Source organism: Alkalicoccus chagannorensis DSM 18086 (genome assembly GCF_000429725.1).
In the GTDB taxonomy this organism is placed as follows: domain Bacteria; phylum Bacillota; class Bacilli; order Bacillales; family Salisediminibacteriaceae; genus Alkalicoccus; species Alkalicoccus chagannorensis.
Map to the genome: position 1 here is coordinate 57,672 of NZ_AUCK01000005.1, position 56,557 is coordinate 114,228.

Genomic DNA, 56,557 nt, shown 5'->3' on the forward strand with positions numbered 1-56,557 from the left:
TGTGGTACGCCAAAATTGGCTGCATTTACAATTTTCCAATTAACGTCATAACCTATTTCTTCAAAACATTTTTCTATGGTTTTAATTGTTTCTGAATTTTTGTGAGTCGCAAGTCCAACTACATTTTCTAATACGAATGCATATGGTTTAAAGTAATTCACAAAGAGTGCATACTGTTCAAATAAATTATTTCTAGGGTCATCATCGTTATCATTTCTAAATGGTCTGATTGATGAAAAACCTTGACAAGGCGGCCCACCGACTATAACATCCACGCTTTTATTATTCTCTTTCAAAAGGCTTTCAACATCAGAAGGCTTTAGAGTTCTAATATCTTGATTTATTACTATAGCCTCTGGGTGGTTTAATTGAGCAGTTTTTAAAGAAGATTCTAATATATCAATGGCACAAACTGTTTCAAATTGTTTACTATATTTTGTGAAACCATAAGATAATCCTCCTGTTCCACAAAATAGATCCATAATATTAATTTTTTTATTTAGCATAAATTCACCCCTATGTACTGTAGACTATAGTCTCGTTTATGTGGTATGTCAAGTGTGATAACTTAAAGATATGGAAAAAACAAGTTTATCTTATATTATAGCTACGTTAAGAAAAGAGTTAGATCTTTCATTAGAAGACATTGCTAGAAAAACAGGACTGCACAGAACAACAATTGGTTTAATTGAGAGAGGAGAGAGAGAACCCACTGTTGAAACAGCTTCTAAAATAGCGGAAGCAATGAATAAACCACTAGTCGAGCTATTACTCCTACAGGAGAAACAAGATACTTATAGCATAAAGAAACGTGGAGTCAAAGAAGATTGTATTATAAATGTTAACAAACTTCAATCCATTGATTTGACTTCAGAAACTATTCTAAGTGCTATCCAACATTTGTATAGTACTCTAGATGTAATAGATGAACAATTGTTGAAAAATGGGGGTAAAAGGCTATCAGAATTAGTTGAATTGGCAAATCTTTCTTCGATTGTTGGAAACATACTTGGTGCAGGATTAGCTAAAAGCTCTAATAACACATATATTAGAAATAGACCTCATGCATACCCTGATTTAATAAGAGAAAATGGTGAGGGAAACGGAGTAGAAATAAAGATAGCATTAGAAAGAAATATGCCCAAAGGACATTTATCTAAAGGGAAATTTGGTTATTATCTAACTTTTAGATACGTGCTTACTGATGAAAGTGGCAATTTTGATAAGAAAAACAGAGGGGATACTGTATCAATTTGGGAAGTGAAGTGTGATTATCTTGAAGAGGAAGATTTTTCTGAAAGTAATACCGATGGAGATTCAGGAAAAACTGCCACTATAAGAAATAAGGTTCATAATAAAATGAGTTTAGTATACTTTGATCCTTCTATAGTTCCTTACAGTCATTCAGAAAAAAAACCATACGTAGGGTTTAATTAAAATTTATAAAGCCACCTCTGTTGAGGGAGGCTTTATTAGTTTTATGTTCTTATTTTTAACTTAAATAATTATTAAAAAATGTAAGTAGATAAAGTCGCCTATAATAAATATTTCTGTGAAAAATACTCAACACACGTGGAAGCCGTGACGGTGCTTTATAGATAAGACCAGTTCAATTAATGACCTATTCATGGATCACTGAGTGTTCAGCTTTCTTTTGGTTAAGATGATTTCATCCAATGATGTCCTGCGCTTCAAGCCTCGCTCAAACGAATATACTCTTTCAACAGGTCCCGCATTTTTCTGAATTCGTCGGTGACGTTGTAGGTGGAGGAAGTCCGGCCTTTGTTTTTCATCCATTCGGTTTGGATGGTTCTCTCTTTCATGTCGGCCTCGTCGATCATATTGGATAGCAGATCGTGCCATTGCTGCAGTTCTTGGTAGGCAGGTGTTTCTGAAGGATGCTCGCCGAGAGGTTCTTGATGATAGGTGATGCTGCAGGAGGGAAGGGAAGGTTGATCGGTCATGACATGCAGCTGCAGGGCGGCTGCATGATCCTGCGGACTTAGAGACAGGGTCGTACTCTCACCAATGGGAGGATTATCCGTCGGCATTCCGCCGGGAAGAACGTTGGTGATCTGAACGTTTCTTATTTTCTGGTCGATCGGAACACCATTTTGGAGCATGGCTGACTGCAGGAGGCTGTGAAAAGGAAGGATATGCGTTTCGTAGTCATAATGATTCGCTGTAGGGGAAAGGACTTTCGTGTTCTTTCTCTTAATTGTTGTGAGAAGGAGGAGCTGCTGCTGCTTATCTAGGGCGATCATCGTCTCTCGATCAGGAGAAACGAACGTGCGGGAAGGGGAGAACGTTGCATGCTTCTCCAGAATCAGGTGCAGCTCTCGATCCAGCGCAGCAATCAGGTTTTCTTTCTGTGTCCGCAGATGCCGTACCAGGATGAATACGAGTAGTGCGATACCGGCTGCTGCCAGCAGGATCAGCATCCCACCGGGTATCATTCCAACGCTTGTAAGGACCGTGAGAAGCAGGAGCCAGCCTATACCAACCGCGTAGATCAGAGCATTGCTCATAACAACCTCCTTTTGGAATCGGGACGGACGCAGCGAGTGGAAGTCAGGCCTTCTTATCTGGACGAAAGAGGAAGGCTATTCGCTTTCCTTCTCCTTCTTATATACCACGTTTCTTGCAAAAAAGGAATCTATAACGACATACAGGGAAGCATAAAGAAAGAACATCTGTTATCATAGAATAAGTTCAACGATTAAACAAAGAAGGTTTTTCCTACGATAGCAAGCCATGTTCGTCAAATGGAAAGGAGAGATTAAGCATGGATACGGCAACAATGGTGGATGTAGGCATTCTGCTGGCGATTGCGTTTCTCAATGCGTTCGTGTTTACGCGGATTGCGAAGTTGTTTTTCCGGCGGAGGTATGATGGGTACAAGACTGCGAATTATACGTTCGCCGTCGTCAATGGATTGTATCTGCTCATCTTTTTTGTTACCGGTAATATCATCATGGTCGTCTTTATTGCGTCGGCGTTTCTACTGCTTTTGTACGACCTGCAGAAAGCGAAGAAACACGACCGGGAGGAACGCCGGCAGGAGCAGGCAGTTTCGTAGCTTGCAGTACGTTTCTTTGTTAGGCTGGTCTCAACCAGACGAATGGAGGGACCTTCGATGAAAGCAGCCAAGAACCTGACAGCGGAGGAGATCGACCGGGTTGTGGAAATGGCCTGGGAAGACCGGACACCGTTTGAGGCGATCGAGATCCAGTTCGGCCTGAAAGAAAAAGACGTCATCAAGCTGATGCGAAAAGAAATGAAGGAATCGTCGTTCCGCATGTGGCGGAAGCGGGTCAATCACCGCAGCACGAAACATGCAGCGATGAAGAAAAAAGAAGCGAAGCGGTTTCGTGCGCCGGATCAGAAGCCGATTTCCTATTAAATTTCATTTTTGTTGGTGATGGCGCTGTCCATCACCTTTTTTCATTCGTAAAAGCAAAGGAAGATGCGTATGAAGAGGATGGAACAGCATCAAACGTGGATGATTCTTGCTGCGGTCGGAATCGGACTTCTTCTAGGCCAGCTGCCGATGATCGAGGGATATGCCGGGGCTTTGATCATGCCGTTTTTAGTGCTAATGCTGTACGGCCTCTTTTTAAGCGTTCCACTGAAGGGATTTACTGAGGCCTGGAAGAATATTCGCTTTACAGGCACCAGTCTGATTATCAATTTCCTATGGACGCCTTTCCTCGCCTGGGGACTCGGAGCTGTCTTTTTAGTTGATCATCCAGCGCTCTGGCTTGGCTTCATTCTGCTCCTGGTTACTCCCTGCACAGATTGGTATTTGGTTTTTACTTCCACAGCCAAAGGCAATGTGACGCTGGCTGCGTCCATGCTCCCTTGGAATCTGCTGCTGCAGATCACGTTCCTGCCTTTGTATATCTTTCTCTTTGCTGGCACAACAGGGGCGGTGGAAGCAGGCGCAGTAGTGGAAGTGATCCTGTTTCTTGTGATTCCACTTTTCTTCGCCGTGTTGACCCGCCGTCTTCTGAAAACGCGGAAGGAACTGCTGGAGCAGAGGATGATTCCTTTTTTCCACTCTGCTAAAATCCTCTTTTTATGTGCGGCGATCGCGGCCATGTTTGCCTCTCAAGGGTCGTATCTAGTAAACAACCTCTCCGTCATCCTCCTTCTGGTTCTTCCTCTTTTGTTCTTTTTCGTGCTGAATGTGATGCTTGCTCATCTGACCGGAAAGCTTCTCCGTTTCAACTGGGACGATACGGTCAGCCTGCACATGACGACCATAGCCAGGAATTCCCCTGTAGCTCTCACGGTCGTCCTGACAGTTTTTCCAGAGCAGCCGCTTATCGCTCTCGTCCTGATCATCGGACCGCTGCTGGAGCTGCCGATCTTAGCGGTTCTGTCACAGTTGTTGTTACACATGCGAAAAGGGAAAAACGGACACGAGCAGTAACCAGCTGAGGCGTTAAAAACAGCGGTAGAAGCAGAGGAGCTTCTGCCGCTGTTTTACGTTGATCGACAGGCTTCGAATCGTTTGGAGGAATCAGCACTACCTGCCGTCGTTGTTGGCATTGTTCATATGATAGACATAGGCGGCTGTTGCTCGGACGTGTCGAGATTATCGTAGGGTCTTGTTGCAGCGGAATACGCGAAAACACAAAAACGGGCCCACTGATGGGCCCGTTCTCCTCTGGCTTCGTCTATTTCAGTACATCGTGGTCGACGTAGCGCTCGCCGTTCATGTCGCTGAGAATGTTGATTGCCACTTCTGCGCCGTGTCCGGCCGTCACAATCGTATGCACACTCTTGTCTGCACAGGTTCCGGCTGCCCAGACACGGTTCATGCTGGTACGGCCGTCTTCCTGTATGTCGACGACTTTTTTGATGCGCGGCTCGCTGCCTTCTTTTGTTTGAATGCCGGAGGCTTCTGCTGCATCAGCAATCGTGCCGGTTGCCAGCAGGACGTACGATGCCTGATATTCGCCGTCTTCGGTGATGACCTGGACATGGTCCCCGGCGTCTTCGACTTTGGTTACTTTCCCGCTCTGATGGACAGCATCGAACTTTTTCATCTGCTCGAGTCCGGTCTCCACGAGGTCCGGTCCGGAAATTTCCTTCGCTCCATAGTGGTTCTTGACCCATGCTTTCCGCGTCATGCTCTGGTCACTGTCGAGTACCAGCGTCTTCTTGCCGGCCTTTGCTGTGAAGAGGGCCGCACTGGCTCCGGCAGGTCCGGCTCCTGCAATAATAATGTCGTACATGCTTATCCCTCCTGATTTAGTATTCAACTTTAGAATTTACCCGTTTGCACTCTTATCCAAACTTCGTTACCATTGGAAAAAAGAAGGAGGGGCGACCATGCCGGAACGAGAAGAGAAGCTCGCCGCTTCACTAACAGGAACGACACCGGAGATCATCCCTTATCTGCCGTACCTGCTCCAGGATCTCTGGTACCTTGGCTCCTCACCCGCCGATATGGCTGAACTGATCCGTACATATACCGATCTCGGCACGGACGCGGAGGTACTCGATCTCGCCTGCGGGAAAGGTGCCCCGGCTGTGGAGTTGGCGTCGGCATTCCATTTTTCCGTCAAAGGGATCGATTTGATGGAGGCATTCATCGAAGAAGCTCGTCAGGCGGCAGAGGACGCCGGCGTAAGTCACCTCTGCACGTTTGTTCATGGCGATGCGGAGGAAGAGGTCCGCCGGGAGGTGCCGCATGATCTCGTCCTTTTTGGTGCTGCCGGGGATGTCCTGGGAGATCGAGCCGCGATGCTGAAAAAGCTCTCCAACGTAATGAAGCCCGGGGGATGGCTGATCATCGATGACGTGTATAGTGAACCAGGAGCATCGGAAGGGCTGCCGAAACGAGAGTGGGAGCGGCTCATGCAGGAACACGGCTTGTCGCTTGTGGCCGAAAAACTGGTCGATGAGGCGTCTCTGCAGAGGGAACTGCAGGAGCAGCTGACGCGTATAAGCAGACGGGCAGAGGAATTATCGCAGCAGGAGCCCGAGAAACGGCCCTTGTTCGAGGAATATGTCGCGAGCCAGCGCGCCGAAGGAGAGGCGCTCGAGCACGAGTGGACCGGCGTGACGATGCTTTTGAAAAAAAGATGATGGATCGTCGTGTTAAAGGAGAGGGGGAGAGAGAATGAATGTCATCGTGATGTTAGCCATCGGCGCCATTATTCTGGTGAGAGAAGCTATTCGTCTGGCTGCAAGAGATGGAGTGACAAAGAAGGATGCATCGGTGGAGCGGTTAACCGTGCTTTTCGTTGCTATATTCAGTCTGCCGGCGATTATACCAAACGTGTGGGTGTATTTGTTTCTTGCACTGCTTGTTGTCGTGGTGTTTTTTCAGCGGAAAGGACCGCTCAGCAGCAACACGTGGAAGATTCGGGAAGAGCCGCTCGATCAGGCGATGGAACGGATGGAGACCATTTTGGAAGAGCGGGGCGAGCCTTTTGAACGGGAATCGATCCGCGATCAAAAGGCGGTCCGGTATCATCTTACCGATCATGCAGGGTTCTACGTGGACTTGGAACCGAAAGAAAACTGGTACAAGAAGCACGATACTCCCCACATGTTGATGAGAGTCAAATCAAGAGGCTGGACGAACGTGCTCGAGGAGCCGACGGAGGAATTTCTGGAGCAGTGTCGGGAAGAGCGCCGGGATCGGACGTATCGTGGACCACGGATGTACTATGCGGTCGGCGCGCTGGGGTGTGTGCTGATGGCCGGAGCGTGGCTCGTTGTTCTCTATGATTCTCCATACGAGTACCCGAACCGGACGGTGGAAACCGAAGAATGGTAGGAGGGGGATGACGATGCTGTTTCTGATTCCGATAGTGGTTCTTGCAGTCGGCCTGCTGATGGAAGGCTTTAGAATCTTGAATAGAAATGGAGTGATCCAGCGTGGTGGCGTGGTGGATCGGCTGTTCTCGCTGGCACTCCTGTTTTCTTCGTTGGCTGCGTTTCCGTTGGAGTCGTGGGTATATGCCATCGCTATGGTGCTGGGTCCGCTGGTGTTTCTTTACGAAATAGGACCGGTAAGCAGCCGCCGCTTTACGATTCGAGAAGAGCCGCTGAAAGAAGCGAGAGAGAAGCTGGAGCAGCTTTTTCAGGAGAACGGGCTTACGTTTGAAACAGAAGGATTGAAGGTGCATGAAGGCATCAGATACCGGTTTCCATATTTTCCCGGTTATCATATCGACCTGGTTACAGAAGCAAAATGGTACGACCGGCACGAAACGAAGCATCTGCATCTCAAAGAGAAAGTACGCGGCTGGACCAACGTTTTGAAAGAACCGAGAAAGGACTTTCTCGAACAGTGCCGCCGCGAACGGCAGAACGCCCGCTACTACGGACCTGCGGCCGGATGTGCAGGCGGGGCCCTAGTGCTTCTCCTAATGGCATCTTCCCTTGCCGTACAGCATCTTCAAGAGCCGGAGCAGCAGATCGAAGAGGCTTACAGCGTCGAAGCAGAATAGAAACAGCCGCCTGCAGGACGGGGCGGCTGTTTTTGCTTGATGAGAGAGGAGCTTGAGAGCAGGTGCGGACAATTGGCTGGAATTTCGACCAACTCGCGCTCAAGTGTGGACAATTCAAGAGGATTGTGACAATCCGGAGCAATATATGTGGTCAAAGCCCTTTTTCTCATGAAAAAACCGCCTCCCGATAAAGGAAGGCGGCAGCAGGCGTGAAGAATTAAAATGGAAATTCTGTGTCATCCGTGTACGTTCCGAATGTGATTGACGTTCCGCCGCGGAAGTCGACATCTTCAGCGGCGATAATACCGGTGAAGTCGGTATTTCCCCGGATTGTTACAGTTCCGTTTGGCGCGAATAGAAAGCCGGAGATTTCGCCACCGCCGACTAAGGTGACATCATCCTCTTCTGCAACGATAATGACATCTTCCGCATTTCCGCTGCCGGCAATTCGGATATCATCATCAATCAGTCTCATGCCATCCTCAAGTGTGTCATCATCACTATAACCTCGTTCCTCATACCATTCTTCGTCCCGTAATTCAGGGACGTCGAAAGGGCTGTCTTCCACAGGTGCAAAATACTGATCATCCCCAGATCCCTGCACACGCACCTCAAAGGTATTCCCAGAGGAAGAAGAGGTTTCTTCATACCGTGTTCCATCCCGAATGATTGTACCCTGATTATTAATAAAAGAATCAACTTGGCCGCTCTGATCAATAGTATTACTGAAGATAAAGACGTTCTCGGATCTCATCCATTCGCGGAGATCGTCATTCTCATCAGGTTCCTCATCTTCGTCCTCTTCCTCCGGCCGCTCAATTGCAACAGAATCAGTATCCCCGGAGGCGGCACCCTGCAGCGAGGATTCAAAGCTGAAGTCGCGCTGGGTGTTGTTGTCTGTTAAAGTAAAAGCAACACGATAACTTTCGGAACGATCCAGTGGAGGCGAAGTCTCGTTAATATCGGAGGCCTCTGTGAACTCGATGTCCATCCTCGAGGAGACGACTTCATCAAAAGAAAAAGCTGCTTCTTCTTGATGATACTGCCGCACCTGGGTGATAATGATATTAGCTTCCTGGCGCAGGTTGATGTGGGAGCTGGTCGATTCCTGATGCGAAAAGACCGCCATGACCATTTGAAAAGCAATTGCTGTGAAAATACCGGAAACGATGATTCCAGCGAGCAATTCGATTAACGTGATGCCGCGCTGGCGGCGGAGATGTTGACGGATCATACGCTGGTCACTTCCTTAAAGTGGGTGATTTTTTGAAAATAGATACAAACGAAGCCGGCGTCAGCCTGCTGGAGACGCTGGCAGCAATCACGATTCTCGGTATTATTATGATAACATTTATGAGCGTTTTTTCTCAGGCTGCGCTCTTTTCTTCGAGAGCTGAAACGGAGCTGACAGCGGTTCATGCTGCAGAAATTGTCCTGAGTGACGTCCGAAACGAGGCGCCGCAGGAAAATGATAGCACCCGAGAAGTTACAACGGGAGAGGGACATGATTTCACAGCGGAGGTCCGTTTGGAAGAAACCCCGGAGGAATCTGATTCCAGGGAAGCACAGCTCGGCTTGCAGCGGCTTCATATCCTCATTTATGAAGACGATACGACCGGGGCCCCGCTCTATGATACCTACACGTTTGTGGAAGAGGAGAGTGGTTCCTGATGTGCATCCGATCTGCGAAAAACCAACGCGGCTACGCGCTGCTGCTTGTGCTGCTGATCATCGTGCTGGTTGGTGTTGCTGCTCCTCCCATTATAGCAAATGCGATTAACGTCGTGTCGCAGAATCAACAGACCGAGGAGCAGATTCAGCTCGATCATCTGGAAGAGATGGGCACGGTCTATGCCGATGCGGCTATTGACGAGGCGAGAAGGGTGACAACCGCCGGATTTGAAGTAGATGGAGATCAGTCCGTACAAGACATTATCGACGAATACAAAGACGACTTTGCCTCGAACCTGGATGAATTTCTTTCCGAGGACATTGTCTTGGACGAGGGTCGCAGCGTTTCTGTAAGTGATACTTCTAATGAAACGGAAGCAGAGGGAGAAAACGAGCTTGTCATCGCTTTCGAGATCACTGCTGTGAATGGTGAAGCGGAGCGTACCGTTGAGAAAAGTCGAAGCATCACTATTACGGTGGAGTAGTTTATAGAAGTACTGTTCCGAGCCCACGCCGGCAGTGCCGGCGTGGGCTCAACTTTGTTTTTGAAACTAGACCCCATTGTGATTTTTTTCACAAAATGGTCGCAGTCATTCATGTTTACTACTTCACAATGTATGTTATAGTAAAACTATAGAAAGGTTGCTCAGTAATTCACAAGAAAGATTGCCGGCACGAACGACAGAGCAGCTTTTCCTAAACTTACTTACATTCCTTAAAGGAGGAACTGATCATGTTTATGGATTTTCTGCGAAACAACCGTTGGGCTGCTGGTATTCTCACGTTTTTACGTCTCTACGTCGGGTGGCTCTGGCTGACGGCCGGCTGGGAAAAGGTCGCTGGTGGATTTAGTGCGGATGGCTACCTGCAGGGCGTTGTCGGCAATGAAGAAGTCGCTGCTCAGTATCCGACGTACCACGCGTTTATTGAAAACATCGCCGTTCCGATGGCGGAGCCGTTCAGCTTCATGGTCGCCTGGGGCGAGGTGCTCGTCGGACTCGGCCTCATCCTCGGCGTCTTCACAACCGCCGCTGCGTTCTTTGGCCTCGTCATGAACTTTGCCTTCCTGTTCGCCGGCACGATCTCTAGCAACCCGTGGATGGTGCTTTTAACGATCTTCATCGTCGCAGCCGGTGCCAATGCCGGACGCTTCGGCGGAGACCGCTGGGTCATCCCGTACCTGCGCACGAACGTGCTCGGACGTGACTTCATCCAGAAGCGGATACCGAAGAGACGGGAGCAGCGGGCTGCTTGATCAAAACGTAGGAGAAGAAAAGGACCTGAATGGCTTCGGCCATCCAGGTCCTTTTCCTATTACAATCATTTATACGCTCGTTTCTGCAGCTGCCTGCAGCAGCCGCAGACCGAAAGGGCTTGGGTTATTGAAGGTTGAAAAAATGTTCAAGGGAAGGCAGCTCGGAAGAAGTGACCGCTCGCCCTCTCTGAGTGACCGTTCCGCGGCGCGGAGCGTCTGCAGGGATTTCCTGAGTGACCGTCCAGCACCGGAATGACCGCTCTGATTGTCTGAGCGTCGACTCCCGTGCTCCGAATGACCGCGGGCAGCGGCTGAACGTCCGCTCCGGCACTGCGAACGTCCGAGCCGCACCCGAATCCTGTACACATCAACAAACGCACCTCGCTCGTCCTCTTCTTCCCGCAGACTCAACCAACTTCCAACGACAAAAAACGTCCGCCCCACGAAGGGACGGACGTTTTCATCACGACAAAGTGTTACGCGTTAGCCGTCTGTGCTGTTTTTACTTCCTGGTGCAGGTCGAAACGATCCGCGTTCATGATCTTCACCCATGCGTCCACGAAATCGTGAACGAACTTCTCACGGTTGTCGTCCTGTGCATACACTTCTGCGAGTGCTCGGAGGATCGAGTTGGAACCGAAGACAAGGTCGACACGGGAGGCGGTGCGGACGAGTTCACCCGTCTTGCGGTCACGGCCTTCGTAGGAAAGGTTGTCGACTGCTTCCCACTTGATGTTCATGTCAATCAGATTGCGGAAGAAGTCTGTAGAAAGAACGCCGACACGGTCGGTGAAGACGCCTTTCTCGGATCCGCCGTGGTTGGCTCCGAGAACACGCATACCGCCCATGAGTGCTGTCATTTCTGGTGCGGACAGCTGCAGTAGTTGTGCCTGGTCTACAAGCAGTTCTTCCGGACTGACCGTGTACTCTTTCTTCAGGTAATTGCGGAAACCATCCGCTTCTGGTTCGAGTACTTCAAAGCTTTCTTCATCGGTCATTTCCTGTGTTGCATCGCCACGTCCCGGTGCGAATGGCACGGTAACGAAGACGCCGGCATCGTGTGCTGCTTTTTCAACAGCTGCTGTACCACCGAGAACAATCAGGTCAGCAATCGAGATGTCTTTGTCGAGGTCCTTTTTCAGGTTCTCGTAAACGTTGAGGACCTTCTGCAGGTGCTCCGGCTCGTTAGCATCCCAGTTCTTCTGCGGCTCGAGACGGATGCGGGCACCGTTTGCTCCGCCACGCTTATCAGATCCGCGGAAGGTAGAAGCGGAAGCCCAAGCTGTCTTGACAAGTTCGCTGATGGTCAGATCCGTTGCGAGGATCTTCTTCTTCAGATCCGCAATCTCCGAATCTGTCAGCGTGTAGTCCGGCTTCGGTACTGGATCCTGCCAGATGAAGTCTTCTTCCGGTACTTCCGGTCCGAGATAGCGGTCTTTTGGCCCCATATCACGGTGAAGCAGCTTGTACCATGCGTTTGCGAATGCTTCAGCAAATTCATCCGGATTCGCATGGAAGTGACGATTGATCTTCTCGTAGTCCGGGTCCATGCGCATCGCCATATCTGCTGTCGTCATCATGATTTTACGCTTCTTGGAAGCATCTTCCGCGTCAGGAGCGTGGTCTTCGTCTTTCAAATCTTTCGGCTCCCACTGATAGGCACCTGCCGGGCTCTTTGTGAGCTCCCACTCATAGCCGAAGAGAACATCGAAGTAGCTCATATCCCATGTTGTTGGTGTTGGTGTCCATGCACCTTCAATTCCGCTGGTGATGGCATCGCTTCCCATCCCGGAACCGTGTGTGCTTTCCCAGCCGAGACCCATGGATTCGATCGGTGCTGCTTCCGGCTCATTGCCGACTTCTGCTGCATCACCGGCACCGTGGGATTTACCGAACGTGTGGCCACCGGCCGTCAGTGCTGCTGTTTCGTAATCGTTCATTCCCATGCGGGCGAACGTTTCACGAATGTCGGTTGCACTCTTCAGTGGATCCGGGTTGCCGTTCGGTCCTTCCGGGTTCACGTAGATGAGGCCCATCTGAACGGCTGCGAGTGGATTTTCCAGTTCGCGGTCGCCATAGTAACGCTCATCGCCGAGCCATTCTTTCTCTGCTCCCCAGTAAACGTCCTGTTCTGGATGCCAGATGTCTTCACGACCGGCACCAAAGCCTGCGGTTTTACCGCCCATGGATTCGATCGCCACGTTACCGGCAAGCACAAGCAGGTCAGCCCAGGAAATCTTGTTTCCGTACTTCTGCTTGATCGGCCATAGAAGACGTCGTGCTTTATCCAGGTTTCCGTTATCCGGCCAGCTGTTGATCGGCGCGAAACGCTGGGCACCAGCACCGCCTCCGCCACGGCCGTCGCCTGTACGGTAAGTTCCGGCTGCGTGCCAGGACATCCGGATAAACAGCGGTCCGTAATGACCGTAGTCCGCCGGCCACCAGTCTTTGCTGTCTGTCATCAGGTCCATCAAATCCTGCTTCATTTCATGATAGTCAAGCTTTTGGAATTCCTGCTGATAATCGAAATCTTCTCCGAGAGGATTCGATTTTTTATCGTGCTGATGAAGAATGTCAAGGTTGATCTGGTTCGGCCACCAGTCTTCGTTTCTTGTACCCGTGCTCATGTTGGCTGTCAAACTTCCCTGCATGACCGGGCAGTCTTCTGGATTGTGATTGTCTCCTGAATGCATGTGTTACTCCTCCTTTAATGGATAAGTACTGCTGTCGATTCTTCTCTCGAAAACGGAGAGAGAACAGACAGTAATAATTCTCACTTAATAATCATAATAAATAACGGTTCAAATTGAAAGTGAAATGCATGAAAAATTGATTTTTTCATGTTTCAGCCAAGGGTGCTGAGGGCAATGCTGATACAATGATGCGGGGTAGCTATTTTGTTCACATCATCCATTTTAACATAGCCAGGCGCGATTTTCCTGCAAAAAACGATGGAAGGAGGGAGACCATGCAGGAACTCCTGCTCGTCATCCTCATTATCATGCTTCTCCTCGGCGGGTATGGGCTGCTCAGTGGCTGGATGCGTCACCGGCTCGGATTGGAAAAACGTCCACGGGGGTGGGTCAATGACCGTCACCATAAGGTGGACAATGGTATTCGTGCTTCGCTCCTGCTGCTGATCGTAGGAGCGCTCCTCTTCGACATGATGGTGATGCCGTACGTCTCCACGGGGCTCTGGGCAGCCGCAGGCATGCTGTTCCTGGCCGGCTTTGTTGTCAAAGCCCGGTTTGAGCGGAGCGTCGGTGATGAACCAGACCGTGCGTTCGTCACGACAGCCCAATGTTTGTACTGTGCCGTATGTATGATCGGAGCAGCATTGTTTCTTTTGTTCTAAGCTGCCGGCGCAAAAAAGCTCACTGCCTGGAACACAGGGTGAGCTTTTTCGTGTGCTAAGCTTTCTTTTTCCGCTGCTGCCAGGAACGGTAGGAACCGTCACCGCCGCAGGCTGAGCAGTCTTTCGCAGGCTCATAGTAGAACTCATGAATGACCGCCCGCGTACGGCCTCTGCCCCGGCAGTCCGGGCAGCGTCCTGTTTCCTCCATCCGCTTTGTCCGGCGCTGATACATCAGTTTCCTTGTACCTTTGGTTCTCTCCACAGGCGCCATGGGCGAACACCTCCCAATTGGAATAAGGCAGTGAAACGACGGAAATCAACGAAACATGACAGCGCTTTCTTTGTTTGCCTTCATTATATCATGTCCACATCTCAGGTCAATCACGTCCAGTGTAGACGGTACGGTTTTCTTCTGCAGAGGTGTAGGCAGCCTCAATCATCTCTGATAAGTACAGCGCTTCCTGAAGGGAATAGGCTTCCGGCACAGGCTTTCTGCGTTCCAGGACGTCAGCAAACACTGCACTCGGAAGTGGAGCGTCTGTCCATGACGAAGGATCGATTCGCTCTATTCCTGACGGTGTCGCGAAACGAATCCATGCATCTTCCGTTCTGGAACCGAGAATCTGTACGGAAGCGTGCGTGCCTACAATTTCCAGCGTGTTGTCGAGCTGACTGGCAGCAGAGGAGGTATGGGCCGATGCAATCGCACCCCCGGGGAATGTCATGGTCGTACTGGATATTTCATCGGCACCGGTATCAAACGGCGCCCGCATCGACGCCTGGACACGGTCCGGTCTCTCGCCGATCAGCCACGGCAGCAAGTACAACCCGTGGCAGCCGAGGTCGAGTGTGATCCCCCCGCCGGTCTGGGACGTATCGAACCAGTAGGACGGCAGCATCGGCTCGACAGCAGCCTGGTGCGAGCGCCGGAAAAACGCGGACGTGACCTGCCCCAGTTCTCCGCGGTGGATACGATCGAATACCCACTGATAGAGAGCCGAACTTTTTGCCTCCAGAGAAATCATAAACGGAATGCCCGCTGCACGAACAGCGTCTGCTGTCCGACGGGAAGAAGCGAGGTCGGGCGTGAGGGCTTTGTCTGTGAAGATGGCTTTCCCTGCCTGGGCGGCGGCGGTAATGACTTCTTCATGCGATGTCGTAGACGATTCCACTAAGACGGCCTCGATGTCCGGCTGTGCCAGAATGCGGGGGAGGTCGGGTTCAAACGACGCGTGGTACCGCGCCGCGGCTTCTCTGCCGCGGGTTTCATGTTCATCCCAGACAGCTGTAATGGTGCCGCCCGCTTCTGTGAACGCCTGGACAAAGCCATCGGTATGCACGTGCCAGGCGCCGAGTAGTGCCGTTTTGATCATGGGGATTCCTCCTTGAGTGGGCCGCCCCGGAACATGGGCAGCAGATCATTTTCTTCGGAAGGAGCCTGCTGCTCCAGGGTGGCAAAAGTCTGAAGATCCTCCGGCACATGTTCGTCTGCGGCGGTATGAAGAAGATACCGGAATAAGTCGTTGACGTACTTGTTCCACCAGCCGCGCTGGTGAAAGGTGACACGGTTGTCCCCCTGGTATAAAGGATCGAGCTCGATGGTGACGACTTTGATCGTATCAAATGGATCAAACCGCCCGTGACGGCCGCGGATCAACAGGTAGACGTGAGCCACGCTGGAAAGCGGATAGCGGAACAGCAGCGCCATGTCACGCTCCTGATCATAAAAGATATAACGGCTGAAAGGGGAACCGGCCGTTCCGGGAATCTGCTTCATTTCAACAAAGGCCGGCCGTTCCCGGACAGCCTGAAGCAGCGTATCTGCTTTTTCTATGGGGAACTGGGGGATTTTCCATTTGGCAAACATCCGTACAGCCCATCCAGCCATGGCTCTGCCTCCTTTTCCTATGCTGGCTCTATCATATCACGATTTGTGGAATCCTAGAAAAGAAGCGAAACACGTCTCGCAGCGCAGGGAGACGCTTTGCTGCTGACAGGCCAAAAATCCCTGGAGCATCTTCCACGGTTTGAAGAAGGCTCATGCCGGCAATAGCGGAACTAGTGAAAAAAACGTTCCATGAAGGAGGAGTACCATGCGCTATTCACCATTTAAAACCCCTTTGTCTGCTTTGATGGACAATGCTGTCCTGCACCGCCTCCCGGCTGTTCCGGAAACGGTCCACTGGGGCTTCTGGGACAATGAGCTGGAACCGAACCTTCGAGTGAAGTCCGGCGATTTTGTGTATGTCGAAACCGTCACACATCACGCAGGGGATGCCCCGGACAAAATGATGGATGAGGGTATACGCCGTATTTACGATGCCATTCCCGAAGAAGCGCGGAAGCCGGGGCCGCACCTGTTGACTGGACCGATTTATGTAGAGGAGGCGGAACCTGGAGACATGCTGGAAGTGCAGATTCTGGATCTGGAACCACGACTGCCGTATGGATCCAATTTATCCGCTCCCTGGGGCTACCTTTTCAACGAGGTGGAAATGCATGAGAAAGAACGGGTCACCATCTATAAGCTCGATGACAAAGGCCAGTGGCTCACCCCGGAATTCGGCTATCAGTATCCGGGCTCCTATAACGTGAACGGCCGAGTGCTGCAGCCGGAAGAAGTAGACCGTGAAGAGACGATGAATCATATCCAGGTTCCGGCCCGCATCCACTTAGGAACCATGGGGACAGCGCCGGAGCAGAAAGGACGGTTCAGTACAATTCCACCGGGAAATTTCGGCGGGAACGTAGATAACTGGCGCATCGGTGCAGACACGACGATGTATTATCCTGTATTCAACCAGGGGGCGCTCCTCTCGCTCGGCGATGCCCATCTCGCCCAGGGAGACAGCGAACTAAACGGAACCGGTGTGGAGGCCTCGGTGAACGCCCTGCTGCGGGTGGCGGTGCGGAAGAATTTCTCCTTTCCGATGCCGATTCTGGAAACGGAACAGGAATGGATGGTGCATGCGTTCAATCCGGATCTGGAGGAAGCAGCAAGACAGGCGTCGATGGGTGCGATTGAGTTCCTCGAAAAATATTATGAGAAAACGAAGCGCGAGGCGTACTCCTTCCTCGCCGCGGGCGGAGATCTGCAGATCACGCAGCTCGTCAACGAAAACAAAGGCGTTCATATGGCGATGCCGAAGGACGCTTTCCTTCCGGAAAAATCATAGCGCGGCTTCAGGGGAGTTTCGTTTCCGTCGACTTCTCCACAGAAACGTGACAAAATAGAGGCACTACAGGACGAAAGGGGTTTGACGATGGAAGCCTATTCAAGAAAGGTAACAAAAGGAGATGGACGGCTCCTGCTGGAAGTACCGGAAGAGATTGCGGAATTTCTCACTGTCGAGCAGGGGGACGCGGTTTCTTTTCAAATCGTCGATAATCAGGTTGTCGTCCGTCCGGAACGAAAGCTCGATACGTCCGAGCTGAAAGGCCTGGATGAGGATTTTGCAGAAGGGGTGCGTGTCGTGCTGGATAAATACGACCAGACCTTCCGCACCCTTGCCGATCGGAGGGATGGCTGATGCGCTACCTGCTTCTGCATGAACTGAAGGCGTTGAATACGATGCTGAACCGGATCTATTCGCCGGATCATCCGTTTGGTGTCCGAGACGAGCTGGAGCTGCTTGCGGCTGCAGAGCGTCCGATTCAAAGTTTGTTTGATGAAGAGGCGTTCCCGACCTTTCCGCTCAAGTGCGCCGCGCTGTTCAGTACCCTGTTGAAGAAACGTCCATTTGAGTACGGCAACCGCCGTACGGCCTTTGCAGCACTTGTGCTGATGATGCACCTGAACGGCTGGCGCCTGACGGCCGGTGAAAATGAAGCAGAGCAGTTCACCAGGCACGTCTGGGAGAATGGAGAGTCGATCGGGAGCGTCGCCTCCTGGATTGAAGAGCGCATGGAAAAAAACTAAACGCCACGTTCCCATGGCGGGACACAAAACGTCCGAAAAAGGAAACAAGCTTCCGATGATCCCAATCGATCGTCGGAAGCTTGTTTTTTGGAATATAGGAAAGAGGGAGTATAAGTTTTTATACAAGGAGACGGTCGCATACCGTACTATTCCGAGCGCAAGGGCCGGTGTGATCGTTTTCGTCGCTGATCGTCCGGCAGTCAGCGGATGCCTGCTCGTGGCAGGAGATGGTCATTGGAGCGATCAACCCTTTTGATACAAAAGCCCTCACCCAAAAACAAAAAACGGCTGAGGGCTTCTTTCTATTCTGGTTGTCGTTCCGCTTTTTGACGCGGGATGCTTCTCACGTGCTCCATTTCATTGAAGGGCCAGCCTGAGAGGCTCGTACAGCCCTGCTGCTTTGTTATCCTGCCTTGGAAGGCATCGACACTTTCACGGAGGAATCGTGCAGCCGTCGGAAGTGGAAAAGGACGGAATCATCGGCGTGGAGCGGGAGTTCGACATCAAATTCCTTTTCCTGCTCGAGCCGTTCCATCAAAATTTCCTGGTTTTCCTGGAGTGTCTGCTGGTATTTCAGGAAATCGCCATGGCTGAGGCGGCGGCGGACCTCACTGCTGTCGAAAAAGAACCGTTTCATTCGGGAACCCTCCTTTCCTGTCTTGTTGTTTTTCCTTTACCCGGCTGTTTTCGTCCGTAATCGGGGTTTTTTTCCAGGGCAGGGGAACGGAGAGCAGCCTGTCTGCCGGCCGCTTCTCACAGGAAGGGGAGAGGTATGTCGGTTTAACCTAGGCACGCTATGGGAAAAGCTGCAATAAGGAATCTTATACAAGGAGGAATCGAGGATGAAAAAACGAGTGATCGGCGTATTTTCTTCAGAAGAAGAAGTGAAAGAGCGGGTGGATGCACTGCAGCTGGAAGGACACCGTCCAGAAGAAATCGTCGTCGTTGCAGGGGAAACGGAACAGACGAAGTGGCTCCGTGATCAGACGGCGGCGAAGACGGAGCTGCTGAAGGATCAGCCGGAGGAAGCCGGTACGAGTGAAGAGAATCTGTCCTTCTTCGATAAAGTCAAACGTGCCTTCGTCGGTCAGACCGAATTCAAAGGGGATACGGAAGCGAATGATCTTAACGAACCTTTTGACTTTACGAAGGCTGGACTGGAAGAAGAGGAGGCTTCTCACTATGAGAAGGAAGTAAAAGATGGCAGCATTGTCGTCCTCGCTCCGATGCTTGCTGATGGAGATGAACACCAGGCACAGAAGGAAGAGGCCATTGATCCGGGCGGCCCGAGCCAGATCGGGGATCCGATGAGTTCCGAGGATCCGGCACAGTACGCCCAGGATGCACCCAAATTCCCTCAGGATCGGGATGTGGACAAAGACCGCCGCGACCGCTAGGGCTGTCTCGTTCAACGTCGACCTGCCGATTCAGCCACATTGGAAAAAGGATCCGGACAGCCTACGGTCCGGATCCTTTTTCCTGTTCATCCTCTTTCATCACCCGGGGGAGCTCCTGCTGGATCAAATGGCGCCACCCTTCTCTCAACGCTTCCAGGGAAGGGCCTTCTGTAGTAGAAGCGGGGACTTGGTGCGCAAGCTGCAGCTCGGTGCCGCCCTGAATCCCGTTCAGCTGAAAGGTCACAATATCTCCTTGGATGCCCCACTCAAAGCGGAATCGAGCCGGACGCTCTCGTTCAAGCACCCAGCAGGCGGTATCGCCGTAGGGCGCGTGGAAGAGGAAGAAAGGCTGTTCATCCTGCTGCAGCGTCCCGGGCATGAACCAGCGTCCGAGACCGGGTGCTTCAGCGAGATAAGACCAGACGTGGTCGCGGGAGAAGGGGAGCTGGATGGTCTCTTGAATGATAACAGGTGCTGGGCTCATGGGTATCCTCTCCTGAGACAAGCGTAAAGGTTCCGGCACGGAAAAACAACTTTGCTTTTTTGATGATTTTTTCGTATGCTGATACAGAAAAGACATTCAGGAACCATGAGGGGGAGAAAGATGAACAGAGTACTTCTGTTTGATCTCGACGATACACTTCTGGATTTCCGCGCAGCACAGATGCAGGCGCTCCGTGAGGTTTTTCGTACATATAACATGACGTGGTCGAAGGAAAAAGTCGAGCGGTATCAGGTCGTCAACCGAAGCTTCTGGAGCCGGTATGAACAGGGACTCATTGGAAAAAAGCGCGTGCTGGAAGATCGATTCACCGTCTTTCTCCAGCAGGAAGGTATTGCTGTAGATGGGGGAGAGGCAGATGCTGTTTTTCGAAGTCAATTGGAGCAGAGCCGGGAGTTCATCGATGGGGCGCAGACCGTACTGGATGTTCTGGCGGAAACGCACCGCCTGTTCATTGTGACGAACGGAGCTGCTGCTACGCAGCGGCGCAGGCTCGTGAACTCCGGCATCGAGCAGCTGGTAGAAGGAGTGTTCATATCCGAAGAAATTGGTGCTCCGAAACCATCTTCTGTTTTTTTCGATCACGTCTTTAACCAGCTTCCTGATGTAGCCCGGGAGGAAGCGGTCATCATTGGTGATTCACTGGAAGCCGACATTCTCGGAGGCAGCCGAGCTGGCCTGGAAACCATTTGGTTTAACCAGGAGGGCCGGCCGCTTACGGGGGAAGCAGTGCCGGACCACATTGTAACGAAACTGCCGGAACTGCTCGTAAAGCTGGATGAACAGGCCCGTACGCTGCAGAGCTGAAGCGCCGGCCGCTGAGCCCAGGTCCAAGATCATCGTCATAACGAAAGGAAAGCCCGCTGGATGTTTCCGGCGGGCTTTTGCTGCGTTGACATGACTGTAGGCGTTCTCATTGAGGCAGACGGCGTCGCGCGCTGCAGCAGACGTCATTTCGGCCAAAAGGTGCTCCGCGGTTTGGTGCGGGGCAGCGTCCCGTGCGTCCGGATTGTCCTGTGCCTGCCGGACCGCGAGATGGTTAAGGCAGGCGGGGATGCCGGTCGGCCGGAAAATGGATACCGGCCGCAGCGCGGGCGCTGTCCGCACTAGACATCACTTCGACCGAATGGGAGAGGGACCGGTCCGCTGCTTCCAGGTTCCCTTCCTCGATCCACCGGCAGAACGTATCGAGTTCGCCGTCCATCAAACGTTCCTGCAGCGGCCCCTGTACGATGCTCCGGGTCTGACCTCGTTTGTCCATGAAGGCCTCGAGCCCGGCGTTAACGCCATGCGGAACGCGGAGGGAGACGCCTTCGCCCTGAAACTGAATGAAGTCCTCCGTATCCACATCCTTTGCAGCTGCGGCACTGATGGTTTTATCCGGATAGCGCATCGTCAAAAGTCCGGACGTATCAATCCCTTCCTGCGTGAGAGAGGCGTGATACGAGATCTCGGCCGGTGGACCAAAAAGAGCATGAAACAAATGCAGATGATAAATCTGGAGATCCATGAGCACCCCTCCGGAAAAATCGGGAGAGAAGACATTCGGCGTCGACCCTGCTTTGAGCTGATCATACCTGCTCGAATACTGCGAGAAGTTCGCCTGGACCAGATTCCAACTTTCCCGGCTCACTGCTTCTTTCAAGGCATTGAATCCGGGCGTGTAGAGCGTGGTGACGGCTTCAGCAGCAATCTTCTTGTACCTTCGAGCGGCCTGCTGTACAGCGGCTGCTTCCTTCGCATTCGATGCGATCGGTTTTTCAATAAGGACGTGTTTCCCGTGGGCGAGCAGATCGACGGCCTGACCTGCATGAAGGCTGTTTGGTGAAGCGATATAGACCACGTCAATGTCTGCATGATGCTTCAATGCTTCCCAGGAGGTAAGGATCTCCGGGATTTGAAAATCATCAGCCAGTCCGGCAGCGTGTTCACTGTTTCTCGTCCATACAGCTTGGGCCTGCACCCGGGGATGCTGATGAATAGATTCTAGAAAAAAACGTACGATGGATCCAGTTCCGATGACTGCAGCTCGCAGCATAGAGACGCCTCCTTAGTAAGCCTGTTCCAACCAGTATAGCTGGAACATCCGTCCGTGAAAAGGAGGGATCATCCGAACAGCCTTTCTTCCTTCCACCCGCCGCCCGTGTCCTGTTTCCATGCGCTTGCAGCCGCTTCGACAGCACGCCGGTAAAAAGGATTCATCTTTCTCCACTGGCGGGGAAGGTAATCGACAAATACCGGCGGCCGGCTCTCGAGCTGTTCTTGTTGAAGCAGGTGCTGAAGATCGGCCATCGCTGCTGCATCCGGAAATGTCACCCGGCCCTCCAGCATCCGTTTCATGTCTCTGTGTGTACTGAGCAGCGTGATGCCGGCAGGTCTGGATGGATGAACGGCTGTTTGACGAAGACCGAAGAGGACCGCAGCAGTTTCGGGATACAGCGGATGTAGGTGCTGGTCCGGGAGCTGGATCGTCTGCTGCCGGAGCAGGATGCGGCTCCGGCAGATCAGGCAGGCACCGACGGAAAGAGATGCTTGATCGTCAGAAAGAGAAGCGGCGCTGTATACACTCATTTCCGGGCTGTAATACTGAGCCTGGACGAGCCGCTGCACCTCCCGGCTTGCCAAGTGCTGCCGGCCTCCCCACAGCTGATGTTCGATCGAAGGACGCATGGTACATCACACCTTTCTTCAAGAGTAGGAAGAGGGCACCGCCTTCCTGTTTTTTAGATCGGCGCCTTCTCCTTCTATATGGGAAGATGGCGATGCGTCTTCCCTTTTCTATTCACGTGGAATGATCTGCACGGCACTGCCCCAAAAACGATCTGCGTTCTTGGTTTATCATAGCTCCATCATAGAACGCGCGTTCCCTTTTTGCAACAAAAAAGAACTGATGTTCGGATTTTTCGCAAAGGCTTTTCTTCATCGATCAGGATATATATACGTTGTTATCGAAGGAGACGGCGGCTATGGGCTGAGTAGAAGTTCTTTCCTGTACAAACCTGCGGCATGCGCCCTTTCGATGAAAAGCCGCTCTGTGCTTTTAGTCAGAAGCGGTAGTGGGAGAAGTGGAAGCAGTGCGGTGACAGACAAAATGGAATAGACGGCGTGCTCTTCCTGTGACGGGATTCCCGATGAAGAACTGGGAGCAGCAGGAGCGCATCTTGGTAGGAGTTTGCTGTACGGCTGTGAATCGGCAGCCACGTAGATCCAATGACGCATAGAAGATGAAGAGATTCGTCTTTTTCCTGCGCAGCGGTCCGTCCTATGAGTTCTTTTCATAACAAACGGATAAGCCGTTGCTCCCGATAAATGTCAAAAAATGCGGTTGGTGCGTGCGAGTTTTCAGATAATCAAGAACGGGAGAGGAGTAAAAACGCATTGAGTAGAAAATATTGGCTATTTCCTGCGCGCATTGAAAGGGAGAGTTGTCCCGTTATGATGGTTGTGATGAAAACATGTAGAGAAACTGTCCAGATTCGTTTCCTATACTGAAAACAGCAGTTATCCCTGCCAAACCTATACAAAGAGAGGGATGTACCATGGCACCTCAGGAGGATTTTTTTCACCAGCCGCAGGAAGTGGAAGAGCGACTGTATGACGAAGCATTGTTTCCGCTGTTTTTCAAAATGCAGCAGTCAACCCTGGCCCGCCAATATCGTCCGTTTACGATCCTATTTGTCCGCATCGAAGGAGGTCTGGAAGCCAACATCGGTATTATCCAGTACATTACCCGCCATTTGCGGGACACGGATTCCATTTTCAGGCTGGAGAGCCGAAAGCTGCTCACCATTCTCATGCCATTTGCTGGAGAGAAAGAAGCTTTTGCCTACGTGCAGCGACTGCGGAGATCGCTGACGGACTCTGGAAGCAGCACTCAGGAACTTCCGCATATGAAGACCGTCATGATGGAAATCAGACAGCCTGCCGCAGGATGGCAGGAAACGATGGAGAAAGCGGAACAGACATTGGAAAAAATCCCTTCGCTGCAGGAAGTACGTCCGTATACCGTGCCGGATTATACAAAAACGGCCCCGATGATGCTGAAAGTGTCCCTTCTGGAGCCCGATTTGATTGCATCCAGTGTCCTCCAGCAGTTTCTGGGGGACTTGGAACTCGAAGGCATTCGGCTCGACTGTGCTTTTTACCGGGACGGCGTGGAATTTTTAGCATCCGACAGACACAGGTCGGATCAGCAGCATGTCATTCTGATCAGTGATGTGCTCCCGAGAAAAGATGGTCTGGAGATGATCAAAGAACTCCGGGACATGCCGAATACAGGGAAATATTACCTTATTCTATTGTCGAATAGAAAGACAGAAGAGGACATGGCCTATGCCTTCCGGCTCGGGGTGGATGATTACATTGTGAAGCCCTTGTCCCTCTCTGTACTGGAAGCCAAAATACGCCATTTTGCAAATCGGAAGGGGTACTGACCTATGTTCACTTCTTTGACGGCGGCCATCTGGATCGTCGCAGGGCTTGCTGCTGTGTTGACGCTGATCTTCACCTATCTGCTGATAAACCGCGGTGTTGAATCCTATCGCCGCAGAAGAAGTGACGCTTTTATGGTCTCTGCGGCTGCCGATGTGTACCAGTTTATGCGGCATGGAGGCAAACCTGCCCGGTCGTTAATTCCGAACGAACGGTGGAAGATGGAAACCATGGAAAAGATTTTTCACAGCTACCGCTATCACATCCAGCATGAACAGCTAATGCAGCGGATGTCGATGTTTGCGGAATGGTATATGCTCGATTTCTACAGCAAAGAAATGCGGAGCCGGAAATGGAGCCGGAGGATGAATGCCCTATCCCGTATCATTGAATTCCGGGTGAGCGGACTGATGGACCAGGTGGAGGAACGGCTCCAGTCAGACGGGGTGCGGTCGGAAGAGGAGAGGCTTCTGATGGTCCGCGCGCTGCTGATGATGAAAGAGGAGCGCGGGCTGATGTACCTGAAAGATCAAAAGGCAGAATGGAGCGAGTTCGATTACCGCCGCCTTCTGCTGGATGTTGAAGCCTCTTCTATCGATCAGATGCTTCTTGTCTTCGATACGTACACCCTGCCACTGCAGTATGCGCTTGTAGATGCGATCGGTGTCCGGCAGCTGACGGAACACCAGGCATTTTTAGAGTCCCTGCTCGAGAGCGGCAGCCAAGAGATCCGTGTGAGAAGTTTAAAATCCCTGCACCTGCTCCCGGTTGTTTATGATCCTTCCGTTTATATCGGCTTTGCGGAATCTCCTTTATGGGAGGAGCGGTTGATGACGGCCAAACTAGCTGGGCGTCTGCCGATGGAGCTGAGCCTCCCGCTGCTCCGGACCATGATGCATGATTCCTCCTGGTGGGTGCGGATCGAGGCGGCACGGGCATTGAGCAGCGTACATGAGGGACGGAACATTCTCGACGAGCTGCGGACATCCGAAGAAGACCGTTACTGTGCCGATGCTGCTGTAGAAGCACTGGAGAGGAGGAGTGACCATGTCCTGGCCGGCGTTCGGTGAAGCTGTATACTGGTTTTTCGCTGTCCTTATTTTCGTCTACATGCTCATCGTTATTTTCTTTTACACCGGACTGCTCGGCCTCTCTGCGTTTCAGCTGAAAAAAGAATCGCGCTGGAACCGCACCATGGAGCACGATGAGGATATGAACGCTCACTATACGAAGCCTGTTACGGTTCTGGTTCCAGCATACAACGAAGAAAAAGGCGTTGTAGATACCGTCCGTTCCCTGCTGAGCCTCCGCTACCCTCAAGTGGAGATACTCGTGATCAACGATGGGTCGTCAGATGGTACGCTGGAGACGATGATCGAGCATTTCTCCATGAAGCCGGTCAATCGTACGGTCCGGAGACAGCTGGATACTGCGCCGGTGCACGGTATTTACCAGTCGAACATCCTGCCGCACCTGTATCTGGTCGATAAAGAAAATGGAGGGAAAGCCGACGCCTTGAACGCCGGCATCAACATTTCGAGATATCCTTATTTCTGCTCTATTGACGGCGATTCGATTCTGGAGTCGGATGCCCTGCTGAAAGTGATGAAGCCGGTCATCAAGTCTGGAGATAATATTGTTGCCTCCGGAGGAAGTGTCCGGATAGCCAACGGCTGCGATATTCAGCAGGGGGCGGTACTGAGCACAAGCGTTTCGAAGCGCCCGATTGTGATTATGCAGATCATCGAATACGTTCGTGCGTTTCTCATCAGCCGTGTCGGACTCAGCCGGTTCAATCTTCTGATGATCATCTCCGGCGCATTCAGCGTGTTTCAGAAAAAGGCTGTGATCGAAGCCGGCGGGTATCATACGGATACGGTCGGAGAGGACATGGAACTGGTCGTCCGCCTTCATCGGATAAACAAAGAAGAGAAGAAGAACCAGCAGATCAGCTACGTCACGGAACCTGTCTGCTGGACAGAAGCACCGGAGACGATGAAAGGCCTGCAGCGGCAGCGGAGCCGCTGGCATAGAGGAATGCTGGAGAGCTTATGGGCACATAAGCGGATGACCATGAATCCGAAGTACGGCAAAGTCGGGACGGTCGCGTTCCCTTATTTCTGGATTGTAGAAATGTTCGGTCCGGTGATTGAATTTACCGGCTACCTGTTTCTAATCGTCTCGTTCTTCATGGGAGAAGTCTATTGGCAGTTCGGACTTGCACTGCTGCTCATGATGGTGCTTTACGGATCGCTGCTTTCATTAGGTGCCGTTCTGCTGGAAGTGTGGAGTTTAAACAAATACCCAAGGCCGCGGGATATGGTCGCGTTATTTTTCTATTCGCTCACGGAAACGTTCTGGTACCGCCCATTGACCGTTCTGTTCCGGCTTTTCGGTATTGGTCAGTGGATATTCAAGTACCGGAGATGGGATCCGCAGGAGAGGAAAGGACTATCCAGACCTAAAGTTGCGGATTGATTCATTTTGATAGGTATAAAGGATGGTTTATAGGGTTGGGTTTATAGTAAACCTATTGTATACCGAGTATACTGAGGAAAAGATACAGGGGGGATTCAGTATGCGTGTACTGGTGATCGAGGAGGGCACTCCGGAAGCGGAGCAGTGGTCAGAAGTGATGCACGGAGAGAAGAAGCAGGCAGGCAGAGCCATCAAAACGTCGCTGACATTCGAAAGCCGGGACGAGAGTGGTAGAACATCCCCCCTGGAAAAAGGAATCGGTGGCGTCATTGATGAACTGTCGGATGAAAAACCTTCTCTTGTCGTGATGTATATCCAAAAGTCCGGAGACGTCGACATACGGACATTTGAACTTCACGAAGCGGATCATCTACTGGATCCGGTCGTTAAAAAGCGGTTGAAATCAGAAGCAGCCAAGTGGCAGAAGCCGGCTCCTCCAGCTGGAGCAGTGAAGCTGCAGCTCTTCCGGGACGTCGTTCTCAGAGAAGCCGGCAAAGAGCTGCCGCTCCGCTGGAGAACCTCCAAAGTACAGCAGCTGTTCCTCTACTTAATGCAGCACCGGAACCAGTGGGTGGAGAAGGCACAGCTCATTGAACTGCTCTGGCCGGAGTATGAGACAGAACGCGCCTATTCCCAGCTTTATACCGCCGTCTATCATGTCCGTAAAACGATAAAGCCGTTTCATCATGCCTTTTCGCTCCACAGCAGTGGCGGCGGCTATGTCATTCAGATACATGACGCAGACATTGACGCGGACCGGTTTGCGTCCGTTCTGCAGGAGCATCCCGTGCCGCATGCAGATAATGTGAACGAGCTGGAAGAGGCGATGGCTTTATACAAAGGGCCTTACCTGGAACATAAAGACTATGTCTGGGCCGAGCCGGAACGAGTGCGGCTGCAGACACGCTGGCTGGAAATGGGCAAAAAACTGCTCGCCTTTTATTGGAATTCCGGCGAAGTGCAGCGCGCCTACAAACTGGCACAGAAAATGAACGACCTGGAACCGCTGCACGACGAGAGTTATTTATACCTCATGCGGATTTTCCATAAACTGGACCGTGATTATGCGGTGGAGGCAGTCTATGAAAAGCTGGTGCGGACATGGAAACAGGAACTGCAGGAACCGCCGCCGGAAGCGCTCCACCGATGGTATCAGCAGTGGCGTGTCCTGAAAACACACGGGGATCGGGAAGAAACGTGGAGCCGCGCATCGAAGCAGCCGAACCTGCCCTGGGAGGAGAAACAACTTCGTCATTTCTATTAATCGCATGCTTGCGGATAGGAAGACGGAACGCGAAGATTGTGGATAAATAGAACAAAGCCGGAAGCGGTCCAGCTTCCGGCTTTTTCATACTATTAGGAATGGATAAGTTCTCATAAAGGGAGGCGACGGCTGCGGCCGCGGGGAACTTCTTATTCGAGGCGGCCGGCAGCCGTCAGCCGCTCTTCATAAAAGTCACTGTTTTCCAGATGGCGGACAGCTGTACCGGAAGAGACCGTAACCGTGATGATTTGATCGTTGCCGGTGTAAATACCAGCAAGCAGGCCGGTATCCCCTTCAAAAAAGAGCAGGTCGTCCGGCTGCCGGTCAGCAGGATCGATCGGCGTGGAAACTTCTTTCAGTGCCTCTGCTGTCGCCGGCGTTTCCGTGTCATAGGCATCATACCAGGCGGACTTCACGAGTTCAGCTGTGTCCATCCCATCGTCGCTCTCCGCCTCGTGCGGCTCGTGCAGGTAATCCAGCGCCGCTGAAGCAGCTGGAGCATCCTGCACGCGGGTCATGTCATCAAAGCGTCGCGTGTCGGTATAGGCGTCTTCCCAGTAGTCATGCAGATAAGAAATCTGGACTTGGTTTTCAGAACGGGAAGCGTGAATCATGAATCCTCCGCCGACATAAATGCCGGCATGCGTAACATCGCCTTCTTCCCGCTCGTCGTCGTCGACTTCCACATCGGAGAAATACATGACGTCACCAGGGCGGGTTTCCTCCCGATCGATGGAGCTCCCTTCTTTTACCTGGTCCAGCGTCACACGTGGCAGGGCTGTATCGTGATGCTGTGCGAATACTTCCTGAACGAAAAAGGAACAATCGAAAGCCTCCAGGGAATTACCGCCGAATTCATACGGAGTGCCGAGGTAATTCATGGCTTCCCTGACGGCAGGATGATCATGATCCTCGTACGTTCCGGGATGCAGCCGCTCCTGCTCTTCTTGGGTGAGCCGGATGCCGCCTTCAAAATGGCGTGCCCAGAAGGAGTCATCATCCAGCCGGAGTTCTTCTGTCCCGCTGCTCTGAGAAGCGGTCACAAAAGAGCCGTCTCCGGTATAAACACCGGACATCAGGGTGTCTCCTTCAAAAAAGACGACATCACCGGGCCGCAGATCTTCCTCCGGTACGGGTTCGCCAAGGTCAGACTGATGATGAGCAGCCAGCGGCATGCGGATACCGGTCGCTTCTTCATAAATATATTGAACCAGGCCGGAAGGGGAAAACCCTTCTTCGGGCGAACTGCCGTCACGATCATACGAATAGCCGGTCATCTCGAGCGCTTTGGAGCGGAGTTCTTCCTCCTCATAATCGAGTTCCGTTGCGAGGATTCCGTCGCTGTGTGGATTCTGGCCGGACGTTTCTGTCGATGGCTGGTCCGGGTCTTCGGGATCATTCTGTGAATCGATCTCGGTTATCGCCCACCAGACGATGGCGCCGAGAATACCAACCGTTATAAGAAACCACCATCTCACTAAAAATCTCCCTTTAATCATTCACCTTAACAAGTATGAGAAAAAAATCCAAGAAAGAAAGCGGTGTTTGTGAAACATTGTACTTGCAAAAAAACAGCAAAGTGACTATAATAACTTTTTGTAAGATGCAAACAAAACTTTAGAGGTGATTTTTCGTGGCAGATGTACTATTTATTAAAGCAAATTCTCGACCGGATGACCAGGCAGTGAGCCTGCAGATGTATAATACGTTCAAGAAAGAATATTTGAAAGAGCATCCGAATGATCGTATAGAAGAACTGGACCTGTTTGAAGAAAACCTCCCATACTACGATGCGGACAAAATCCATGGCATGTTCAAAACAGCGAAAGGCATCGAGCTCAGCCCGGACGAAGAGAAGGCTGCAGACCTGGTAAAAGGGTACCTGGAACAGTTTCTAAAAGCAGATAAGGTCGTTCTCGCTTTCCCACTCTGGAACTTCAGCGTCCCGGCTGTCCTTCACACGTACTTCGATTATCTCTGCCAAGGGGGCACGACGTTCCGCTATACTGAGCAGGGGCCCGTCGGTCTGTTGAACGACAAAAAGGTTATGCTGCTGAATGCGCGCGGCGGTGTCTATTCCGAAGGAGCTGCGGCTTCTATGGAAATGGCCGTCAACTACGTGGAGACGATCATGCAGTTCTTCGGCATTGAAGAGCGCTCCAGCGTCATCATTGAAGGACACAACCAGTTCCCTGACAAAGCAGAAGAGATCATTCAAGAAGGCCTTGAAAAAACAGAAAAGCAGGCAGCGAGCTTCTAAAGCAGGCACCTGGTTTGAACAGCCTGGCAGACAATTCTCTGCCAGGCTGTTCCTTTTTGACATGTATCATAGAAAAGAAGCTAAACGTTATCTATCGTTCGGTTCACGTTCGAAGAGACAAGTGTGGACAACTCCACAGATATTCGACAAAGGGAGAGGAAAGTGTGGACAATTCATCGATATTCCGACCAAGTACCGCCAATGTGCGGACAATTCAGGTTATACGTTCAAAAAAACAGGAGCAGCCGGCCAGATGATGGTGTAAACTGAAAGCAGTCTATGCCGGAAGGCGGAAGGAGAAAAAGGATGCCTGTAAAAAACGAGAGAACGATCGTCCACCCCTTCACAGGAGAAGAAATCACTTTTGTTGAAACCTACGAGGAAACCGGTGGAGCGTATATCGTCATTGAAGTCTACCTTCCGGGTGGCCAGAGCGGACCGCCGCTTCATCATCATGAAGCTTTCACCGAAGAATTCCGGGTGAAGCAGGGAATGCTGGAAGTGACGGTAGAGGGAGAACCAGAACGTCTCGGCCCGGATGAAACACTTTTCATCCCGACGGAGACGAAGCACGCCTTTCGGGCTTTCGGGGACGATCCGGTCGTCTTTGAGGTACGGCTGACCCCGGGCAGGAGATTTGAAGAGTCGATGAGAATCAGCTATGGGCTGCTGGACGATGGCAGATGCACCGAAGACGGAATGCTGGAAAATCCAGAAGACCTTGCTTTCATCCTTCATCTGCAGGACACGTGGATCGACGACCTGCCCCCGGAGCTGAAGCAGATAACATTTACCGAAGCAGAAACGAAGGAGAAACTGCGCTCGATGAAGGGATACCTGCGCCGCGAACAGCAGGATGCACTGACGGAATGACGGGTTTTTCTCCAGTCAGAGGACGGGGGCTGAACCATACGTTTCAGAAATCGTGATAAATAATACGAATATAGGTTTACAGGACCGCCCCTGGAGGAATAGACCATCAGTAGAACATCAGCCAGGGAGGATGCATCATGAAAATAGAAACGATTAGACAACCCGGTTCCTTTATGCTCGAAGGTAGAATGGAAACGCAGGAGGCACTGGATCTGCGTAAAGAAGTCATTGAAGAACTCGAAGAAGCAGACGGACATATCGGTCTCGATGTAAGCAGATTGGAATGCATTGATTCCGCCGGTCTCGGCGTGTTTGTATCGCTGAAAAACCGTGCGGAAAAAGCAGGAGGCTCCTTCGTGATCGACAAACCGACGGGCGAAGTTCTGCAGCTGCTCGAGATGACGAGGCTGACGCACGTGTTTCAAATCAACTACGCCTAACGCACGCCCGATAAAACAACGAGAGACCGTTTCCCCGGTGAGGGAGACGGTCTCTCGTGTGTCATGCATCCACGGAAAAAGAAGGACGTATCAGCGGTTGGTCAGAAAGTTATATGGTTCCAGGTCATCTGTAATCGGTTCGAAGCGGTACCCGCGGTCATCAATGAGGGCTAGAATGTCCGGGAGTGCTTCCACCGTGACTTCGAGGTCATGCAACAGGACGATCGGTGTCTCGCCACGTCGTTCTGCCTGGATGAGCTGGGAACGGACACGGTCCACGACGTCGTCGGCTGAGTCGGCCGCCCAGTCTCTGGAATCAACCGTCCAGTCCCAGATATCGTAGCCGGCTTCGAGCATGGCCTCGTGATGGGCATCCGTCATATGCGGCGAACTGCCATAAGGCGTGCGGACCGCGTCGTTGGTGCGCCCTGTGATCTGGGACATGACCGTATAGCAGCTGTCCATTTCCCCCACAGCAGCTTCCGGAGAAGCGTAAAAACGATCCCGGTCATGGGTGATGCCATGGCAGGCGCCGGTATGCCCTTCGCGCACGATGCGCCTCATCGTATCAGGGTGCTCATACATATTGCCCCGGAGTGTGAAAAACGTAGCCTCCACGTCGTGGGAAGCAAGAATATCAAGAATCGGCTCGGTGTACTCGTTCGGCCCGTCATCAAACGTGAGGTAGGCCGGAGGCATGGCGGCCTCACGCTGTTCCTCGATCCAGGCTTCGCGTGCATCGGCAAACGCAAGAACTTCCTCTTCATGCATGGCGACAAAAGCACTGGTACCTCCGGAAAAATCGTCGGTATAGACGTGTGCTGTTGGTCCGGTGCTGCTGTACCCTACTTGATAATCAAATGCTTCGGCAATGAGGCGGTACGGAAGCATCGTTCGGTTTTCAACGATGGGAATATCCGCTTCGATGATCGTCCCGTCGCCGTAGCGGACCAGTCCGTATTCAGCATTCAGTACGAGTGTGGTGCCTTCTTTCGTCAACGTGACGCGCTGATCTTCCGGTTCCCATTGAAGCGAGACATCCATGGCGTCCGTAAAAAAACGGACAGGAACATAAGTACTGCCATCTTCCACAAATGGCTGCTGATCCGGAAAGTCGACAATATCGTCTTCGACTCCGACGAGAATCGGAAGGCGGTCGAGATCTGCGGCTGCAGCGGACGTCCAGCTGAACATCAGCAGCACCGTCCCGAGCAGCATGGCTCCAGTTAATTTCATGATAATCCCCCTAAACATGATATAAGTTTTCCCTCTGTAACACTACTTCGATACGAAATAAAAAAGTCCTGCCTGTTTTCGGGAAAAAGGAGAACCTTCCCGGGAAAGTGGAAACGACCGGCCATCAGATCCGTGCTGTGCCTCCAGGGCTCCTGATTCCACCAGCTTTGGCATGGTTCCGATTGTCTTGTTTCTCCATGGTGCAAGTGACGGCTGGTGCCTATGTATCCTGGTCGGTCATCCCGGATAGCGGAGGGAGGCGGCGGCTTCTTTTTTTTCCTGTTTTTTGTACTCAGTGATCCGGTCCAGGTTCAGCTGGATCATCTTGTCGTAATTGCCGTGGCGGACCACGTCCATCTTCTTCCGCTCTTCTTTCATCAACGCCTCGTTGTGCAGCAGCTGCTGATAAAACACCTGCTCCGATTTGGTCAGCTTTTCCCACAGTCCGTGCGTTTTCATCGCTTTCATCCAGGAGCGGATCCGGTCTGATTCGGCACCGAGTTTTTTCATGATTTCATCTTGAATCACGTCCTGCATCGCAGCCGTTTTTTCCGTCCGCCTGACGATATCCGCGGTAATGGACTGGCTGCCCCGGCTCATCTCTTCCAGCAGCTGCTGGAACTCGTCGTAATTTTCCCGGTATTTCAGCTGGAGGGCCAGCACGGTCTCCAGAAATTCGTGGCCGTCTGCGAGATCTTCATGCCAATGCTCTTCCATTTTTTTCATCGGCTTTTTGAATAAATCGAGCTGGATCCCTGCTCGCATGCGGCCGTCTTCCTGAATTTTATCCATCAGCGAATAGAAGTGGTACAAAATATCAAAGGCCCGCCTGGCGTCTGCTTCGTGTTCCGGTTCTTTTGAAAATACCGCCCTCCCGGTGACATTCTTCCACCGCTGATAGTGGACCAAGTAATAGGACTGCTGCTCAAAGGTAACGGGATAAGGCATAATCCGGATGCGTTCGACAAAGATACGGTATTTTTTTGCTTTCCAGCGGAGCTTGAAATGAAACATGGATGACGTCCTTTCTGATGATGAATGACAGCATTTGATTCATTTTACCATATTCACAGGAAATGCAGTTGAAACCGAAAGAAACCTCGTATAAGATGAAAGGAGCATAAATCTTTTATACTATAACGGATGGCGCAGGAATATAGGGGAGGCCATCCCGGAACCGACAAACAGGATCCTGGGAGGGACAGACGATGAAGTGGTTTCAATCAAAAAAACAGGAGGCCGGTACGGCTGTACTGAATAAAGAAGAAGCGCACGTACGCCTCGCGCTGCATCATCATCCGCAGGTGCAGACGCAGCTCGACATGACAATGATTGATGAATCGACACTGAAGGAACTGGCCGCAGTGAAGCCGCTGATCGATAAGCACATCCAGCATCTCATCGACTTTTTCTACAAGAACCTGGAGAAGCAGCCGGGTTTAATGGACATCATCAACGAAAACAGCTCGACGGAACGGCTGAAAAAAACACTGCGCGTCCACATTGCAGAAATGTTTTCGGGCACGATCGACGACGAGTTCATCCAAAAACGGGTCCGTATTGCCGTCGTCCATGCACGAATCGGCCTGGAGCCGAAATGGTATCTCTGTTCTTATCAGGCGCTGCAGCAGGAAATGTTCCGGACGTTTGCGACGGAGATCGAAGACAGGGAGGAACTATATGCTGCGATGGACAGCACGGCAAAAATACTCAGCCTTGAACAGCAGCTTGTTCTTGAGGCTTACGACAATCGGATAGAAGAAATCAGGCAGGAAGAAGCGAGCCGGCGGGAGGAGCTGCACAGCCAACTCTCCGGGAGGTCTCAGGAGCTCGGGGCGATTGCGGAGGAGACGAACGCATCCATTGAAGAAATGTCGCATCAGTCGGCCCAGATTACGGAAAAATCGAAAGAAGGCACGGCGATTGCCCAGCAGGCGGAGTCCTCCGCAAAAGAAGGGCAGGACCGCGTTCATCAACTGTCTGAAGTGATGAAAAAGACCACGTTCAGCGTGGAACAGATCGAACGGCAGATGGAAGAGCTGTCAGCCTTCTCGAAAGAAATCAAAGACATCGTCGGAATCGTTCAGGGGATTGCCGATGAAACGAACCTGCTTGCGCTGAACGCGGCGATCGAAGCGGCTAGAGCGGGGGAGCACGGAAGAGGCTTTGCGATCGTGGCCGATGAGGTCAGGAAGCTCTCTGAACAGACGAAGGACTCCGTTGTGAAAGTAACCAATCTGACGAATCAGACGGAAGAAGGCGTGCAGGGGAATGCGGCGCTGTCAAAAGAGATCGCTGAAAAAATGATCGAAGGAAACAACTATGTAGAGTCGGTGGAGAGCGCCTTCTCAACGATTCTCAGCCGCATGCAGGATGCCGTGGATAAAAATGCCGAGATCGAAGAAGACCTTTCCTCTTTTCAGGGTGTCGTATCCGAAGTTGGGAACGCGTCGAATCAGATCGCCGTGACAGCAGAGAAAATGCTGGAACAGACAGAGTAAGGAGAAAAGCGCCCCGTTCTGCAAGTCCGGACTAGCTGATGTGCCAAGCAGGTCGGAGGTCCTGCGTGTAGGGTCTCACCGGTGTTCCCGCATCATGATGTTCCCGCTTTAGTCATTCTGCCGTATACCGCTCCGAAGCAGAGCCGGTATACGGCTTTTCGACGTGCCGGTGCTCCGCGCTTTTGTTCATGTAGGAGAGAATTTCAATTCGTCGCATAATAAGCTGCTACTTTCTTTTAACAAACGAATCATTTCTTGAGCAAAAGGACGGAAAGCATTGTCGAAAAAGGTCAAATTATGATATGAATAGACAATAATGAAACGGCAGGGAGGGACGGGAGTACGATGCTGACATCGCTGGGTGAGGACAATCGAGAAGCTATTGTGTCATTTCTGAATCAAATGACGGATGCAGTCATGGTATGGAAAGTGGAAGACCACGGGACGTTCCGCTGTGATGCAGTCAATCATGCCGCTCTGCCGGCCGGGGAATCGCTGGATGCCTATCGAGGAAAAATCATGCAGGAGTTGTTTCCCCATCAACGGGCACTCCCTTTGATGGAAGCCTGTCGACAGACCGTACGAAGAGGAGTGGAGAACCGATTCGAGCAGGAAACGGAGCCCGGGCGTTTTGAGGAAACGATTGTTACGCCCGTGGTGCAGGAGGGAGCCGTACGATCGCTGATATCGGTCACTCGTGATATAACCGAAAGAAAAAAAGTAGAAGAAACGCGCCGGGTGATGGAGGACAAGTACCATTCCCTCGTTCAAATGAATCAGGATGCGGTTCTGGAAATCTACGGAGACGGGCGTATTGCAGCAGCCAATGCAGCAGCGGAGGAAGTCATCGGGTATAAGCGGGAAGCGATCGAGGGCACATCCATGTTTCGGTATGTACCTGAAGGTGATCAAATACGCCTGCAGACGGTGATTGCACAGACGGCGGGCGGCTCTGCTGCCGAGCTGGAAATGCCCTGTCTCCGGGAAGACGGCGCCTGGCTCGAAGGAAGATGGAAATTCGTTCCTGCTATGCTCGAGGCAGAGGTGCAGGGAGCTTTTGTGATCGTCAAAGATATTACAAAAGAAAAACAGGCTGCCATGGCAGTGGAAGAAAAAAGACAGCTGTACCGCCACTTGATTGATGAATCTCCGGACGGCATGCTCGTTCATCAGCAAGGGGTCATCCGCTATGCGAACGAGAAAGCGTCGTTGATGCTCGGACAGCAGTCCGGAGCATTAAAAGGGCAGCCTCTGGAAACCTTCCTCGTTCCTCCGGAGGAAACCGATCCTCTGGCTGAGGCGGCGGCGCCGGGACCAGGAATGCTGCGGGAGAAGCGGGTGCTGAAGGCAGATGGTCAGATGATGTATGTCGAGGTATCCGATGCGCCGCTGCTGTTCGAAGGAGCGGAAGCGACGTATTTGACGATCCGGGATGTGACGGCGAGAAAGCAGACCGAGCGTGCGCTGATTGAAAGTGAAGAACGGTACCGGCTGATTACAGAGAATGCCCGGGATCTGATCCAGCTGCTGACGCCGAACGGCCGGATCCTGTATGCCTCTCCTTCGCACCAGCGTATACTCGGGCCTTCTTCTTCCAGCGATCTCGGCAGGCAGGTGCTGCATCAGCATCACTATGAAGAAATGCTGCGTGTCTGTGTGGAGACAATTTCGCTGCAGATCGAAGAATTTCAGCTGCATGATCAAGAACGCTGGCTGTCTCTCCGCTTCATCCCTATTCAGGAGAGTGGAGAGGTCAAAAAAGTGCTGGTCATCGGCGAAGATGTGACGACAAGGAAAGAATACGAACATCGTATTCATTACATGGCCTATCACGATGAACTCACCGGCCTGCTCAACCGGACGAGCTTCATGGATCATATGGAGGCTGTTCATGCCAAGGCGGTGACGACCGGGGCGACCTATGCCGTGCTGTTTCTGGACTGTGATAATTTCAAGGAGATCAATGATGAACTCGGCCATGACGGGGGCGATACCTTCCTTGTGACGATTGCAGGCAGGATTTCCGATATATTTGGGGACACGTCTGTCACGGCCCGGATGGGGGGAGATGAGTTTACGATTCTCATGCCGGATACGTCCCGCGAAGACGTGGAAACGGCAGCAGAGAAACTGCTGGACACGATCCAGGCGCCATGGCACCGCGGAGAGAAAACGTATTCGGTGTCGATCAGCATCGGCATCGCCTTTTTCCAGCACGGAGATGAGCCGAAAGAAGTCGTAAAGAAGGCAGATTGGGCGCTGTACGAAGCAAAGGAAAGAGGTCGAAACCGCTTCGTCCAGTATCCCGGCGACAGCACAGCCCCTGCAGAGCGTCTGTCTTCGGGTAATAATAAAGTATAAGTGCTCATCGAGGGACACGGCGCTCTCCGCTGTTGTTCAAGCCGAAAGGAGGCAGCAGGACCGGTCCTGTACAGGAAGCCTGCTCTGATGAGAACGTATGCATGTATACCACATAAAAAACACCGCGCCGGAAGTCCTTCCAGGCGCGGTGTTTTTCTGCTTGGCAGAAGAGATGTCGAATGAGAGAAGGTTCTAACGCCGTACATCCGTTTGCCGTCGGTAGAAAAAACTGGCTTTTTGCGAACGCCTCTCGTGGCGCGGAGGTCAGTGCCCTCCTCTATTTCCTCGTTCATACGGCTCAGGCGAACAGGCTGAATATCGATGCATACCTGCACGATCGGCTGGAACCCCTGCCGAATCGCCCTTCTCTGAAAGTCGATGTTCTGAAGGAGATCCTGAAAGAAATCCTGAAAGAAAACCAGGTGGATCGACGAACGGAGGTACTTCGGCTCCTTCGTACCACAGCGGTGTCAGTTCGACATGCCGGCGCCGGAAATCATCCCGGCAAGGCCTTCCCGTAGACGCTCCACGCGGTTCCGGTTGGCATTCATGTCGGAGTAGCCGATCCGGGCAGCGGAACGGACATCGATGACCCCTTTCTCCTCATTTCGGTAAAATTCCACATCATCTTTGAATTTCATCGTCGGGGAGCGGAATACTGCGTGCATGTAGTCGCGGTCGGCCGTGATGATGTCGGCATCATCCTGGCGCTCCAGCAGTTGATGCAGCAGGTCCCAGCTGTCCGGATCCTCCTTTAGAGGGAGTCCTTCGATTGCTTTGTCGCCATCCGCCTGGGATGAAACAGCATTCGGCGTTGAAGGTACCTCGGCCAGCCGTCCGTCCGCCGATACGCCGATATGTTCGGGTGTGGTATTATTCCGGATCACCATGAAAGTGATGCCTGCCGCAGCAGCAAAAATGATAATAATTAAAATCCATCGCATAACTATTCCTCCTCTCTCCTCACGCTTTACCCTCTTTCAACCCCCTTTAGTCATGATACAATATCAATGATTCAAAAGAAAAAGTGCGGTTTCTTTTCCCTGGTTCGTAGGAAAGCAGAAGATAACACAGGAAGAAGACGCCGGCTTCTCCGGCTGCACGGAAAGAACGAAGCGAAACCCCCGTTCTTTCCTCTAACAGACGGCAGCAGCAACGCACAGCCATCCGCCAACTAGGCGCTGGGAGCTATTTCATTACGAGAGAAAGAAAAAGAGGAAGAGGGCGGTCATACATGAGACAGTGGTACGAACGAGCATTTGGTGATTTGACGACAGCACAGCTCTACGACATATTGAAGGCGCGAGTGGATGTTTTTGTCGTGGAGCAGGAGTGTGCCTATCCGGAGATTGATGGAAAAGACGAGCGCAGCATTCATCTGTTTGTGCAGGATTCGGACGGCACAGCGGCGTATGCGAGGCTGGTGCCGGCGGGCATTGGTTATGCAGAACCGTCGATAGGAAGAGTGCTTGTGCGGAAATCCCTGCGGGGCACAGGTCTCGGCAGAGAGGTCATGCGTCGCGCGGTAGAACTGATGGATGAACAGGGAGAGCCTGTCATTACCATTCAGGCGCAGAACTATGCCAAAGCCTTTTATGAATCATTCGGGTTTGAAGCCGTATCCGAGGTGTACCTGGAAGATGATATTCCTCACGTGGATATGAAACGATTTCATCCTGAGGGATAGGAATAAAGATGGAAAAAAGGTATAATGAAGAGAGGACGAAGAGCGGGGGGAGACTGCACATGGATCAGGACTTTTATGCAGAAGTTGTTTCCGATATGCCGGTAGGATATGCGTATCAGAGAATGATCTACAGTCACGGCAGAGCCGTGGATTATCAACTGCTGGACATCAATAAGAAGATGGCTGACATCCTGGGGATTCCCAGTCATGACGTGTCAGGAAGCCGTATGCAGCAGCTTTTGGACACGCGGGAAGAAGATCATGAGGCCTGGGTGGAGATGTACGCCTCGGCCCTTTCTGAACAGAAGAAAAAGACGGTCGAGCGTTTTTCTTTTCCGCTGAAGCGATGGTTCCGTGTCCAGATCATCCCGGAGAATGAAACATACTTCTCCGTCATCTTCATTGATATTACCGAAGAAAAAGAGAAGATCACGGCGCTTGATTCTTTCTTTAACGGGAACCTCGGAATGATGTTCCGGCTGAACGAAGAGAACAGGCTGCTCGAGGTCAACCCAGAGTGGACAGAAGTCACCGGCTTTTCACGGCAGGAGCTGCTCGGCACCCCGCTGGAGCAGCTGATCCGTGAGGACGACCGGAAGGACTTTTTCGAACAGCTGTCCCATGTCCGCAGCGGAGCACGTGTACGTCACTACGTGTGCGGCATAATGAATAAAAACAGGTCGTTCAGTGTGCTGGAATGGCACCTGCATGCAGCGGATGGAGCCATCTACGGCACGGCGCATGATATGACTCACCAAACATGGAAAGAGCAGCAGGTTCAGGAGCGGGAAATGCTGCTCGAGCATGTGACAGACCAGATGCCCGGGGGGATCTTTCAGTTACAGAAGGATGCCGCGGGAACCTACTCTTTTCCTTATCACTCCGACGGGTTTCTCGACGTATTCCGGGTCTCGGCGCGTCGTTTTGAACAGGATCAGGCAACCGTTTTCACTGCTGTCCACCATGCTGATTATGACGAGGTGATGATGTCTCTGCAGGAATCGCATACCCGCCGCACAATCTGGAAGAAAGAATTCCGGATTACCATCGCCGGCAATCAGGTCCGCTGGCTGCGCGGACGTGCGAAACCGTCGTTTTATCCGGATGGACGTGTGATCTGGCACGGTCATATATCGGATATTACGGAAGAAAAAAAGCAGGAACTCGCTTTGAAGGAAAGTGAAGAACGTATGCGCCGGCTGTTCTCCCAGGTTCCGGGGATGCTGTACCAGTTTGACGTGCATCAAGACGGGACGTACCGGTTCAGCCTGGCATCGAAAGGGATCTGGGAGCTGATCGAGGTAACACCATGGGAAGCGTATTATCAGGTCGAGAAAGTGTTTGACCGGATCCACCCGGAGGACCTGGCTCTCGTGAAAGAATCGATAGATCAATCGGCTGCAGAAGAAACACGCTGGAGCATCGATTACCGCATCATTCATCCGACCCACGGGATCCGCTGGGTGCGCGGGAATGCGAATCCATCCAAACTAGACGGACGGACCATCCGCTTTTACGGCTATATTTATGATGTGACAGAGCTCATAGAGAAAGAGGAAGCGCTGAAGAACCGGGAAAAGATGATCAGTGAAATATCGCATCGGCTGCCGGGGGTCATTTATCAGTGTATATCCCCTTCGCCCGGAGAGTACCGCTTCCTGACGGCTGCGGGCAATCTGTCGGACCTGTTCGGCGTGACGGATTACGATCCGGAGCAGATCAAGAACATGGAGATTCCACCTCTGATCCATCCGGAAGACCGGGAGACGATCATCGGTGCGATGGATGTCTCCCGGGAGCAGCTAACTCAGTTTGATGAGACATACCGGGTGATCATGGACAGCCGCTCGGAGTATAAATGGATTCACGCAGCTTCCACTCCAGAAAAGCAGGCTGATGGCTCCGTTATCTGGAGCGGGCACCTCACAGATGTGACAGAGAGTCGCAGAAATCAGCTCGCCCTGCAGGAAAGCGAGAAGCAGTACCGGAAACTTGCGAAAAAAATGGAAGAGATGGCTTATCACGATTCGCTTACTGGACTTCCCAACCGGAGAATGCTGTTTGACCGGCTCGAGCAGGAAATTCTGCACTGCAGCAAAACAGGCGAGAAGCTCGGTCTGCTGTTCATCGACCTCGATAATTTCAAGGCCATCAATGATCAATTCGGTCACGACATCGGTGATCAGCTGCTCGTCTATACGGCGGAGAAGCTGAGCGAGGTCGTTCGTAAGAGTGATATCGTCGCGAGAATGGCTGGAGACGAATTTCTAGTTGTCTTTTCTCATCTGACGTCAGAAGAACATCTCCACACGGCGGTAAGCAACATGATGAACGTGTTTCAGGGCGAGGCGTCCATCGGCGGGAGTATGATTTCCGTCAAAGCGTCGATCGGTGCCGTGCTCTATCCTGATCATGGAAGCACCGTCGAAGAACTGCTGAGCAATGCCGACAAAGCGATGTACTACAAAAAGCGTCGTGGCAAAAGCGGCATGCAGCTGTATGAGCCGGAGATGGCGTATGTATGGGATATGGAATAGGCAGCGTCCGTGAAAGGGCGGAACGTGAGAGCGTCCATCCGGCACATGGCTGATAAAAACAAAGTCAGACCGGCTGTAAAAAAGCGCGAAGGCTTCCTGGCGCTTGCTCGGTGCCGGCTGTAAAAAGAACACGTGCGGAGCAGATCGCTGCTGCAGACAAAATACCCCCGCCCGGGAAAGCGCCCGGCGGGGGTGACAACGTTGGTTTTATTGACCGTCAGACTTCTGTAGAAAGACGAGTGCCTCGAACGGCCGCAGCGTGATTTCCGCATTATCATAATAGACGGCAGTTTCTTCATAGTTGTGAAGAATCAGCTGTTCGGAGGAGAGGAGCGTGCTGTCTGTTTGGAACACGGCAGACGATGGCGTCAGGTTCGTAACGACGACCGCTTTTTGCCCATCCAGTTCTCTCTCATAGGCAAATACCTGCTCGTCTTCCGGCATCAGAAGGTGATAGCTGCCGTATACAAACAGCGGATGGGTGCGGCGCAGGTGAATCATCTGCTTATAGAACTGCAGAATGGAGCGGGGGTCCTTCAGCTGATCTGCGACGTTGATCTCGGTGTAGTTCCGGTTAATCTTCAGCCAAGGCGTTCCGGTCGTGAATCCGGCCTGATTGCCGCTCGACCACTGCATCGGCGTGCGGCTGTTGTCCCGTGATGTTTTTGCTAGACGCTGGAGTGCTTCTTCCCCGCGACCTTCCGCGGCCATTTCCTTGTATTCGTTTTTAGCAGCGACATCATCATAATCGTCGATGGAGTCGAAGTAAATGTTCGTCATGCCGATTTCCTGTCCTTGATAAATATACGGCGTTCCACGCATCAGGAAGTACATGGCACCGAGGGCCGTGGCACTCTCCTTCCAGTACGTGCTGTCGCTTCCCCAGGTAGATACGACGCGGGCCTTATCATGGTTCTCAATGAAGAGGGCGTTCCATCCATCCTGTTCGAGCCCGTTCTGCCAGCTGGAGAGGACCTTCTTCAAGTTGACGATATCGAGTCCCTGCTCGGCATCCTCGTCCCAGAGGTCAAGGTGCTCAAATTGAAAGACCATATCCATCTTGCCGGTTTCTCCTACCCAGAGGTGTGCTTCATCCACACTGACCCCGTTGGCTTCGCCGACGGTCATCGCATGCGGATAGCGGCTGTAGGTGTTGTCTTTAAACTTTTTCAGGAATTCATGGATGCCTTCCTGATTCATGTGCATGTCAAAAGAGGAGACGTATTTTTGTTTATTCGGATTCGGCATATCCGGAAAACCGGGCCGCTTTTTGATGTGACTGATCGCATCGATCCGGAAACCATCCACCCCTTTGTCGAGCCACCAGTTGACGGTTTCAAACAGTGCTTCCTGTACTTCTTCGTTCTCCCAGTTCAAATCCGGCTGGCGGCGGCTGAAGACGTGGAGGTAGTACTGATCGGTCTGTTCGTCATATTCCCAGGCGCTTCCGCCGAAAATGCTCTCCCAGTTATTCGGCTCGCCGCCGTTTTTACCGTCACGCCAGATGTACCAGTCCCGTTTCGGGTTTGTTCTGCTGGAGCGGGATTCGATAAACCACGGGTGCTCATCGCTCGTATGGTTTAACACAAGGTCGATGATCAGTTTCATGCCACGCTGGTGGCACTCTTCCAGCAGCTGATCAAAATCATCCATCGTACCGAAATCTTCCAGTATGTCTTTGTAATCAGAAATATCGTAGCCGTTGTCATCCAGCGGCGATTTGTACATTGGGCAGATCCAGATAAAATCGATACCTAAATCCTGTAAGTAGTCGAGCCGGCTGATCATTCCCTGCAGATCGCCGAATCCATCGCCATTGCTGTCCTGGAAGCTTCTCGGATACACTTGATAGCCGACTGCTTCTTTCCACCAGACTTTTTCCTCCATGTGGGTCACCTCATTCACGTAGTTAAATCCATGCTGTGTATATACCAAAAGTTGTGCAACCGGTTTTCCATTTTGATAAAAAAAGAAAAAGAGCCGGTCTGCTCTTTGTCATGTGCTTCTTCATGATAACGTATTCACAAAGAAAAAACAATTACCGGTGTGAAATGTTTCAGGCATAATAATAAGGAGGGATGTGGTTTAGTAAGGGCCCAGAAAAAGGAATAGGAATTGGGAAGAATAGGAGGGATGATATGCTGCGATGGTTGATGGCGGTGGTGCTGTTCCTGATTCCGGCCGGAACAGCGGCAGCTCATGTCAAATGGTTTACGGAAGCGGAAGCGGAGAGAGCACCGATCGAGCAGGTGCTGGATGGACCTTTCTTTCTGACAGCACTGCTGTCGGCATTGGCACTGGGGACACTCCCCTTTATCGTGACGACGATGGAAAATAAAACATCGTTGGATCAAATGGATTTCGGATTATCCAAGCTCCAGCCTTATTCGTATTGGATTATTCAGTACGGCACGGCAGTATCGATTCTCATTCAGCAGTTTACCGATGGATTATTCGCACCGGAGCTGCTGAACCCGGACGGCATCATCTCCTATGGTGGATGGCTTAGTGTTCTGCTGCTGCTGCTCCCGTGGAGAATCACAGCTAGAGCTGGTGCCTTAGTGCTGCTGCTTCTCTTCGGGCTGACTACGATGGAGTACGGCTGGTTTCATATGCTCGATTATCTCTTTTACTTAGGTATTTTCTATGTGCTGCTGCTTCACCGCACAAGAGCGATGAACTGGAATTTTCCTGTCCTTTATTTCACCACCGGTCTGTCGTTGTGCTGGGTGGCTGCAGAGAAATGGGTTTATCCAGGTATGGCAAGAGATATTGTGCAGAATCATGATGTACCAACGTTCGGATTTTCCGCTGAGACGTTTGCGATGATGACCGGATTCATTGAGTTTCTGGTTGGCTTCCTTCTGATCATTGGAGTCCTGAACCGGCTGCTGGCAGTGGGGCTGAACCTGATTTTCCTCTCTACCACGCTTTTATTCGGATGGTTGGAATTAATCGGGCATTTCCCGATTCACATCATTCTGCTGACGTTTATCATTGAAGGTCGCACGTTTTACAAGCCGCCGGTATCCTATGAAGAAAAGCGATGGAAAAATGCTTCCTTTCTCACAATCCAATTTATTTTAGCACTCGCGCTGATCTTCCTGCTTTATTACCGTTTTGCTTGATGACCTGGCAGAGGGTATAACAGAGTGTCTTATGGAATAGTTTATGACGGCTCTCATTTCTGATGAGGGCCGTTTTTATGAAAGTAATAAGAATGTATAAATGTTCATACAGGGAGAGGGCGTCTTCGTGCGCTGAACCGGAAGAAACATTAGCCTTTTTCTTCTGCCGCAATGCATGCAGCGAAGGTGCACACCGCTCCGACCCAAAGGCGCTTCGCGTTTTTGATCGCACGTGGAGGGATACTTTTTGTACACGTCAAAGAACCCGTACCTTATGCCACAGCAAATGCTTCCTGATGCAGAGAGTCGTTCTAATTCAAGGAGGCTGATTAAATCATGGGGCACACGTTTAGATGGCAGTGACGGTCGCAGTGGTGCCGGAGGGAAAAGGGCAGTCTTTTCAACACAGTGGTATGCCTCTGCCCGCCTGTAGCGACAGCCACGCCAGTACTCTGTTCTCCGAATATATTCTTTGACGCTTCCTATTATTTAGTCCTGATAGGTCATTCGCAGAACGACACCAGCTTTTCGACATCTCTTTGAACCTCCGTTTTCAGTAAATTCTTTCGAGGCTGAAAATTTTTGTGGTAAGCTGGAAGAAGCTTTTTCAGGAAGGAAACATACAAGATGGTCTTACTTTGGAGTTACTTAAAGAAATATAAAATTGCCGTAGGCGCTGCGCTGTTTTTAACGCTCGTAGAGCTCACGGTAGAGCTGGTGCAGCCACTCTTGATTGCCCGGATTATTGATGAAGGCATCATGATGGAGGATATGTCGGTCGTGCTCTTCTGGGGCGGCGTGATGCTCGCCTTATCCTTCGTTGCGTTTGCTGCGGGAATCATCAATTCGTTCTATGCTTCTTATGCCAGTCAGCATACCGGCAGACAGCTGCGGTCTGATGTATTCAGCCGGGTACAGACGTTCTCTTTCCAGCAGTTCCAGCAGTTTCCGACAGCCTCTCTTCTCACGAGAGTGACGAATGATATCAATCAGCTGAAGAACACCATCTTTATGAGTCTAAGAATTATTCTTAGAGCGCCGCTGCTGGTGGTCGGTTCGCTGGTGATGGCTTTTTTCGTCCAATGGCAGCTGGCACTTGTGCTTGCTGTAACGGTACCTCTTTTGGCTGGACTTCTCGTCTGGATCATGAAAAAAGCTGCAGGAATGTTTAAACGAGTACAGCAGCGCGTCGATGCTGTGAACAATACAGCACAGGAGAACCTGACAGCTATCCGGCTCGTCAAAGCGTTTGCCCGCAGACCATATGAATCCTCCCGTTTCCATGAGGCCTCTGCCGACCTCCAGTCCTCCACCGTGAAAACGATGCGGCTGGTCGAGGTGTCGATGCCGCTTGTGCTTCTTTTAATGAATGGAAGTATCATGGCAGTGCTCTGGTTTGGTACAGCAGGCGTAAACACAGGAGGAATGTCCGTCGGGGAAGTCGTAGCTGTCATCAACTACATTACGAGAATGACCGGTGCCCTGTCGATTTTTTCGATGATCGTTATTATTTTTTCCCGGGCAAAGGCGTCTGCAGACCGGGTATCCGACGTGCTGCAGGCGGAGGATGAAATGGAAGATGGAAGGGACGAAGCGCCGATGCTGCAGGGGGAAGTTGAGTTCCGCGGCGTCTCGTTTCAGTATCCGGGGATAGAACAGGAGGCGCTCACAGATATCAGCTTCCGCGCGGACCCTGGTGAACGGATTGCTGTGCTGGGGGCTGCCGGCTCCGGGAAAACATCGCTCGTCCAGCTGCTGCCTCGTCTGCACGATCCGACAGCAGGAGAAGTCCGAATGGACGGCAGGAAGCTGCCGGATCTAAAGCGTCGAAGCCTTCGTACACAAATCGGTTATGTACCGCAGGAGGCGATGCTGTTTACCGGAACGATAACAGAAAACCTCCAGTGGGGCAGGGAAGGAGCCACTCGGGAGGAGATGGAGCAGGTACTCAAAGATGCTCAGATTCACGATACGATTCAGGAGCTGCCTGACGGTCTGGACACGCGGGTGGGACAGCGCGGCGTGAACCTCTCGGGAGGACAGAAGCAGCGCCTCTCGATTGCCAGAGCGCTGCTGCGCCGGCCGGCTGTGCTGCTGCTTGATGACAGTACGAGTGCGCTGGATGTGAAAACGGAGAAACGGCTGCTCGAAGCACTCCGGCGGTACCGGTGCACGACGATCATGGTAACGCAGAAGATGAGTACGACTCTGGAAGCGGATTATGTCCTGCTGCTGGATGAAGGTCGTCTGCAGGCGGAAGGGACGCACGAGGAACTGCTGCGGACATCAGAATTGTATCAGGCGATTTACCGTTCCCAATATGGAGAAGGGGGTGCCGGACTTGGGTAATCCATGGACCGATCCATTTAAGCAGAAAAGAATGGAACCTGCTGCAGCGGAAGAGCAGGCTGATAAGAAGCGGGCCGAAGATTGGAAAGGCACCCTCGGCCGGATCGGCCGGTACCTGTTGAAAAGTCGTGGGAAGCTGTCCGTTGTTGTGCTGATGATTGCCGTCAGTTCCTTGATGGCGTTGGCGGGTCCACTTATTGTCGGCCTCTCGGTGGATGAATTCCTTGTAGACGGTGATCTGGGTATGATCGGATTTGTTCTCGCTGCCCTCGCAGCGGTCTACCTTCTTCATTCTTTATCCGTCTTTCTGCAGCATTTCTGGATGATCCAAGTTTCGCAGCGGACGGTCTATGATATCCGTACCTCGCTGTTTGATCAGCTGCAGCAGCTTCCGGTCGCTTTTTTTGATAAGCGCAGGCACGGCGAACTGATGAGCCGGATTACGAATGATGTAGACAACATCAGCAACACGTTGAACAGCTCCATCATTCAGATTGTGCAGAGTGTGCTCACTCTCGGAGGCATTCTGATTGTGATGTTGTACTTAAGTCCGCTGCTGACGTTCATCACGCTGACGATTGTCCCGGCGATGGTGTTCGGGATGAAATGGATCACGAAACGGACAGCTCCCCTATTCAAAGCCCAGCAGAAGCGTCTCGGGGAAATGACAGGCTACGTGCAGGAAACCATGTCCGGCCAGCGAATCATCAAATCGTTCTCGCAGGAAGAACGGGTCATCCGTTCGTTTGAGGAACGGAACGCAGCCTTGTTTCAGGCCGCTTTTTGGGCACAGACCATTTCCGGCTTTATTCCGAAGCTGATGAACATGCTCAATAATGTCAGCTTTGCTGTGATTGCCGGATTCGGCGGCCTGCTCGCGCTCAATGGGATGATCACCATCGGGGTTATCGTGATTTTCGCAGAATACGCCAGACAGTTCACCAGACCGCTGAATGACCTTGCGAACCAGGTGAATGTACTGCTGTCTGCTATTGCCGGGGCAGAGCGGGTGTTTTCGATCATCGATGAAGAAAGCGAGCGCAGAGAGGGGGAGGAAGTCCGCCGACTCCCGGGAGCTTCGATTGCGTTTGACCACGTCACCTTTGCTTATGAAGAAGAAACGATTCTGCATGACGTGACCTTTCAAGCAGAGGAAGGACAGACCGTCGCACTGGTTGGACCGACCGGGGCGGGGAAAACGACGACCATCAGCCTGCTGGCCCGCTTCTACGATCCGCAGGAGGGAACGATTCGAATTGGCGGAAGTGATATCCGCAGCATTGATAAAGAAGCACTGCGGGGCCAGATGGCATTCGTACTGCAGGATTCTTTTCTCTTTGAAGGGACCATCCGGGAGAACATCCGGTACGGCCGGTTGAATGCATCGGATGACGCAGTGCTGCAGGCCGCAGCGGATGCGAATGCAGACGGCTTTATCCGGCGGCTGCCGGATGACTACGATACAAGGATCGATGCGGAAGGCGGAGGCATCAGTCAGGGACAGCGGCAGCTGCTCGCTATTGCCCGCGCCCTGCTGGCGGATACGGACATTCTTATATTGGATGAGGCCACCAGCAGCATTGACACCATTACCGAGTTGAAAATCCAGGAAGCCCTCCAGCGGCTGATGAAAGGCCGGACGAGCATCGTGATTGCTCATCGGTTAAATACGATTCAGGCAGCCGATCAGATTATCGTTATGGAACAGGGTGGTATTGTGGAGAAGGGCAGCCACGTAGAGCTGATGACCGAGGACGGCCGTTATGCCGATCTGGTCAAAAGCCAGCACGAATCGGGCTCCCCTGCGACGCTTTCGTCCTGATCCCGCTTACACAGAGAAGTAACCGCCTGCGTTCGCTTGAATGTGGTGGATCGTGATACGAGTAAAGAACCCCTCAGCTGTATTTTTGGCTGAGGGGTTCTTTTCGCGGTTGAGAAAGATATCCGTTTTCATCCATGGGATGGGGGTTTCGTGCTTACTGCCGCTGATCCGGTGCTTCCATTCCTGGAGCACGCCCTTCGTTGGCATCCCACTCTTCATCCGACATCGGCGTCGTTTCTTTCAGGAAGAACGCGAGGAGCAGTCCGATGAAAGTGAGCAGGGCGATCACGAGCATTGCGGCATTCATTCCGATGATATCCGGCGTCGTATCCGGTGAATCCGTCTGTACCTGCTGCGCTGTCGTCGTCATGATCGTCACGAGCAGAGCGGTACCGACCGAAGCGGCGATCTGACGCATCGTATTGTTCATGGCAGCCCCGTGCGGGATGACTTTTTTCGGCAGCTCGTTCAAAGCAGAGGTGGTTACCGGCATCATCACCATGGAAAAGCCGAACATCCGAATGGCGAACAACAGCGCCAGCAGCGTGATGGTCGCATAGATATCGACAAAGACAAACGCCGCCGTGGCGATCGTCATGATCGTCAGGCCTGTAAAAGCGAGCTTCCGGGCACCGATTTTATCAAAGATGTACCCTGTCAAAGGCGACATGAACCCGGAAATAAGCGCGCCGGGCAGCAGAGCAAGTCCAGATTCAAGCGGCGTGAAGTCGCGCATTTCCTGCATGTAGAGAGGAATGAGTGTCTCCATGCCGATCAGTCCAAGAAACCCGATCATCCCGATGATCGTCGCAATCGTGAACGTCCGCAGCCGAAACACGCGGAACTCCAGCATCGGATGGATCATGGCGAGCTGGCGTCGGATGAAAAGAAAAAGGATGATGCCGCTTGCGCCAAGGGTCAAGAGCGTAATCGGAGCTGTCCAGCCGTTATTGCCGGCACTCGTAAATCCGTAGAGCAGTCCCCCGAAACCGAAGGAGGACATGATGATCGACACGGGATCCACTTTCGGGTTCTTCTGCTCGGTCACGTTCTCCAGTACGAACCAGGCGAAAATCGTGATGAGGAGTATCAGCGGCAGGACAGCCCAGAACAGCACGCGCCAGTCGTAAAACTCGGTGATGTACCCGGAGACAGACGGACCTAGTGCCGGAGCAAAGGAAATCGTCAATCCGACAAAGCCCATGACGGTGCCGCGCCGCTCCACAGGAAAAATGAGGAGGAAGACCGTCTGCATCAGTGGAATCATAATGCCGGCACCGGCCGACTGAATGACGCGGCCGGTAATCAGCAGGCCGAAGCTGTCTGAGAGGCCGCTGATGATTGTGCCGATAATAAACGTCATCATCGCTGTCATGAACAGCTGCCTCGTCGTGAATTTTTCGATGAGAAAAGCACTGATCGGAATCATGATGCCGTTCACGAGCATGAACACCGTCGTGAGCCACTGGGCCGTGTTTTCCGTTATGTTGAATTCATTCATGATCGGTGGCAGCGCTGTGATCATGAGCGTCTGATTCAGTATCGTAATAAACGTACCGGTCAGCAGAATGGCAGCCATCAGTATATTCTTTTTGGGTATGTCCGACATGACCGCATTCCTTCTTTCGCTGCTTACTTATGTAAAGTCACTTTTTTCATCTTAGCACGAAAGCGGTCCCGCTCCAAGGCGATGGAACGTTATCGTTCGATTTTCTAACGAAAGCGTAGACGTCAGACCTCTTGTTTCGTATAATGAGTGGAACGAGAGAGGAAGTGAACAGTATGACAAATCAACTTAACCAGATTCAGACTGCCGATAAACAGAAACCGGCGGATCTTGTCTTTAAACAAGCCCAGGTCGTCCATGTTCTATCCAAAGAGATTGAAACAGCGGACGTGGCGGTGACGGACGGAAAAATCGTCGGGATCGGCTCCTATGAAGGCCGGGAGGAAGTAGAGATGAAGGGGCGGTATCTGGCTCCGGGATTCATTGACGGCCATGTGCATATTGAGTCCTCTATGGTCTCCCCGGTCCGTTTTGGCGGCGTGCTCCTGCGCCACGGGGTGACGAGTGTCATCACCGATCCTCACGAAATAGCCAACGTAGGCGGTATCGAAGGGGTGCAGTACATGCTGGATGACGCAGCGAGAACCCCGCTCAACACGTATTTCATGCTGCCATCCTGTGTTCCGGCGACGCCGTTTGAGAACAGCGGTGCTGTCCTGACCGCTGCCGATCTGCTGCCGCTGTATGAGAACAACCAGGTGATCGGATTGGCAGAGGTGATGGATTATCCATCGGTTGCTGCGTCCTCACCTGATATGATGCAGAAGATCAAGGACGCAGCGACCGCTGGCGGCAACATCGATGGACACGGTGCCGGTTTCACGCCACATCAAGTGAACGTGTATACGGCTGCCGGCGTGCAGACTGACCACGAATGCACGACCGCATCCGAAGCGCTGGACCGCATCCGCCGCGGCATGTATGTGATGATCAGGGAAGGGTCGGCGGCGAAAGATCTCGAAGCCCTGCTCCCTGCGGTGACAGAAGCAAACGCGCGCCGTTTTCTTTTCTGCACCGACGACAAGCACCTGGATGCCCTGCTCGCTGACGGCAGTATCGACGACAGCATCCGTCTGGCCGTTTCCTATGGAATGGATCCGCTCACCGCGCTGCAGCTTGCTACGGTGAATGCGGCAGAATGCTTCGGCCTTCAGGAAAAAGGCGTGGTTGCTCCGGGATATGATGCTGATCTTGTTATTCTTGATGATCTCGAGTCCCTTCAAGTGCAGGCGGTCTACACGAACGGTGTAAAACGTGCTGAACACGGCGAATTGACAGAAGCGGAAGCACCACCGGTCGACGTGCCGGAGCGGCTCACTCATTCCGTGCAGACGACCCCGCTGTCGGAAGATGCTCTTGCTGTTGCGGCCGGCAGCGGGGCTGTCCGCTGTATCGACTACGAACCAAACAGCATCGTCACCGGTCATGCGGCTGTCCATCTACCGGAAAAAGACGGCCAGCTGCTGGCAGACCCGGCACAGGACATCATGAAAATGACAGTGATGGAACGCCATCAGCAGAAAGGCAGCATCGGCCTCGGATTTATTAGGGGACTGACTTTTGATACCGGCGCGTTTGCTCTCACCGTCGCTCATGATTCCCATAACCTTGTCGCTGCCGGATACGAGGATAACGATATCCGGATTGCAGCCGATCGTATTCGTGAGCTTCAGGGAGGACTTGTTCTGGTCAAGAACGGGCAGATTACGGCAGAAATGCCGCTTCCACTCGCAGGGCTCATGTCGATGAAACCTGCGGAAGAAGCAGCGGCTGAACTGACCGCAGTGGAAGAAGCGTTCCGAGAGCTCGGATTCAGCGGAGACTTTAATCCTTTATCAGCCCTCTCCTTCATGTGCCTGCCCGTCATTCCATCACTGAAATTAACAGATATGGGGTACTTCGACGCCGAAGCAGGAGAGCACGTCTCGGTGCATCTCTAACGGCTTCGGTTGACTTCAGGCGCATGCATCAAGTACTATAGAAACAACATCATAAGCAGATTCACTGGAGGTGCCCTTCAAAAGGGCTGAGATCGGAGTACAACTCCGGGACTCCCGGAACCTGATCCAGTTTACGCTGGCGTAGGGAAGTGAGCAGACAAACAGACGTACACACTGTGGCGCTTTCCCTGCACTGGGAGAGCGCTTTTTTTCACTTTGCAGGAAAAGGAATGGATACGTTCTCATCGAGAGAGAGAGGGCGCCGCGCGCTGCGCGGGTGGAGAAGAAGCCTTTCATCGCTTAACAAGCCTGCGGAACACGATGTTCCGATCAAAAGACGCTTTGCGCTTTTGTTCTGCCTGATGATGTGGAAAGGAGTAATCATGCTGCTGCACGCGATTTCAACAGGAAGCATGACACCGGATCACCTGCTCCAGGCTGCTGCTGAAGCGGCCCCATGGCTTGATGCGGTGCATATACGAGAACCAGCCTGGTCCCCTGCAGCGACGAAGCAGACTGCTGCAGCGTGGGAAGCGGAGACGAAGCTGATCATCAATATGAAAACCCCGGGTGCTGCGGTGACCGACTGCGGACTGCATCTCCCGGAGGTCATGCCGGTACACCCCCGGATGCAGGGAAGGTCCGTGCACACTCCCGAAGCAGCCGTAAAGGCCGAAGCGGAAGGCGCGTCCTATGTGATCGCCGGTCCGCTGTATCCGCCTTTGTCAAAAGAAGCAGCGTCCGTGCTCGGATTAACGGGTCTGGAAGCGATCTGCCGGGCCGTCCAGATTCCGGTCATTGCCGTCGGCGGCATCCAGCCGGGAAAACTACAGGAAGCAGCCCATGCCGGGGCAGCCGGCGCGGCTGTGATCACAGCCGTATTTGGCAGTGAACATCCGGCACAGTCGGCGTATGAACTAAGAGAGGAGGCGTTGATGTGCAGCATGTCATCGTAATCGGCGGCGGCATCATCGGCTTGTCCACCGCCGTCCATGCACTTGAAAAAGGAATGAACGTGACGCTGCTGGAGAAGGGCCGTACCGGCTCCGGCGCCACGCGGGCAGCCGCTGGAATGCTTGGAGCGCAGACTGAACGGCACGCGGACAGCCAGGTTCTCTCCTTTGCACTGCAAGCGAGAGCGTACTGGAAAACCTTTCATCGAAAACTGGAAGAGTGGAGCGGAGCTGCAACCGGCTATCGGCAGGAAGGTGCTTTCCGCGCCGCCTTCAATCAGAAGGAAACGGCAGAACTGGAAAAACTGGCTGCCTCTCACCAGCAGGCAGGTGCAGCCAGTCAGTGGATCGATCCGTCAGCCTCCTTCATCCAGGAAGCCGGAGCATTGCTCTATTTTCCTGAAGAGGCACAGGTCGATGCCCGAATGGCAGCCGAAGCGCTCCGGCTCTCCTTTTTGACATTGGGAGGCGCGCTCCATGAGCATACGGAGGTCACGGGTTATGAGAAGACAGCGTCAGGCTGGATGGTGTACGCCGGGGACAACACGTTCCAGGCCGACGCGGTTCTCGCAGCACCGGGAGCGGCCGGCCTGCCGGCAGGAAAAGGACCGGAAGTCTATCCAGTAAAAGGAGAGTGTGCTGCTCTGCTGCCGCAGCAGCAGCCGTTCTCCGAAACGATCGTGACAGACGATGTGTATCTTGTCCCGAAAGCAGACGGCCGTATCATTATCGGCGCCACCGAAACCGTGAATGACACGTCGGACCACGTTACGGCCGCTTCGATCACGCGGCTGCTTGCTGCAGCGATCACGATCGTGCCGGAACTAGCAGACGCACCACTGCATGAAACGTGGGCCGGCATCCGTCCGCAGCACAGAAGCGGAATTCCGGCGGTGGCCGAATGGGACGATCGTTTTTTCGTCAGTCTCGGGCATTACCGTAATGGCATCCTGCTTTCAGGGCTGACAGGGAACCTGCTTTCCAGCTGGCTTGCCGGCGGCGCCCGGCCGGAGCAGCTCGCGATTTTTTCAAAGGAGGAAGTATTCACATGACCTTGCTTATTAATGGAAAAGAAGAACAGCTCGAACAAACGTCGACCGTTTCGGCATTGTTGGCGCATTACGGCGTCGACGGCGGAAGAATTGCCGTCGAGCATAATGGCAATATACTGAAAAAAGAAGAATGGGAAGAAACCGCTGTACAGGATGGAGACAAGCTGGAGATCGTTCATTTCGTAGGAGGAGGATGACGTTATGCTGAAAATTGGAGAGAAAACACTGCATTCCCGTCTCATGCTGGGAACAGGGAAATATGACAGTCCTGAAGTGCAGAAGAAGGCCGTCGAGGCATCGGAAACGAACGTACTGACGTTTGCGGTGCGGCGGATGTCGCTGGAGAATGCAGCAGAGGATGCCTTCGCCGGACTGGATCTGGATCGATATGAGCTGCTGCCGAATACCGCCGGCGCGGCCACGGCGGAAGAAGCCGTTCGTACGGCAAAGCTGGCGCGGGAAGCCGGGCTGTGTGACATGGTGAAAGTCGAAGTGATTGGCTGCAGCCGGACACTGCTCCCCGACCCGGTAGAAACGTTGAAGGCATCCGAACAGCTGCTTGCTGACGGATTTACGGTTCTCACGTATACGTCCGATGATGTGGTTCTGGCACGGAAACTGCAGGAACTCGGCTGCCACGCGGTCATGCCTGCAGCGTCGCCGATCGGTTCAGGACTTGGTATCGTCAATCCGTATAACCTCCAGCACATTATCGAACAGGCTGAAGTGCCGATCATTGTGGATGCCGGCCTCGGCAGTCCGTCTGATGCTGCTTACGCCATGGAACTCGGTGCGGACGGCGTGCTGTTGAATTCCGCTGTCGCTCGTGCAGAGAATCCGGTTCAGATGGCAGAAGCGATGAAACTGGCCGTACACGCAGGAAAGCTGGGCGCTGACGCCGGACGCATCCCGAAGAAGATGACGGCGACGGCAAGCAGTCCCCAGCAGGGAGTGAGTCCGACATCATGAACGAGCGCTATTCACGACAGACCCGCTTCCCGGGTATTGGCCCGGACGGACAGGCGCGTATCGCTTCCGCCGAGATTCTGATTGCGGGTGCGGGAGCACTTGGAAGTGCTGCGGCAGAGATGCTTGTGCGCGCCGGTGTCGGCACGGTGACGATCGTAGATAGAGATTATGTAGAGTTTTCCAACCTTCAGCGGCAGCAGCTGTATACGGAAGCGGACGCTGAAGCCCGCATGCCGAAAGCAGCCGCTGCGGAAAAGCGCTTGAAGGAGATCAACAGCAGCGTGGAGATTACCGGCATCATCGGAGAAATCACTCCGGAGCTGCTGGAGTCGTACGACCATGTTGACGTCATCATCGACGGCCTTGATAATTTTGAAACGAGAATGGTCATTAACGATGCCGCACAAAAAGCAGGCATCCCGTTCGTATACGGGGCCTGCGTCTCTTCCTATGGGCTGTCTTATACAGTACTGCCCGGAAAGAAGCCTTGCCTGCAGTGCATTCTCGGCACGGTTCCGGGGGGAGGCGAGACGTGTGATACCGCCGGGATTATCGGTCCGGCCGTGCAGCTGACAGCGTCCTATCAGACAGCGGAAGTACTGAAACTGCTGGCCGGCGCAGAAGACCAGCTTCGAAATGGCCTCATCCAGTACGATGTCTGGGCCAATGAAACACGAACGATGGGGGTCGACCGGCTGAAACGCCACGACTGCCCGAGCTGTGGCGAAAATCCGGTGTACCCGAACCTGGAACGTGGTGCACGGACACAGACAGCTGTGCTGTGCGGACGGGATACGGTTCAGATCCGACCAGCCAAACATGTCGCGTTTGAAGAGCTGCGCCGGACGCTGGCGTCTTACGAGCTGCAGGAAAATCCGTATTTGATGCAGGTGAAGCTGGAAGGCCACCGGGTGGTGCTGTTCCACGATGGACGGGCCCTCGTGCACAACACGCAGGAGCCGTCTGCCGCCCTCTCCCTTTATCAACGGTATATCGGCAGCTGATCAGCTTCGTCTTTCTCCTGTGAAGGGGCAGACCGTCACGCCGTGCGTCTCGGGCCAGCGGAAGGCTGCTGCAGACGTCCGTTGTTCAAACGACTGATGGAAGACGCTCGTGGCAGCGGGAGACAGGGGCGGGA

At 52.5% G+C, this 56,557-nt stretch carries 55 protein-coding genes and 1 riboswitch (2 of these 56 only partly in view); of the genes, 36 read left to right on the forward strand and 19 right to left on the reverse strand.

The genetic code is table 11. From position 1 onward, the window contains the following. Positions 1–506, reverse strand: partial view of a DNA cytosine methyltransferase gene (locus G477_RS18610; protein ID WP_205622328.1) — the beginning only. Its footprint begins 676 nt before the window's first position; only the first 506 of its 1,182 coding nucleotides appear in the window; the start codon lies at positions 504–506; its stop codon lies beyond the left edge, outside the window. Positions 507–576: 70 nt separating this feature from the next. Between G477_RS18610 and G477_RS20865 the strand changes: the two genes are divergently transcribed. Beyond that, a complete protein-coding gene (locus tag G477_RS20865) occupies positions 577–1,437 on the forward strand; it encodes a helix-turn-helix domain-containing protein (protein WP_084406110.1) in 861 nt (286 codons plus the stop codon). A 254-nt stretch (positions 1,438–1,691) separates the two neighbouring features. Here G477_RS20865 and G477_RS0103880 read toward each other — a convergent pair whose 3' ends face one another. Further along, on the reverse strand, positions 1,692–2,528 hold the full coding sequence (locus G477_RS0103880; protein WP_026696832.1) for a hypothetical protein: 837 nt from the start codon (positions 2,526–2,528) through the stop codon (positions 1,692–1,694). 257 nt (positions 2,529–2,785) lie between these two features. Between G477_RS0103880 and G477_RS0103885 the strand changes: the two genes are divergently transcribed. The 3 genes from G477_RS0103885 (at position 2,786) to G477_RS0103895 (ending at position 4,435) form a co-directional block, all read left to right on the forward strand. Beyond that, on the forward strand, positions 2,786–3,079 hold the full coding sequence (locus G477_RS0103885) for a hypothetical protein (RefSeq protein WP_026696833.1): 294 nt from the start codon (positions 2,786–2,788) through the stop codon (positions 3,077–3,079). A 57-nt stretch (positions 3,080–3,136) separates the two neighbouring features. Next, entirely contained in the window at positions 3,137–3,403 is a 267-nt protein-coding gene (locus G477_RS0103890; RefSeq protein ID WP_026696834.1) for a TIGR03643 family protein, read from the forward strand. Positions 3,404–3,472: 69 nt separating this feature from the next. Beyond that, the gene (locus G477_RS0103895; protein ID WP_026696835.1) at positions 3,473–4,435 is read left to right on the forward strand and encodes an arsenic resistance protein; all 963 of its coding nucleotides are present in this window, start codon (positions 3,473–3,475) and stop codon (positions 4,433–4,435) included. A gap of 247 nt (positions 4,436–4,682) precedes the next feature. Here G477_RS0103895 and G477_RS0103900 read toward each other — a convergent pair whose 3' ends face one another. Next, entirely contained in the window at positions 4,683–5,243 is a 561-nt protein-coding gene (locus G477_RS0103900) for an FAD-dependent oxidoreductase (protein WP_026696836.1), read from the reverse strand. 97 nt (positions 5,244–5,340) lie between these two features. Here G477_RS0103900 and G477_RS0103905 point away from each other — a divergent pair, with 97 nt between their 5' ends. From G477_RS0103905 to G477_RS0103915, 3 genes are read left to right on the forward strand one after another with little or no spacing between them, the layout of a single operon-like run. Then, entirely contained in the window at positions 5,341–6,099 is a 759-nt protein-coding gene (locus G477_RS0103905) for a class I SAM-dependent methyltransferase (RefSeq protein WP_026696837.1), read from the forward strand. A gap of 34 nt (positions 6,100–6,133) precedes the next feature. Then, positions 6,134–6,796, forward strand: coding sequence for a hypothetical protein (locus tag G477_RS0103910; RefSeq protein ID WP_026696838.1), 663 nt, complete (start codon positions 6,134–6,136; stop codon positions 6,794–6,796). A gap of 13 nt (positions 6,797–6,809) precedes the next feature. Next, the gene (locus tag G477_RS0103915; protein WP_026696839.1) at positions 6,810–7,472 is read left to right on the forward strand and encodes a hypothetical protein; all 663 of its coding nucleotides are present in this window, start codon (positions 6,810–6,812) and stop codon (positions 7,470–7,472) included. 217 nt (positions 7,473–7,689) lie between these two features. On the opposite strand, the gene G477_RS0103920 is transcribed toward G477_RS0103915, so the two are convergent. After that, positions 7,690–8,706 (reverse strand): PulJ/GspJ family protein, encoded by a 1,017-nt coding sequence (locus G477_RS0103920; protein ID WP_026696840.1) that lies wholly within the window; start codon positions 8,704–8,706, stop codon positions 7,690–7,692. A 32-nt stretch (positions 8,707–8,738) separates the two neighbouring features. Between G477_RS0103920 and G477_RS20430 the strand changes: the two genes are divergently transcribed. The 3 genes from G477_RS20430 (at position 8,739) to G477_RS0103935 (ending at position 10,398) form a co-directional block, all read left to right on the forward strand. Further along, complete coding sequence (locus G477_RS20430) at positions 8,739–9,143, forward strand: type IV pilus modification PilV family protein (RefSeq protein ID WP_051287647.1); 405 nt, start codon at positions 8,739–8,741, stop codon at positions 9,141–9,143. Next, positions 9,143–9,628, forward strand: coding sequence for a hypothetical protein (locus tag G477_RS0103930; protein ID WP_026696841.1), 486 nt, complete (start codon positions 9,143–9,145; stop codon positions 9,626–9,628). The genes G477_RS20430 and G477_RS0103930 overlap by 1 nt, the downstream gene beginning before the upstream one ends. Positions 9,629–9,876: 248 nt before the next feature. Further along, positions 9,877–10,398: a DoxX family protein gene (locus G477_RS0103935; RefSeq protein ID WP_026696842.1), complete on the forward strand. Its 522-nt coding sequence runs from the start codon at positions 9,877–9,879 to the stop codon at positions 10,396–10,398. A 476-nt stretch (positions 10,399–10,874) separates the two neighbouring features. On the opposite strand, the gene katG is transcribed toward G477_RS0103935, so the two are convergent. After that, positions 10,875–13,091, reverse strand: a complete 2,217-nt coding sequence (katG, locus tag G477_RS0103945; protein ID WP_026696844.1) for a catalase/peroxidase HPI — start codon at positions 13,089–13,091, stop codon at positions 10,875–10,877. A 275-nt stretch (positions 13,092–13,366) separates the two neighbouring features. On the opposite strand from katG, the gene G477_RS0103950 reads away from it, so the two are divergent. Continuing rightward, complete coding sequence (locus G477_RS0103950) at positions 13,367–13,753, forward strand: hypothetical protein (protein WP_026696845.1); 387 nt, start codon at positions 13,367–13,369, stop codon at positions 13,751–13,753. A 55-nt stretch (positions 13,754–13,808) separates the two neighbouring features. On the opposite strand, the gene G477_RS18625 is transcribed toward G477_RS0103950, so the two are convergent. The 3 genes from G477_RS18625 to G477_RS0103965 form a co-directional block, all read right to left on the reverse strand. Beyond that, entirely contained in the window at positions 13,809–14,024 is a 216-nt protein-coding gene (locus G477_RS18625) for a hypothetical protein (protein WP_035211143.1), read from the reverse strand. Between the two features lie 106 nt (positions 14,025–14,130). Next, entirely contained in the window at positions 14,131–15,126 is a 996-nt protein-coding gene (locus tag G477_RS0103960) for a Gfo/Idh/MocA family protein (RefSeq protein ID WP_051287649.1), read from the reverse strand. Then, the gene (locus G477_RS0103965) at positions 15,123–15,641 is read right to left on the reverse strand and encodes a hypothetical protein (RefSeq protein ID WP_026696847.1); all 519 of its coding nucleotides are present in this window, start codon (positions 15,639–15,641) and stop codon (positions 15,123–15,125) included. Before G477_RS0103965 ends, G477_RS0103960 begins: the two co-directional genes overlap by 4 nt. A 205-nt stretch (positions 15,642–15,846) precedes the next feature. Between G477_RS0103965 and G477_RS0103970 the strand changes: the two genes are divergently transcribed. From G477_RS0103970 to G477_RS18630, 3 genes are all read left to right on the forward strand, one after another. Beyond that, complete coding sequence (locus G477_RS0103970) at positions 15,847–16,929, forward strand: acetamidase/formamidase family protein (RefSeq protein WP_051287652.1); 1,083 nt, start codon at positions 15,847–15,849, stop codon at positions 16,927–16,929. 81 nt (positions 16,930–17,010) lie between these two features. Next, on the forward strand, positions 17,011–17,283 hold the full coding sequence (locus G477_RS0103975) for a hypothetical protein (RefSeq protein WP_156897279.1): 273 nt from the start codon (positions 17,011–17,013) through the stop codon (positions 17,281–17,283). Beyond that, complete coding sequence (locus G477_RS18630) at positions 17,283–17,672, forward strand: type II toxin-antitoxin system death-on-curing family toxin (RefSeq protein ID WP_051287654.1); 390 nt, start codon at positions 17,283–17,285, stop codon at positions 17,670–17,672. The genes G477_RS0103975 and G477_RS18630 overlap by 1 nt, the downstream gene beginning before the upstream one ends. A gap of 403 nt (positions 17,673–18,075) precedes the next feature. Here G477_RS18630 and G477_RS0103990 read toward each other — a convergent pair whose 3' ends face one another. Next, on the reverse strand, positions 18,076–18,309 hold the full coding sequence (locus G477_RS0103990) for a hypothetical protein (protein WP_026696851.1): 234 nt from the start codon (positions 18,307–18,309) through the stop codon (positions 18,076–18,078). A 205-nt stretch (positions 18,310–18,514) separates the two neighbouring features. Between G477_RS0103990 and G477_RS0103995 the strand changes: the two genes are divergently transcribed. Further along, positions 18,515–19,069 (forward strand): YflT domain-containing protein, encoded by a 555-nt coding sequence (locus G477_RS0103995; protein ID WP_026696852.1) that lies wholly within the window; start codon positions 18,515–18,517, stop codon positions 19,067–19,069. 61 nt (positions 19,070–19,130) lie between these two features. Here the strand turns inward: G477_RS0103995 and G477_RS20435 are convergent, their stop codons facing one another. After that, entirely contained in the window at positions 19,131–19,553 is a 423-nt protein-coding gene (locus G477_RS20435) for an SRPBCC family protein (protein WP_051287656.1), read from the reverse strand. A 120-nt stretch (positions 19,554–19,673) separates the two neighbouring features. On the opposite strand from G477_RS20435, the gene G477_RS18640 reads away from it, so the two are divergent. After that, on the forward strand, positions 19,674–20,378 hold the full coding sequence (locus G477_RS18640) for a YjjG family noncanonical pyrimidine nucleotidase (RefSeq protein ID WP_035211145.1): 705 nt from the start codon (positions 19,674–19,676) through the stop codon (positions 20,376–20,378). 232 nt (positions 20,379–20,610) lie between these two features. Here the strand turns inward: G477_RS18640 and G477_RS0104010 are convergent, their stop codons facing one another. Together G477_RS0104010 and G477_RS0104015 are read right to left on the reverse strand one after the other, a co-directional pair. Further along, on the reverse strand, positions 20,611–21,609 hold the full coding sequence (locus tag G477_RS0104010) for a Gfo/Idh/MocA family protein (RefSeq protein WP_051287658.1): 999 nt from the start codon (positions 21,607–21,609) through the stop codon (positions 20,611–20,613). Positions 21,610–21,677: 68 nt separating this feature from the next. Continuing rightward, positions 21,678–22,241: a hypothetical protein gene (locus tag G477_RS0104015; protein ID WP_026696854.1), complete on the reverse strand. Its 564-nt coding sequence runs from the start codon at positions 22,239–22,241 to the stop codon at positions 21,678–21,680. 869 nt (positions 22,242–23,110) lie between these two features. On the opposite strand from G477_RS0104015, the gene G477_RS0104020 reads away from it, so the two are divergent. From G477_RS0104020 to G477_RS0104035, 4 genes are all read left to right on the forward strand, one after another. Further along, positions 23,111–24,004: a response regulator transcription factor gene (locus G477_RS0104020; RefSeq protein ID WP_026696855.1), complete on the forward strand. Its 894-nt coding sequence runs from the start codon at positions 23,111–23,113 to the stop codon at positions 24,002–24,004. A 3-nt stretch (positions 24,005–24,007) separates the two neighbouring features. Continuing rightward, positions 24,008–25,072 carry a HEAT repeat domain-containing protein gene (locus G477_RS0104025; RefSeq protein WP_026696856.1) on the forward strand — a complete coding sequence of 355 codons (1,065 nt, stop codon included), beginning with the start codon at positions 24,008–24,010 and terminating at the stop codon, positions 25,070–25,072. Beyond that, positions 25,050–26,480 carry a glycosyltransferase family 2 protein gene (locus G477_RS0104030; RefSeq protein ID WP_026696857.1) on the forward strand — a complete coding sequence of 477 codons (1,431 nt, stop codon included), beginning with the start codon at positions 25,050–25,052 and terminating at the stop codon, positions 26,478–26,480. Before G477_RS0104025 ends, G477_RS0104030 begins: the two co-directional genes overlap by 23 nt. Positions 26,481–26,580: 100 nt before the next feature. Continuing rightward, positions 26,581–27,744, forward strand: coding sequence for an AfsR/SARP family transcriptional regulator (locus G477_RS0104035; RefSeq protein ID WP_026696858.1), 1,164 nt, complete (start codon positions 26,581–26,583; stop codon positions 27,742–27,744). Positions 27,745–27,893: 149 nt separating this feature from the next. Here G477_RS0104035 and G477_RS0104040 read toward each other — a convergent pair whose 3' ends face one another. After that, positions 27,894–29,222: an NlpC/P60 family protein gene (locus G477_RS0104040; RefSeq protein ID WP_026696859.1), complete on the reverse strand. Its 1,329-nt coding sequence runs from the start codon at positions 29,220–29,222 to the stop codon at positions 27,894–27,896. 155 nt (positions 29,223–29,377) lie between these two features. On the opposite strand from G477_RS0104040, the gene G477_RS0104045 reads away from it, so the two are divergent. The 3 genes from G477_RS0104045 to G477_RS0104055 all read left to right on the forward strand — a co-directional run bounded on the left by G477_RS0104045 (position 29,378) and on the right by G477_RS0104055 (position 31,317). Next, positions 29,378–30,004 (forward strand): FMN-dependent NADH-azoreductase, encoded by a 627-nt coding sequence (locus G477_RS0104045; protein ID WP_026696860.1) that lies wholly within the window; start codon positions 29,378–29,380, stop codon positions 30,002–30,004. Between the two features lie 306 nt (positions 30,005–30,310). Next, the gene (locus G477_RS18645; protein WP_035211146.1) at positions 30,311–30,877 is read left to right on the forward strand and encodes a cupin domain-containing protein; all 567 of its coding nucleotides are present in this window, start codon (positions 30,311–30,313) and stop codon (positions 30,875–30,877) included. 137 nt (positions 30,878–31,014) lie between these two features. Beyond that, positions 31,015–31,317, forward strand: coding sequence for an STAS domain-containing protein (locus tag G477_RS0104055; protein WP_026696861.1), 303 nt, complete (start codon positions 31,015–31,017; stop codon positions 31,315–31,317). Between the two features lie 90 nt (positions 31,318–31,407). On the opposite strand, the gene G477_RS20440 is transcribed toward G477_RS0104055, so the two are convergent. Both G477_RS20440 and G477_RS0104070 read right to left on the reverse strand, forming a co-directional pair. After that, positions 31,408–32,553 (reverse strand): polysaccharide deacetylase family protein, encoded by a 1,146-nt coding sequence (locus tag G477_RS20440; protein ID WP_051287659.1) that lies wholly within the window; start codon positions 32,551–32,553, stop codon positions 31,408–31,410. A gap of 237 nt (positions 32,554–32,790) precedes the next feature. Next, positions 32,791–33,567, reverse strand: coding sequence for a hypothetical protein (locus G477_RS0104070; protein WP_026696862.1), 777 nt, complete (start codon positions 33,565–33,567; stop codon positions 32,791–32,793). A gap of 194 nt (positions 33,568–33,761) precedes the next feature. Here G477_RS0104070 and G477_RS0104075 point away from each other — a divergent pair, with 194 nt between their 5' ends. After that, positions 33,762–35,054 carry a globin-coupled sensor protein gene (locus tag G477_RS0104075; RefSeq protein WP_026696863.1) on the forward strand — a complete coding sequence of 431 codons (1,293 nt, stop codon included), beginning with the start codon at positions 33,762–33,764 and terminating at the stop codon, positions 35,052–35,054. 345 nt (positions 35,055–35,399) lie between these two features. Then, complete coding sequence (locus G477_RS0104085; RefSeq protein ID WP_026696864.1) at positions 35,400–37,415, forward strand: sensor domain-containing diguanylate cyclase; 2,016 nt, start codon at positions 35,400–35,402, stop codon at positions 37,413–37,415. A gap of 470 nt (positions 37,416–37,885) precedes the next feature. Here G477_RS0104085 and G477_RS18655 read toward each other — a convergent pair whose 3' ends face one another. Then, positions 37,886–38,359, reverse strand: a complete 474-nt coding sequence (locus G477_RS18655) for a DUF1499 domain-containing protein (RefSeq protein ID WP_051287661.1) — start codon at positions 38,357–38,359, stop codon at positions 37,886–37,888. Between the two features lie 290 nt (positions 38,360–38,649). On the opposite strand from G477_RS18655, the gene G477_RS0104100 reads away from it, so the two are divergent. Then, positions 38,650–39,102, forward strand: coding sequence for a GNAT family N-acetyltransferase (locus G477_RS0104100; protein ID WP_026696866.1), 453 nt, complete (start codon positions 38,650–38,652; stop codon positions 39,100–39,102). 59 nt (positions 39,103–39,161) lie between these two features. Next, the gene (locus G477_RS0104105) at positions 39,162–41,639 is read left to right on the forward strand and encodes a diguanylate cyclase domain-containing protein (protein ID WP_026696867.1); all 2,478 of its coding nucleotides are present in this window, start codon (positions 39,162–39,164) and stop codon (positions 41,637–41,639) included. Between the two features lie 207 nt (positions 41,640–41,846). Here G477_RS0104105 and G477_RS0104110 read toward each other — a convergent pair whose 3' ends face one another. Next, the gene (locus G477_RS0104110; protein WP_026696868.1) at positions 41,847–43,526 is read right to left on the reverse strand and encodes a glycoside hydrolase family 13 protein; all 1,680 of its coding nucleotides are present in this window, start codon (positions 43,524–43,526) and stop codon (positions 41,847–41,849) included. Positions 43,527–43,777: 251 nt separating this feature from the next. Here G477_RS0104110 and G477_RS0104115 point away from each other — a divergent pair, with 251 nt between their 5' ends. From G477_RS0104115 to G477_RS0104130, 3 genes are all read left to right on the forward strand, one after another. Continuing rightward, positions 43,778–44,767, forward strand: coding sequence for a DoxX family membrane protein (locus G477_RS0104115; RefSeq protein WP_026696869.1), 990 nt, complete (start codon positions 43,778–43,780; stop codon positions 44,765–44,767). 627 nt (positions 44,768–45,394) lie between these two features. Then, the gene (locus G477_RS0104125; protein ID WP_026696870.1) at positions 45,395–47,116 is read left to right on the forward strand and encodes an ABC transporter ATP-binding protein; all 1,722 of its coding nucleotides are present in this window, start codon (positions 45,395–45,397) and stop codon (positions 47,114–47,116) included. Between the two features lie 31 nt (positions 47,117–47,147). After that, positions 47,148–48,938, forward strand: coding sequence for an ABC transporter ATP-binding protein (locus G477_RS0104130; protein WP_245575397.1), 1,791 nt, complete (start codon positions 47,148–47,150; stop codon positions 48,936–48,938). 154 nt (positions 48,939–49,092) lie between these two features. On the opposite strand, the gene G477_RS0104135 is transcribed toward G477_RS0104130, so the two are convergent. Then, the gene (locus tag G477_RS0104135; RefSeq protein WP_026696872.1) at positions 49,093–50,547 is read right to left on the reverse strand and encodes an MDR family MFS transporter; all 1,455 of its coding nucleotides are present in this window, start codon (positions 50,545–50,547) and stop codon (positions 49,093–49,095) included. Between the two features lie 173 nt (positions 50,548–50,720). Between G477_RS0104135 and ade the strand changes: the two genes are divergently transcribed. From ade to G477_RS0104165, 6 genes are all read left to right on the forward strand, one after another. Next, positions 50,721–52,445, forward strand: coding sequence for an adenine deaminase (gene ade / locus G477_RS0104140; RefSeq protein WP_026696873.1), 1,725 nt, complete (start codon positions 50,721–50,723; stop codon positions 52,443–52,445). Positions 52,446–52,501: 56 nt separating this feature from the next. Beyond that, positions 52,502–52,610, forward strand: a riboswitch (TPP riboswitch). Positions 52,611–52,675: 65 nt separating this feature from the next. Further along, entirely contained in the window at positions 52,676–53,401 is a 726-nt protein-coding gene (locus G477_RS20445; protein WP_156897281.1) for a thiamine phosphate synthase, read from the forward strand. Then, a complete protein-coding gene (thiO, locus tag G477_RS0104150; protein WP_026696874.1) occupies positions 53,383–54,450 on the forward strand; it encodes a glycine oxidase ThiO in 1,068 nt (355 codons plus the stop codon). The genes G477_RS20445 and thiO overlap by 19 nt, the downstream gene beginning before the upstream one ends. Continuing rightward, complete coding sequence (gene thiS / locus G477_RS21445) at positions 54,447–54,647, forward strand: sulfur carrier protein ThiS (RefSeq protein ID WP_026696875.1); 201 nt, start codon at positions 54,447–54,449, stop codon at positions 54,645–54,647. Before thiO ends, thiS begins: the two co-directional genes overlap by 4 nt. A 4-nt stretch (positions 54,648–54,651) precedes the next feature. Beyond that, positions 54,652–55,419 carry a thiazole synthase gene (locus tag G477_RS0104160; protein WP_026696876.1) on the forward strand — a complete coding sequence of 256 codons (768 nt, stop codon included), beginning with the start codon at positions 54,652–54,654 and terminating at the stop codon, positions 55,417–55,419. Continuing rightward, positions 55,416–56,423 (forward strand): ThiF family adenylyltransferase, encoded by a 1,008-nt coding sequence (locus tag G477_RS0104165; RefSeq protein ID WP_026696877.1) that lies wholly within the window; start codon positions 55,416–55,418, stop codon positions 56,421–56,423. Before G477_RS0104160 ends, G477_RS0104165 begins: the two co-directional genes overlap by 4 nt. On the opposite strand, the gene G477_RS18670 is transcribed toward G477_RS0104165, so the two are convergent. Beyond that, positions 56,424–56,557, reverse strand: partial view of a nitric oxide synthase oxygenase gene (locus tag G477_RS18670; RefSeq protein WP_051287666.1) — the final stretch only. Its footprint extends 961 nt past the window's final position; only the last 134 of its 1,095 coding nucleotides appear in the window; the start codon falls outside the window, past its right edge — the gene reads right to left on this strand; the stop codon is at positions 56,424–56,426.

Excerpts from the sequence above, each read along its gene's own strand:
- G477_RS20865 (WP_084406110.1), top strand. The coding sequence starts at position 577 with ATGGAAAAAACAAGTTTATCTTATATTATAGCTACGTTAAGAAAAGAG.
- G477_RS0103880 (WP_026696832.1), bottom strand. The coding sequence starts at position 2,528 with ATGAGCAATGCTCTGATCTACGCGGTTGGTATAGGCTGGCTCCTGCTT.
- G477_RS0103885 (WP_026696833.1), top strand. The coding sequence starts at position 2,786 with ATGGATACGGCAACAATGGTGGATGTAGGCATTCTGCTGGCGATTGCG.
- G477_RS0103890 (WP_026696834.1), top strand. The coding sequence starts at position 3,137 with ATGAAAGCAGCCAAGAACCTGACAGCGGAGGAGATCGACCGGGTTGTG.
- G477_RS0103895 (WP_026696835.1), top strand. The coding sequence starts at position 3,473 with ATGAAGAGGATGGAACAGCATCAAACGTGGATGATTCTTGCTGCGGTC.
- G477_RS0103900 (WP_026696836.1), bottom strand. The coding sequence starts at position 5,243 with ATGTACGACATTATTATTGCAGGAGCCGGACCTGCCGGAGCCAGTGCG.
- G477_RS0103905 (WP_026696837.1), top strand. The coding sequence starts at position 5,341 with ATGCCGGAACGAGAAGAGAAGCTCGCCGCTTCACTAACAGGAACGACA.
- G477_RS0103910 (WP_026696838.1), top strand. The coding sequence starts at position 6,134 with ATGAATGTCATCGTGATGTTAGCCATCGGCGCCATTATTCTGGTGAGA.
- G477_RS0103915 (WP_026696839.1), top strand. The coding sequence starts at position 6,810 with ATGCTGTTTCTGATTCCGATAGTGGTTCTTGCAGTCGGCCTGCTGATG.
- G477_RS0103920 (WP_026696840.1), bottom strand. The coding sequence starts at position 8,706 with ATGATCCGTCAACATCTCCGCCGCCAGCGCGGCATCACGTTAATCGAA.
- G477_RS0103930 (WP_026696841.1), top strand. The coding sequence starts at position 9,143 with ATGTGCATCCGATCTGCGAAAAACCAACGCGGCTACGCGCTGCTGCTT.
- G477_RS0103935 (WP_026696842.1), top strand. The coding sequence starts at position 9,877 with ATGTTTATGGATTTTCTGCGAAACAACCGTTGGGCTGCTGGTATTCTC.
- katG (WP_026696844.1), bottom strand. The coding sequence starts at position 13,091 with ATGCATTCAGGAGACAATCACAATCCAGAAGACTGCCCGGTCATGCAG.
- G477_RS0103950 (WP_026696845.1), top strand. The coding sequence starts at position 13,367 with ATGCAGGAACTCCTGCTCGTCATCCTCATTATCATGCTTCTCCTCGGC.
- G477_RS18625 (WP_035211143.1), bottom strand. The coding sequence starts at position 14,024 with ATGGCGCCTGTGGAGAGAACCAAAGGTACAAGGAAACTGATGTATCAG.
- G477_RS0103960 (WP_051287649.1), bottom strand. The coding sequence starts at position 15,126 with ATGATCAAAACGGCACTACTCGGCGCCTGGCACGTGCATACCGATGGC.
- G477_RS0103965 (WP_026696847.1), bottom strand. The coding sequence starts at position 15,641 with ATGGCTGGATGGGCTGTACGGATGTTTGCCAAATGGAAAATCCCCCAG.
- G477_RS0103970 (WP_051287652.1), top strand. The coding sequence starts at position 15,847 with ATGCGCTATTCACCATTTAAAACCCCTTTGTCTGCTTTGATGGACAAT.
- G477_RS18630 (WP_051287654.1), top strand. The coding sequence starts at position 17,283 with ATGCGCTACCTGCTTCTGCATGAACTGAAGGCGTTGAATACGATGCTG.
- G477_RS0103990 (WP_026696851.1), bottom strand. The coding sequence starts at position 18,309 with ATGAAACGGTTCTTTTTCGACAGCAGTGAGGTCCGCCGCCGCCTCAGC.
- G477_RS0103995 (WP_026696852.1), top strand. The coding sequence starts at position 18,515 with ATGAAAAAACGAGTGATCGGCGTATTTTCTTCAGAAGAAGAAGTGAAA.
- G477_RS20435 (WP_051287656.1), bottom strand. The coding sequence starts at position 19,553 with ATGAGCCCAGCACCTGTTATCATTCAAGAGACCATCCAGCTCCCCTTC.
- G477_RS18640 (WP_035211145.1), top strand. The coding sequence starts at position 19,674 with ATGAACAGAGTACTTCTGTTTGATCTCGACGATACACTTCTGGATTTC.
- G477_RS0104010 (WP_051287658.1), bottom strand. The coding sequence starts at position 21,609 with ATGCTGCGAGCTGCAGTCATCGGAACTGGATCCATCGTACGTTTTTTT.
- G477_RS0104015 (WP_026696854.1), bottom strand. The coding sequence starts at position 22,241 with ATGCGTCCTTCGATCGAACATCAGCTGTGGGGAGGCCGGCAGCACTTG.
- G477_RS0104020 (WP_026696855.1), top strand. The coding sequence starts at position 23,111 with ATGGCACCTCAGGAGGATTTTTTTCACCAGCCGCAGGAAGTGGAAGAG.
- G477_RS0104025 (WP_026696856.1), top strand. The coding sequence starts at position 24,008 with ATGTTCACTTCTTTGACGGCGGCCATCTGGATCGTCGCAGGGCTTGCT.
- G477_RS0104030 (WP_026696857.1), top strand. The coding sequence starts at position 25,050 with ATGTCCTGGCCGGCGTTCGGTGAAGCTGTATACTGGTTTTTCGCTGTC.
- G477_RS0104035 (WP_026696858.1), top strand. The coding sequence starts at position 26,581 with ATGCGTGTACTGGTGATCGAGGAGGGCACTCCGGAAGCGGAGCAGTGG.
- G477_RS18645 (WP_035211146.1), top strand. The coding sequence starts at position 30,311 with ATGCCTGTAAAAAACGAGAGAACGATCGTCCACCCCTTCACAGGAGAA.
- G477_RS0104055 (WP_026696861.1), top strand. The coding sequence starts at position 31,015 with ATGAAAATAGAAACGATTAGACAACCCGGTTCCTTTATGCTCGAAGGT.
- G477_RS20440 (WP_051287659.1), bottom strand. The coding sequence starts at position 32,553 with ATGAAATTAACTGGAGCCATGCTGCTCGGGACGGTGCTGCTGATGTTC.
- G477_RS0104070 (WP_026696862.1), bottom strand. The coding sequence starts at position 33,567 with ATGTTTCATTTCAAGCTCCGCTGGAAAGCAAAAAAATACCGTATCTTT.
- G477_RS0104075 (WP_026696863.1), top strand. The coding sequence starts at position 33,762 with ATGAAGTGGTTTCAATCAAAAAAACAGGAGGCCGGTACGGCTGTACTG.
- G477_RS0104085 (WP_026696864.1), top strand. The coding sequence starts at position 35,400 with ATGCTGACATCGCTGGGTGAGGACAATCGAGAAGCTATTGTGTCATTT.
- G477_RS18655 (WP_051287661.1), bottom strand. The coding sequence starts at position 38,359 with ATGCGATGGATTTTAATTATTATCATTTTTGCTGCTGCGGCAGGCATC.
- G477_RS0104100 (WP_026696866.1), top strand. The coding sequence starts at position 38,650 with ATGAGACAGTGGTACGAACGAGCATTTGGTGATTTGACGACAGCACAG.
- G477_RS0104105 (WP_026696867.1), top strand. The coding sequence starts at position 39,162 with ATGGATCAGGACTTTTATGCAGAAGTTGTTTCCGATATGCCGGTAGGA.
- G477_RS0104110 (WP_026696868.1), bottom strand. The coding sequence starts at position 43,526 with ATGGAGGAAAAAGTCTGGTGGAAAGAAGCAGTCGGCTATCAAGTGTAT.
- G477_RS0104115 (WP_026696869.1), top strand. The coding sequence starts at position 43,778 with ATGCTGCGATGGTTGATGGCGGTGGTGCTGTTCCTGATTCCGGCCGGA.
- G477_RS0104125 (WP_026696870.1), top strand. The coding sequence starts at position 45,395 with ATGGTCTTACTTTGGAGTTACTTAAAGAAATATAAAATTGCCGTAGGC.
- G477_RS0104130 (WP_245575397.1), top strand. The coding sequence starts at position 47,148 with ATGGAACCTGCTGCAGCGGAAGAGCAGGCTGATAAGAAGCGGGCCGAA.
- G477_RS0104135 (WP_026696872.1), bottom strand. The coding sequence starts at position 50,547 with ATGTCGGACATACCCAAAAAGAATATACTGATGGCTGCCATTCTGCTG.
- ade (WP_026696873.1), top strand. The coding sequence starts at position 50,721 with ATGACAAATCAACTTAACCAGATTCAGACTGCCGATAAACAGAAACCG.
- G477_RS20445 (WP_156897281.1), top strand. The coding sequence starts at position 52,676 with ATGGATACGTTCTCATCGAGAGAGAGAGGGCGCCGCGCGCTGCGCGGG.
- thiS (WP_026696875.1), top strand. The coding sequence starts at position 54,447 with ATGACCTTGCTTATTAATGGAAAAGAAGAACAGCTCGAACAAACGTCG.
- G477_RS0104160 (WP_026696876.1), top strand. The coding sequence starts at position 54,652 with ATGCTGAAAATTGGAGAGAAAACACTGCATTCCCGTCTCATGCTGGGA.
- G477_RS0104165 (WP_026696877.1), top strand. The coding sequence starts at position 55,416 with ATGAACGAGCGCTATTCACGACAGACCCGCTTCCCGGGTATTGGCCCG.